Source organism: Massilia sp., from assembly GCF_031995545.1.
Taxonomy (GTDB): Bacteria; Pseudomonadota; Gammaproteobacteria; order Burkholderiales; family Burkholderiaceae_D; genus Telluria.
This window is the reverse complement of sequence record NZ_DAMAGA010000013.1, coordinates 57672-114058: the sequence shown is the minus strand read 5'-3', so window position 1 is coordinate 114058 and position 56387 is coordinate 57672. Positions and strand designations below refer to the sequence as shown.

Genomic DNA, 56387 nt, shown 5'->3' with positions numbered 1-56387 from the left:
TCCGGTCCGGCCCGCGGCATCTTCGCGGCTTATTACGTCCCTTCCGGCCGCATGCCGCTGCGCGCCGTCACCTTGACGCTGCGCTGCATCGCGGCTGCGATTCCGGCGGCCTGGATCTATGCCTGGCTGACGATCCACATGCCGCTGCTGGTGCTGAACGTCGGCCTGGCGCTGGTGTTCGCGCTCGGCATGGGCCTGGCGACGCGCTATGCGGCGCGCTGCGGCCGCGCCAGGAATCCGGTCTGGATGGGCCGCCTGGGCATGGCGCTCGGCCTGGCCGCCTGGTATGCGCAGGCGGCGGCCTGGATCGCGATCCTCGAAACCGGCGCTGTTCCGCCGGCGGCGCACCTGGCGAATTTCGCCGGCATGCTGGCCGACCCGCCCCACGTGCTGCGGGTGGCGCTCGACGTGATCGATGCCGGCGCCTACAGCATCGCCGGCATGCACGTGCGCGGCGGTCCGCTGGTGGCGATCTGGCTGGCCGAACTGGCGCTGCTGGCCGGTGTGCCGTACGCGCTGGGCCGCATGACCGCCGCCGAACCGTTCTGCGAAGAGAGCGGCGGCTGGATGCCGGAAACCGAGCTGCCGCGCAAGTTCGAATACATCGACCGCCCGGCGGCGGCGGCCGCGCTGCTGGCCGAGGAACCGGACCAGTTCTTCTCGGTGGTCGAATCCTGCCCCCAGGCCGCGCCTGAGCGCTACGCCGTGCTGTACCTGTACCGCGGCCGCGGCGACCCGTATGTCTCGCTCAAGAACGTCACGGTGCGGGTCGACCAGCAGGGCAAGCGGCACATGTCGAAGGAACTGGTGATCGACTACCTGCGCCTGCCCGGCATCGACCCGGAAGCCGTGCTGCGCCACGGCGCCGACGCGGGAAATGCGGCCGACGGCGCCGAAGCGCTCGACCCGCCCGAACTGCAGGAAGCCATCGCCCACCTGGAAGCCGAACGTTTCGAGACCGCCCTGGCGCTGGCGCTGCCCCATGTGGGCGCGCGGCCGGACGGCCTGCGCATCGACGCCGTGCGCCTGTGCGCCCTGTGCTGCGCGCGCCTGGGCCGCTGGGACGAGTCGCTGCGCTACTGGAGCATGCTGTTCGGCGAGGAGCGCACCGCCCACAACGCCCTGAACGTCGGCACCAGCTTCGCCATGAGCGGCGACCCGGCCCACGGGAGCGACTGGATCGCACGCTCGCGCGCGCTGAACCTGACCTCGCGCGAAATGCCGGACCTGCAGATCGTCACCAACTTCATCACCGCCCTGACCCGGTCCGGCCACATGGCGCAGGCGCTGCCCTACCTGGACGAGGTACGCGCGGTGTACGTCGCCCTGCGCAACACCGATCCCGGCTTCCTGCATACCCGTCACGTGCCGCTGTTCGGCGTATTCCTGGACCACAGCGCGCCGGTGGTGCAGGCAGTGCTCGGCGCCGAGCGCGCTCGCGCCTGGTATGGCGCGATGCTGCCGCAGCTCGACCAGCGCGGCAGGGACGAGCTGACCGCATGGCTGGAACACCACGCGGGCGAGCTCGTTATCACCGAGACAGCATAGGCTTGAGAAGCGCGGCGAAAGCGCGACAGTCCGGCAACTATCGACGGCCGGCGGCATGTCATCAATGTTTCCATGAAGTATCATACGAAGTTCGAACAACGAACCTTCTACGCTGAATGAAAACCGATATGGCAGGCCTGGACGTGACGCGCGACGACGTGGTCGCGGCCGCCGAGACCCTGCAGCAGGACGGCGCGCCGGTCACCATCGATGCGGTGCGCGCAGCGATCGGCGGCGGTGCGGTCACCACCATCCACACCCACCTGGCCGAATGGCGCGCCGGCCAGGCCGCCCCGGCGGCGCCGGAAGCGGTACTGCCGCCCGCGCTGCTGGCTGAACTGAGCCGCTGGGCCCAGGACTATGCCCAGCAAGCCGGCGCTGGCACGCGCGACGCGCTGGCGCGCGCCGAGAGCGACAACGCGGCGCTGCTGCGCAGCGGCGAACAGCTGGAAAGCGAACGCGCCGCCCTGAGCGACGAGATCGCGAGCGCCGACGCCGCGCGCGTGCAGGCACAGCTGGTGGCCGACGAACGTAATGAGGAAATCGACCGCCTGAACGCCGAGCTGCGCAATGCGCGCCAGGTGGCGGCCGACGCCCTGGTCGGCAAGGCCAAGGATCAGCTGGCGATCGACGGCAAGGACGCCCAGCTGGCCGAGCTGCGCCAGCAGATCGAGCGCTACGTCGGTTCGACCGCGGCCGATTCGGACGCGCGCCTGGCGGCCCAGATGGAACTGGTCGGCATCAAGACCGAACGCGACAACCTGGCGCAGGAAGTGAAGGATTTGCGCAGCCAGCTCGATGCCTCGCGCAGCGAGCGCAGCAACCTGCGCGCGGAACTGGAAGTGCTGCGTTCACGCAAATAAGACGCGCACATCAAGCAGAATGAAAAACGGCCCCGGTGCTTGCTAGCACCGGGGCCGTTTTCATGTAGCGACCGCGACAAACGCCGCGGTCGTGATTTGCCGTATTACTTGGCTGCGGCCGGCACAGTTGCTGCCGAAGCGGCGGCTGCCGGTGCATCGGTCACCAACGCTGCCGGACCCGGCATCGCGTTACCGGTCACGTCCAGCGTAAACGCCTTCAGGCCCAGCACTTTGCTGCTCTGCTGGCGAATCTGGTTGGCGTAGGCCGCGTCGTCGTTCAGGTGACGGCCGTACGACGGAATCATTTCCTTCATCTTGGCATCCCACTCAGGCGTCTTCAGCTGGTCGCGGAAGGCCGAGGCCTTCAGCACTTTCAGCATGATCGGCGCGGCGGTCGATGCGCCCGGCGAGGCACCCAGCAGGGCGGTCACGCTGCCGTCGCTTGATGCCACGACTTCGGTACCGAACTGCAGCAGGCCGCCCTTCTTCGGATCGTCCTTGACGATCTGCACGCGCTGGCCGGCGTTGACCAGGGTCCAGTCTTCAGCCTTGACTTCAGGCAGGTAGTCGCGCAGGGTCGCGATGCGGTCTTCCTGCGAATTCATTACCTGTTCGATCAGGTACTTGGTCAGCGGGATGTTGTCGATACCGGCCTGGAACATTGGACGCACGTTGCCGGTGCCCACCGATGCCGGCAGGTCGATCCACGAGCCGTTCTTCAGGAACTTGGTCGAGAAGGTCGCGAACGGTCCGAACAGCAGGGCTTTCTTGCCGTCGATGATGCGGGTGTCCAGGTGCGGGACCGACATCGGCGGCGATCCGACCGAGGCCTTGCCGTAGACCTTGGCGTGGTGCGCCTCGATCAGGGCCGGGTTGGTGGTCACCAGCCACTGGCCGCCGACCGGCACGCCGCCGTAGCCCTTGGCTTCCGGGATGCCGGTCTTTTCCAGCAGCGGCAGCGCGCCGCCGCCGGCGCCGATGAACACGAACTTGGCGCTCACGGTGCGGGTCTGGTTGTCCGCCAGGTTCTTGACGGTGACGTTCCACAGGCCGTTTTCGCCACGCTTGATGTCTTCGACCTGGGTACGCAGGTTGAGGGTCATGCCGTGGGTGCCGGTCAGGTGCTTGACCATGCTGCGGGTCAGGGTGCCGTAGTTGACGTCGGTGCCGATGTCCATGCGGGTGGCGGCCACCTTCTGGTTGGCGTCGCGGCCGTTCATGACCAGCGGCGCCCACTTGCGGATCTGTTCGTTGTCTTCGGTGTACAGCATGCCCTTGAACAGGTTTTCCTTCTGCAGCGCGGCGTAGCGCTTGCGCAGGTAGTTGATGTTGTCATCACCCCACACAAAGGCCATGTGCGGCACGTTGTTGATGAAGGTCTGCGGCGCGCCCAGGTACTGCTTGCCGACCTGGTAGGCCCAGAACTGCTTGGAGATTTCGAACTGTTCGTTGATGTCGACAGCCTTCTTGGTGTCGATACTGCCGTCCGGCATTTCCGGGGTGTAGTTCAGTTCGGCGAAACCGGAGTGGCCGGTGCCGGCATTGTTCATCGCGTCGGAGCTTTCGACCGACACGCCGTCCATGCGCTCGAACATCTCGATGGACAGTTTGGGATCGAGTTCCTTGAGCATGGTGCCCAGGGTGGCGCTCATCACGCCGGCGCCGACCAGCACGACGTCGACCGGTTTATCGGCATTGGCGGGGGGCGGGTTCTTGGAACACGCGGAAACGATGAGGCAAGATAGGACGACAAGAAGCGAAGAGGTACGCATACGAGTATTAACCTGTAAGAAGATTGCGGTGGCACTACCCTGCAAACATTCTGATTTAAAAATACCAACGGGCTCGGTATGGCGCGGCCTCTGCCCACAAACCGGCTGGAGATGCAGGCTGGACGAGAGCGCACCGATAGGGAGCGTGCCGCCAAGACCGGCGCCGTCATGCGGACGACGCGCGAGCTCAGCAACAGACGCATAGCGAAGACAATGCCCCGCCCGATTCGACGTGATGCGAACCGATGCGGGAACAGCTGGCATACAGGGTTGTGACGCGCTGATGTCGACGATCAGGCAGGCCAATCACATTCCTGGCGTCCATTGAGCGGGATGCCCCGGATGGGGAACGGCGAGTATAGCCCAAACAAATCGGGTTTGCCGGATCCAGGCCCAATAATTACGCAAACTCAGTAGTAGTACGCAGTAGCTGTACGAATACCTGCGGATTGCCCGAATATGGCGACAGATGAGCTAACCCAACGGTGCCGAATCACTCCAGTGCCGGATGGCCGTCGAGATCGCGCTTGCGCTGCTCGGCCGCTTCCGGACGCCCGAACAGATAGCCCTGGAAGTGGGTACAGCCCTCCTGCTCCAGGCGCCGGAACTGGGCCGTGGTCTCGACCCCTTCGGCAGTGGTTTCGATCAGCAGGCTGCCACTGAGGCCGGTGATGGCGCGGATAATGGCGACCGCTTCGCGGCTTTCTTCCATTTCTTGCACGAAGGACTTGTCGATCTTGATCTTGTCGAACGGGAACGAGCGCAGATAGCTCAGCGACGAGTAGCCGGTGCCGAAGTCGTCCAGCGCGATGCGCACGCCCAGCGCCTTCAATGCGCGCAGCGTGCGCACATTGCTGTCGCTCGAGTCGAGCATCACCGACTCGGTGATCTCGAGTTCCAGCCGCTGCGGCGGCAAGCCGGAGTCGGCCAGCGCCAGCGCCACCGTGTCGACCAGGGCGCTGCTCTTGAACTGCACCGGCGACAGGTTCACCGCCACCGTCTCGCCACCGCTCCAGCCGGCCGCTTCCTGGCACGCCAGGTTCAGGGCGCGCGCGCCGATCTCGTGGATCAGGCCGGTCTCTTCGGCGACCGGAATGAACTCCATCGGCGAGATCAGGCCCTTGTCCGGGTGGCGCCAGCGGATCAGGGCCTCGTAGCCCGAGATGCACTGGCGGCGCTGCTCGACGATCGGCTGATAAGCCATGTACAGCTCGCCGCGGTGCAGGGCGCGCCGCAGGTCGATCTCGATCTGGCGCCGCACGCGCGCCGCCGCTTCCAGTTCGGGGCGGAACAGTTCGTGGCGGTTGCGGCCGTTGCGCTTGGCTTCGTACAGCGCCATGTCGCCGTACTGCAGCAGCTGCTCGGCAGTGGCGGCGTCCTGCGACGACAGGGCGATGCCGACGCTGATCCCCACCGCGAAGCTGTGGCCGTCGATCGAGAACGCCGGCGCCACCGCGTCGATCAGGCGCTGCGCCGCCTGCTGCGCTTCCTCGACCCGCATCACGCGCGGCAGCACCACGGCGAACTCGTCGCCGCCCAGGCGCGCCAGCGTGTCCTGTTCGCGCAGGCACTTGCGCAGGCGGTTGGCCAGCGTCAGCAGGATCTTGTCGCCGAAGCCGTGGCCGAAGGCGTCGTTGATGTTCTTGAAGTTGTCCAGGTCGAGGCACAGGATGCCCACGCCCATGCCCGCTTCGGCGCTGCGGTCGGCATCGACGATCGCCTGCTCCAGGCGCTCGTTGAAGTGGTGGCGATTCGGCAGGTTGGTCAGGCCGTCGTGCTGCGCCATGTGGTGGATCTGGGCATAGGCCGCCAGTTCGTCGGTGACGTCTTCGGTGATGGTCAGCACGTAGTCGCTGGTGCCATCGGGCTGCTTGCCGAGCACGGTGCGACTGCGCAGGCTACGCGGGCCGACCTGGGTCTGGACCAGGATCGCATCGTCGAGCGCGCCGGCGTTCGATGGCGCCGCGCCCGCCTGGCGCTCGAGGTAGTCCGCCACGGCCGGGCTCAGGCAGTCGCGCGCGGTACGGCCTTTCATGTCCACCTGCGGCTGGCCGAACAGGCGCTGGGCCTGCTGGTTGGCGAGCAGGATCGCGCCGCTGTTGCGGTCTTGCGCCAGCACGCTGGCCGGGATGTTGGCGATCACCGAATCGAGGAAGTCGCTCAGCGAGGCCATCTGCTGGCTGTAGGCTTCGGCCAGTTCCTTGGCCTCGATCAGCTTGAGCTGCTGCTGGTGGCGCTCGGTGATGTCGCGCGTGATCTTGGCAAAGCCCATCAGCGCGCCGTCGTCGTCGTGGATGGCGTCGATCACCACGCTGGTCCAGAAGCGCGTGCCGTCCTTGCGCAGGCGCCAGCCTTCGGCCTCGAAGCGCAGTTCGGTGCGCGCGATCTCCAGCGCGCGCTGCGGCAGGCCGGCGGCGCGGTCTTCCTCGGTATGGAATACCGAGAAATGCTTGCCGACGATCTCGTGCGCCTTGTAGCCCTTGGCGCGCTCGGCGCCGGCATTCCAGTTGACCACGTGGCCTTCGGTGTCGAGCATGTAGATCGCATAGTCGGTCACGCCCTGCACCAGGTAGCGGAAGCGCCGCTCCTGCTCGCGCTGGGCCAGCTCGGCTTCGCGCTGCTCGCTGCAGTCGCGCGTGATCTTGGCAAAGCCGAGCAGTGCGCCGTCCTCGGCGCGGATGGCGTCGATCACCACGTGGGCCCAGAACGCGGTGCCATCCTTGCGCACGCGCCAGCCGGTGTCTTCGAAGCGGCCGGTGCGGGCCGCGATCTCCAGGTTGCGCGCCGGTACGCCGGCCGCGATGTCATCGCTGAGGTAGAAGCGCGAATAGTGCTGGCCGACGATCTCGGCCGCGACATAGCCCTTGGCGCGCTGGGCGCCCGGATTCCAGTTGGAGACGATGCCTTCCGGGGTCAGGGTATAGATTGCATAGTCGACCACGCTCTGGACGAGCAGGCGGTACATCAGGTCGGAATTGTCGGCGTTCATGGCAAGGCAACAAAAGAGGAACACCGAAGGAGGGCGCGGTGCAACGCTTCGATTGCGGCAAGAACGGGCAAGAGAAGGAGTCGCGCCGACGCTGGATAAGCAGGTGAACTCGGGCTTGCCGTGGATAACGGCAGCAATCGAGAAGTTACTATACAGGAATTAGTTCTTGTCAGAACTATGCGCGCCGAATATGCAACACAAGTATGAGACCTCAAGTATTTCGTCTCATCGGCAGCGCGACGACAGCTCTCGCGTTTTCTACGGGGCAAGCGAGCGCTGTCGTTCAATATCGCATGCGAGGATGAACTTTTACCATCTCCAAGGAAGCCCTCTCATGAAACAAGACCAGCCGCCGCGCCGCGACTTCCTGCGCTATGTCGGTACCATGGCAGCCCTGTCCACGCCTGCGCTGCATGCCGCCGCCAGCGAAAAGAACCGGGTCAGTTTCCCGCCGATCTTCGACAAATCCGAGAAGCCGGAAAAGACCGAGCCGCCGGGCGATTCGTGGGACGAGCGGGTCGGCGTTGCCGTGGTTGGGCTGGGCCGCATCGCTATCGACGAGATGCTGCCGGCCTTCCAGCAGAGCAAGCATGCGAAGGTGGTGGCGCTGGTCACGGGCGACCGCGACAAGGGACTCAAGGTGGCGCGCCAGTACAACGTCCCCGAGAATGCCGTGCTCGACTACAAGGACTTCGACAAGCTGGCGCAGATGCCCGACGTCAAGAGTGTATATATCGCGCTGCCCAACAACATGCACCTGGAGTACACCGTGCGCGCGGCGAAGGCCGGCAAGCACGTGCTGTGCGAAAAGCCGATGGCCAACAGCGCGGCCGAATGCCGCCAGATGATCGAAGCCTGCCGCAAGGCCGGGCGCCAGCTGATGATCGCCTACCGCAGTCAGTACGAAGCGCTCGATCGCACCCTGGTGAAAATGGTCCGCGACAAAAAGCTGGGCGCGCTGAAGGAATTCAATTCGGTCAACTCGCAGAACATGGGCGATCCGCAGCACTGGCGCCTCAAGAAAGCGATGGCGGGCGGCGGCGCGCTGCCGGACATCGGTATCTATTGCATCAACGCCGCGCGCTTCCTCAGCGGCGAAGAGCCGAGCGAAGTGTTCGGCAGCATCTGGTCGACGCCGGGCGATGCGCGCTTCCGTGAAGTCGAGGAATCGTGCCAGTTCGTACTGCGTTTCCCGAGCGGCTTCAGCGCCACTTGCAGCACCAATTACTCGGCGCACAAGTCGCAGATGTTCCGCCTCAACGGTTTCGAGGCCTGGGCCGAGATGGATCCCGGCTATGCCTATCACGGCAACAAGCTGCGCATTACGCGCGTGGTGGACGGCAAGGAGCAGACCAGCGAGGTCCAGCCCGGCAACGAAAACCAGTTCACCCTGATGATCGACCACTTCGCCAGCTGCATCCAGCAGAACAAGGACGTGCACACGCCGGGCGAGGAAGGCTTGCAGGACCAACGCATCATGGATGCGATCTACGAGTCGGCGCGCACGGGCAGGGTGGTCAAGCTGAAACCGCCGGCCGGCAAGACGCGCGGGCCGGAGCCGCTGGACGCGCAGTAACGCACGCAGTAGTACACGCGGTTGTCCGATACGGTGCCGGCGGCCGTGCCGGGCACCGTGCGTCGCCATCGCCAACATTGTCGTAAAGTCTACATGACGAACTGGACAGTCAGGCACCTTGCCCGGGCTGTGCCCGTTCGGCGACGATTTGGAGATGAGCTGACATGAAGAAACACAATCGGAACCTGCTGCTGGCCGGCGCGCTCGGCCTGGCTGGCGGCTACGCGGCGGGGAAAATGCTTTCCCGCTCTTCGAGCCCGTCACGCGCGGGCGCCGGCAGCCTGCCCACCGCCGGCGTGCTCGACACGCTGGCCCTGGCCGTGGACGTGCTGGCCCCGACCTTCGCCAAGGGCGTGATCGTACGCCGCCCGGCGGTGGTGGCGCTGGCCGAAAAGCTGGAGCTGGACCGGCGCGCAATTGGGCGCATGCAAAAGCTGCGCAACAAGTACGGTAGCGGACCGCTGATGCTGCCGCTGCCGATCCGCAAGCAGGCGGTCGTATTCTCGCCGGAACATGCGCGCCGCGTGCTGGATGAGTCGCCGGAACCGTTCTCCGCCGCCAGCAGCGAAAAGCGCGCCGCGCTGTCGCATTTCGAACCGAAAGGTTCGCTCATCTCGCAATGCCCGCAGCGCACTGCGCGCCGCCAATTCAATGAAGACGTGCTGGAGCACGAACGCGCGGTGCACCACATGGTGGGTAATTTCCTGCCGGTGGTCGACGACGAAGCGCAGCGCATCCTGGCCACTGCCCGTGCTCAGGGTGAACTCGACTGGGACACCTTCAACGCCGGCTGGACCCGCATGGTGCGGCGCGTCGTGTTCGGAGAAGGCGCCGCCGGCGACCAGGAAATCAGCGACATGATCATCAGCCTGCGCAAGGCCGCCAACTGGGCCTTCATGCATCCGAAGAAGACCGGCATGCGGGCACGCTTCCTGGAACGCATCCAGTCTTACCTCGACCGCGCCGAGCCGGGCAGCCTGGCGGCGGTGGCGGCGACCGTGCCCAAGAGCGCCGAGACCGAAGCGAACCACCAGGTGCCGCAATGGCTGTTCGCCTTCGACGCCGCCGGTATGGCCACCTTCCGCGCGCTGGCGCTGCTGGCCACGCATCCTGATCAGGCAGCGCGTGCTCGCGAAGAATTGCACAGCAAGCCCGGCATGGAGCGCCAGTACCTCCCGTTCCTGCGCTCGACCGTGCTGGAGTCGCTGCGCCTGTGGCCGACGACGCCGGCGATCCTGCGCCAGAGTACGCGCGACACGCAATGGGGCGACGCCACCATGCCGGCCGGCACCGGCATCCTGCTGTTCACGCCGTTCTTCCACCGCGACGATGAGCGCATGGAATGCGCCGACCGCTTCACGCCGGAGCTGTGGCTGAAGGATGACAAGGTGAGGGAGGCCCAGAACCGTGAGTGGCCGCTGGTGCCGTTCAGCAGCGGGCCGGCGATGTGCCCGGCGCGCAACTTGGTACTGATGCTGACCAGCGCCATGCTGGCGGCGCTGATCGACAAGGGCGGAGACGTGGTGAAACTGGTGCAGGAAGAGCGGCTGAACCCGGCGCGGTTGCCGGGGACGCTGGACAATTACAGCCTGCGCTTCGCGTTCGGCGCAGGCCGCTAAACAGCTTACAACGACTTACTCGACCGTAACCGATTTGGCCAGGTTACGCGGCTTGTCCACATCGGTCCCGCGCGCCAGCGCAGTGTGATACGCCAGCAGCTGCAGTGCTGCCACGTGCAGGATCGGCGACAGCAGGCCGTAGTGTTCCGGCAGGCGGATCACGTGCAGGCCGTCGCCCGAGGTGATGCGCGAGTCGACGTCGGCAAACACGTACAGCTGGCCGCCTCTAGCGCGCACTTCCTGCATGTTCGACTTCAGCTTTTCCAGCAGCGCATCGTTCGGGGCGATCGTGACCACCGGCATCTCTTCGGTCACCAGCGCCAGCGGGCCGTGCTTCAGTTCGCCGGCCGGGTAGGCTTCGGCGTGGATGTACGAGATTTCCTTGAGCTTCAGCGCGCCTTCCAGGGCGATCGGGTAGTGGATGCCGCGGCCCAGGAACAGGGCGTTTTCCTTGCGCGCGAATTCCTCGGCCCAGGCGATGATCTGCGGCTCCAGCGCCAGCACCGAGCTCAGTGCGACAGGCAGGTGGCGCATCATCTTGAGGTGTTCGGTTTCTTCCGCCTCGGTGATGCGGCCATTGACTTGCGCCAGCGTCAGGGTCAGCAGGAACAGCGCCGCCAGCTGGGTGGTGAAGGCCTTGGTCGAGGCGACGCCGACTTCGACGCCGGCGCGGGTGATGTAGGCCAGCTGGCATTCGCGCACCATGGCGCTGGTCGAGACGTTGCAGATGGTGAGCGTATGTTCCATGCCCAGGCTGCGCGCGTGCTTCAGCGCGGCCAGGGTGTCGGCGGTCTCGCCGCTCTGCGAAATGGTGACCACCAGCGTATCCGGGTGCGGGACGCTGTCGCGGTAGCGGTATTCGCTGGCGATCTCGACGTTGACCGGGACCTTGGCCACCGATTCGATCCAGTACTTGGCGGTGAGGCCGGCGTAGTAGCTGGTGCCGCAGGCCAGGATCAGCACGCGGTCGATCTTCTTGAACACGGCATAGGCACCGTCGCCGAACAGTTCCGGCATGATGCCGGTGACGCCTTCCAGGGTGTCGCCGATCACGCGCGGCTGCTCGAAGATCTCTTTCTGCATGTAGTGGCGGTACGGGCCCAGCTCGGCGGCGCCGGTGTGGGCGTGCACGGTTTTCACTTCGCGCTCGACCGGGCGGCCTTCGGCATCGACGATCCAGTAGCGCGCCAGTTGCAGGTCGACCACGTCGCCTTCTTCCAGGTAAATGATCTGGTCGGTGGTGCCGGCCAGCGCCATCGCGTCCGAAGCGACGAAGTTTTCATCCTTGCCGACGCCGACGATCAGCGGCGAGCCCTGGCGCGCGGCGATCACGCGGTGCGGTTCTTCGCGGCAGAACACGGCGATCGCGTAGGCGCCGTGCAGACGCTTGACGGCCTGCTGCACGGTGTCGAACAGGTCGCCGTTGTACATGTGGTCGACCAAGTGGGCGATGACTTCGGTGTCGGTCTGGCTGGTGAAGGTGTAGCCGAGGCCAGTCAGTTCGGCGCGCAGCTCGTCGTGGTTTTCGATGATGCCGTTGTGGACAAGTGCGATGCGGGCATTGTCTTCGGTTGGCGAGAAGTGCGGGTGGGCATTGTGCGAGGCCGGGGCGCCGTGGGTGGCCCAGCGGGTGTGGGCAATGCCGGTGAAACCGTCGAGGCTGGCTTCGCGCACCTGCGATTCGAGTTCGGCCACGCGCGAGGTCGAGCGCGAGCGGGTCAGGCGGCCGTCCAGGTGCACGGCGACGCCGCAGGAGTCGTAACCTCGGTATTCGAGGCGCTTCAGGCCCTCGATCAGGACGGGGGTGATATTACGTTTGGCGACTGCACCGATGATACCGCACATGGCAAACCTCACTTAAAAATTATCAACAAATCCTATCGTAGAGCAAGTAGCATGAAATATGCTTTCAGTGCGCTATAGGTTTTGTTAGATAATTTCACCATGACAGGCACGTGAAATGATATTTCACGATAGGCGATATTTTTACTTAATATTTCATTACGATGACAGAACAACCAGAGTTGGACGATCTTGATCGTCGCATCCTCAATGCCCTGCAGGCTGATGCATCGCAGACGAACGCGGAACTGGCCGAACTCGTCCATGTATCGCCGCCGACCTGCCTGCGCCGCGTCAAGCAATTGACCGAGAACGGGGTGATCGCACGCCAGGTGGCGATCGTCGATCCGGACAAGATCGGCGCTCGCCTGAGCGCCATCGTCGAGATCACGCTCGATGTCCAGGCTGCCGAACGCATGATGGAGTTCGAGGCACTGGCGGCGCAGCAGGCCGCCGTACTGCAGTGTTACCGGGTAACGCCGGGCCCGGATTTCGTGCTGGTGGTGCAGGTGGCCGACATGCCGGCCTACCACGCGCTGGCGCACCGGCTGTTCACGGCGCATGCCAATGTGCGCAACGTGAAGGCATATTTCTCGACCCACCGCAGCAAGTTCGAGACCCGCATCGCGGTCTGAAGCGGGGTTTCGGGCCACTCCAGGCCTGTGGATAATATTGTGGATGACCACTTGAAAGAGCACAGGATAACCGTGGGATGACCCTGTGTTTATCTTGTGATCTTCCTGTGATTAGCCTGTTGTCAGCCTGTTGATAGGTACCGGATTTACTTCTTCACCTTGACCGGACGCTTCCATCCTTCGATGGTCAATTGCTTGGGACGCGAAATGGTCAGCTTGCCGGCCGGCGCATCCTTGGTCAGCGTGGTGCCGGCGCCCAGGGTGGCACCCTTGCCGACCGTCACCGGCGCCACCAGCTGGCTGTCGCTGCCGACGAACACATCGTCTTCGATCACGGTGCGGAACTTGTTGGCGCCGTCGTAGTTGCAGGTGATGGTGCCGGCGCCGAGGTTGACGCGCGAGCCGATCATGGCGTCGCCGACATAGGCCAGGTGGTTGGCCTTGCTGTGCGCGGCCACCGTGCTGTTCTTGATTTCCACAAAGTTACCCACATGCACGTCCTCGCCCAGTTCGGTGCCCGGACGCAGGCGCGCGTAGGGGCCGATCTGGGAAGCGGCACCGATCACGGCGTCTTCGATGTGGCAGAACGGCTTGATGTTGGCGCCGGCGCCGACCGTGGCGTCGACCAGCACGCAGTTGGGGCCGATGCGCACGCCTTCGCCCAGCTCGACGCGGCCTTCGAACACGCAGCCGACGTCGATCACGACATCGCGTCCGCAGATCAGTTCGCCACGCACGTCGATGCGCGCCGGATCCATCAGGGTCACGCCTTTTTCCAGCAGCGCGTTGGCAATGTTCAGTTGATGGCGGCGCTCGAGCTCGGCCAACTGCACCTTGCTGTTGACGCCAGCCACTTCCCACTCGCCCGACGGCTGGCTCGATACCACCGGTACGCCATCGGCCACTGCCTGCGCGACGATGTCAGTCAGGTAGTACTCGCCCTGGGCGTTGTTGTTGGACAGTGCCGCCAGCCACTTTTTGAGGTGGCGGGTCGGGATCACCATGATGCCGCTGTTGATTTCCTTGATCGCGCGTTCCTGCTCGTTCGCATCCTTTTCTTCGACGATGCGCACGATGGCGCCGGCATTATCGCGCACGATGCGGCCCAGGCCGAAGGGATTGGCCTGCTCGACGGTAAGGATCGCCAGCTTGTCGGTGCCGGCCGCGTCCACCAGGCGGCGCAGCGAGTCGACGGTGGTCAGCGGCACGTCGCCGTACAGCACCAGCGTGGCGTCCGCATCGTCGAGTTGCGGCACCGCCTGCATCACGGCGTGACCGGTGCCCAGCTGCGGCTGCTGCAGGGCGGTATCGATCGTGCTGCCGGTCTCCTGCGCCAGTGCGGAGACCATCTCAGGCACCGCTGCGCCTCCATGGCCATAAATCACGCATAATTTTTTCGGACCAAGACTGCGCGCGGCATCAATGACGTGGCGCAATAGCGGCTTACCAGCCAGTGGATGCAGTACTTTCGGCAGGGCAGATTGCATGCGTTTGCCCATGCCGGCGGCGAGGATCACAACGTTCATAAGCCGTTCTCAGAAAAAGTTGAATATATGAAAAATTTTAGCATGCAAGATACCTTGATCCGGCGCACCTTTGCGCTGTTGGCAATTGCTTTGATGGCCCTTGCAGCGGGTTGCAGCACCATCCGCTTCTCGTACAACCAGGGCGACACCTTACTTTACTGGTGGCTCGATTCGTATGTCGACTTCGAGGGTCAACAAGCCGACGTCGCCAAGCGCGACATCAACACATTGTTCCAGTGGCATCGCCAGACCCAGCTGCACGACTATGCGGCACTGCTCGGCACCTGGCAGCGCCAGCTGGCCGGCAATCCGACCCAGGCCGACTTGGTCAATGCTTACCGCGAAGTGCGGGTGCGCAGCGAACGCCTTGGAGCACGCGCCGTGCCGGAACTGAGCACATTGGCGATGTCGATCACGCCCGAGCAGATCGGCAACATCGAGCGCAAGTTCAATGCCAAGAATGAAGAGTATCGCCGCAAGTTCATAAGCGGCAGTAACGACAAGCGCAATCGTGCGCGCTTCAAGAAGTCGATGGAGCAGTTCGAGCTGTGGTTCGGCAATTTCAGCAGCGAACAGGAAGCCACGCTGCGCCGTGCTTCCGATGCGCGGCCGCTGGATAACAACGTCTGGCTGGAAGAGCGGATCTACCGCCAGCGCCGGATCCTGGCCATGCTGCGCGAAGTGCAGCAAAAGAAAATGAACCGGGAACAAGCCACGGCGCGCGTGCAGGCGCTGCAGAAGGAATTGTTCACCCGCATGGAGTCGCCCGAGCGCAAGGCGTTCTACGACGCCAGCATCGACCAGACCACCAAGTACATCATGACCGCGATCCGCATCGCCACCCCGCAGCAAAAGACGCATGCCCAGCAGCGCATGCAGGGCTGGATCAATGACTTCCAGACGCTGGCCGCAGGTAAATAAATCGATCCGACTCGCCCGCAGACCGGGCGGATATCAAGCAAAAAGGGCGGCCGGCACCCCATGCTATAGTGCCGCCCATGCAGAAAAAGTCCCACAAACCCCAGCCCCATGGCGCCCCGCGCATGGCGCAACACCAGGTGCGCATCATCGGCGGCGCCTGGAAACGCACCCCTTTGCCGGTCCTCGACGCCCTCGGTCTGCGCCCGACGCCGGACCGCGTGCGTGAAACCGTCTTCAACTGGATCAACCACCAGCTTCCCGGCGAGTGGGACACGGCAACCGTGCTCGACCTGTTCGCCGGCTCCGGTGCGCTCGGCTTCGAAGCGGCCAGCCGCGGCGCGGCGTCGGTCACGATGATCGACAACCATGGCCCGGCGGTACGCCAGCTGGAAGCCAACCGCGACAAGCTGAAAGCCGACAACATCACCATCCTGCGCGCCGACGCCCTGGCACTGGCACGCGACATGGCGGCGCGCGGCCAGCGCTTCGACGTGATCTTCCTCGATCCGCCGTATCAACAGGACCTGCTGGCCAAGGCGTTGCCGCTGTGCCCGGCGCTGCTGAAGGAGGGCGGCCTGGTGTACGCTGAGGCCGAAACGGCGCTGTCGCTGGAGGGCGACGATGCGCCGGAATGGCTGGCCGGCTGGGATATCGTGCGGTCAGACAAAGCCGGGATGGTCTACTTCCATTTATTGAAGTTGCAAGCCGGCGCCACCTAACGCCCATCCGGGCGCGAGATTATGCACAAGAAGTGGGCAAACCCCGCCCCGGCCTGGGGCGGCTGCCGGATTTTCAGGCATAATGCGCGCATTCAGGGTGTTTTCTCAGGGAGCCGCAATGGTTGTAGCCGTTTATCCAGGTACGTTCGATCCGCTCACGCGCGGCCACGAGGATTTGGTACGTCGTGCATCCGGCCTGTTCGACCGTCTGGTGGTCGGCGTCGCCGACAGCAGGAACAAGCGTCCATTCTTCACGCTCGAAGAGCGCCTTGACATCGCCAACGAAGTGCTTGGCCACTACCCCAACGTGCAGGTCGAAAGTTTCTCCGGCCTGCTCAAGGATTTCGTGCGCAAGCATGACGCGCGCGTGATCGTCCGCGGCCTGCGCGCCGTGTCCGACTTCGAATACGAGTTCCAGATGGCGGGCATGAATCGCTACCTGCTGCCCGATGTCGAAACCATGTTCCTGACCCCGTCCGACCAGTACCAGTTCATTTCGGGCACCATCGTGCGCGAGATCGCGCTGCTGGGCGGCGACGTGTCCAAATTCGTGTTCCCTTCGGTCGACCGCTGGCTGCAAAAGAAGATTGCATCCATGCCGCCGAAGGCCTGACTCCTTCCTACGCAAATGGCCCTACTGATTACCGACGACTGCATCAACTGCGACGTCTGCGAGCCCGAGTGCCCCAACGAAGCGATTTCGATGGGCGAAGAGTTTTATCAGATCAATCCCGACAAGTGCACCGAGTGCGTCGGCCACTTCGACGAGCCGCAGTGCGCGTTGCTGTGCCCGGTGGCCTGCATTCCACTCGATCCGGCACGTCGCGAGACCCGCGAAGAACTGCTCATCAAGTATGAACGCCTAACGGCCAACAAGGCCGCAGCCTGATCCCTTCCTGATTTTCCTCCCGACCGGCGCTCTTGAAGCGCCGGTTTTCATTTCCGCTCCCGTTTTTGCTGCCGCGTGCCGGTTTTTCCGGCAGGCGCGTTCACGCACGCCGGTCATATCGTGCTTTCCGGTTTTTCGATCATGGGTACTGTTACTTGCTGCGTTTTCCATCCCCAAATCCGCTCGTCTGTGTTATTACCGATAGTTTTACTTTTTTATCTTTAGAATGTGAAGTTCGTGTAACATGTCAAGATAATTCATCAATTACGTTAGTTATCTCGTCATTATGTCGCTAACTCATCAGTTCAGCGCTATTCCTAATCGAGCTCATGTATTTCTCCATCATGACGTTAATACCTGTTAAATTCGGTCTTTTTTTACTCATCAATAAGTTATCTTGTCATTCCGATGTTCTCTTTCGAAATCTGATTTTTGACTTATTGTGAATTATGTTAAATAAAATGAGCGAGAAAAGCCGGGTAACGGCAAGTTACCGGCGAATGGTGCGATCGGGTCGATCATCAGGAGAAGGTGCCTGGCCAAACAGGTGAGAACCGTCAGGGCGACAGGCGAAAAAAAACGCGGCGTCCGTTTCCGGAGGCCGCGTCTGGAGGAAGACGGGGTAATTAGTAGCGGATGCCCATGGCGCGCGCTTCGGCGGCGTCGACCGGGTCCAGGCTGGCATTCTTGCGGGTCATCGCCAGCGCCTCGTTCAAGGCGCGCTGCGCGGCCAGCTCGGCCTTGGAACGACGCGGGCGCACGGTCAGGAACAGTGCGCGGCCGATACCGACCAGCAGCGGACGGAAGAACACCAGGGTGCCGCCCAACAGTGCCAGATAAACGGCGGTACTGAACACCTGGCCGAAAGGCACGGCGGCAGCGGTCTGGAACAGGGTGGCGGTGGTAGACATGATGTGATTGCGATCTGTAGTTACTCTGTTATTTTTCTGGACTATAGTGCAACGCAACATATAAATCTAATTCCGTTCGCTGATGGCGCTTATACTGATTGTGAATGATTTGATGTACACTTGTATTCACACCAGTTCCCCATTCCTAATTCCATGAGCTTTCTGACGCTTGACTTGAATCTGCTGCGTGTATTCGACGCGGTGATGACCGAGCAAAACCTGACGCGCGCCGCCGGCCACCTGGCGATGACCCAGCCGGCTGTATCGAATGCGATCAAGCGATTACGAGAAAGCCTGGGTGACGAACTCCTGATCCGCACTGCCTACGGCGTCAAGCCGACCCCGCGCGCCGAAGCCCTGTGGCCGGCCGTGCGCCAGGCGCTGGCGGCGCTGGAAGCGGCGGTGATGCCGGAAACCTTCGACGTCTCCAAGGCCCAGGCCACCTTCCGCATGGCGATGGCCGACGCCACCGCCGCGCTGTGGCTGCCTTCCTTGATGCGTTCGATCGAAAGCGAAGCCCCGGGCGTGAATATCCGTATGGTGCCGCTGACCACGCGCGAACCGCGGCCGATGCTGCTGCGTGGCGATATCGACCTGGCGGTGGGTTTCTTCCCGGGCGTGGCGGCGCAACTGTCGTACGAGACCGGCTCGCCGATCCGCCATGAGCGCCTGTATTCGGGCGTGTATGTGTGCGTGATGCGCAAGGACCATCCGCTGGCCAAGGAAAAACTCGATCTCGATACCTATTGCAAGGCGAATCACCTGTTGGTGAGCTTCTCGGGCCGCGCGCACGGGCTGGTGGACGAGGCGCTGGCCCAGCTCGGACGCGAACGGCGCATCCTGCTCACCGTGAACCAGTTCTTTACCGCTGGCAGGGTGGTGGCGAATTCGGATCTGATTACCGTGCTGCCGAAGCACTTGATGGTGTCGACCGGGATGACCGACGTGCTGGTGTGGCGCGAATTGCCGCTGCAACTGCCGGCGGTGCACCTGGATATGCTGTGGCACGAGCGCGATGGACGTAGTCCGGCGCATCGCTGGCTGCGCAAGAATCTGGAAACGATGGCGGAGAGTGCCACCAAATCCGGCGTGCGCAAGGTGGTGTAGGGTTGGCGGCTATGCCGCCGACGCGTCGATTGTTATCGGCTTCGCTATCGTGCCGGATGATCTTGATGCAAACTACCACCGCGTCGGCGGCATAGCCGCCAACCCTACAAAGGCCAGACATCGTCTGGCCTTTGTTTTGCGTTACCGGATCGGCAACTTGGTCGTATTCTTGACCTCTTCCATCACCGCATACGTGTGCGTCTCGCGCACACCCTTCTGCAGCAGCGTCTTGCCCAGGAATTCGCGATACGCCGCCATATCCTTCACGCGCGCCTTGACCAGGTAATCGAAGCCGCCGGCCACCATGTGGCATTCCAGCACCTCGGGAATCATCTGGACGCTTTGTTTGAATGCGTCGAACACCTCGGGAGTGGTACGATCGAGCACCACCTCGATAAATACGAGCAGCGACACATCCAGCAGCTGCGGATTGAGCTGGGCCGTATAGCCCATGATATAGCCCAATTCGTGTAGCTTGCGCACCCGCTCGAGGCAGGCCGCCGGTGACAGGTTTACGCGCGCCGCCAGCTCCACGTTGCTGATGCGACCGTCGTTCTGGAGCTCTGCCAGAATCTTCTTGCTGATCTTGTCCAACATCAGGGTCTCCTTGTAAATTTTATTCGGCCAGATTGTCGCATCAAAAACTATCTTTTGCTAGTCTGGATTAAAAACAGAATAAATCCAGAAGAATTCCTTCTACAATCGAATCATTTCCACCGAGTCTTTACCAGCAATTTGTTGCGCCGGCCGCCCACCAAGCAGTCGGCGCTTTTGCCATACGCGGTGCCCTTCGTTGTTCTTTTTTCTTTGAATATTCGCCATGCAGATCGCTGCTTCCCCGGCCCCTACTTTCGTCCCGTTCGACGCCCTCCACGCTGAAGTCAAACGCGAGCAGACACCGCTGCGCGCCGCCATCACCGCCGCCTACCGCCGCGATGAAGCCGAAGCCGTGCAATGGCTGCTGTCCCAGGGCGCCACGCCCAGCCCTGATGCCCAGGCGCTGGCACGCCGTCTGGTGTCAAGCGTGCGCGAAAAGCGCACCCGCGCCTCGGGCGTGGACGCGCTGATGCACGAATTCTCGCTGTCGTCGGAAGAAGGCGTGGCCCTGATGTGCCTGGCCGAAGCGCTGCTGCGCATCCCGGACAGCGAGACCGCCGACCGCCTGATCGCCGACAAGATCAGCCGTGGCGACTGGCGCAAGCACCTGGGCGAATCGCCGTCGCTGTTCGTGAATGCCGCCACCTGGGGCCTCCTGGTGACCGGCAAGCTGGTCTCGCCGACGAGCGAGCGTGGCCTCGGTGCGGCGCTGACGCGCATGATCGCCAAGGGCGGCGAGCCGCTGATCCGCAAGGGTGTCGACCTGGCGATGCGCATGCTGGGCAACCAGTTCGTCACCGGCCAGACCATCGACGAAGCGCTGAAGAACAGCCGCGAGAATGAAACCCGCGGCTACCGCTATTCGTACGACATGCTGGGCGAAGCGGCGCTCACGGAGCAGGACGCGAAGAACTACTACGCCTCGTACGAGCAGGCGATCCACGCGATCGGCAAGGCTTCGAACGGCCGCGGCATCAAGGACGGCCCGGGCATCTCGATCAAGCTGTCGGCCCTGCACCCGCGCTACAGCCGCGCCCAATACGCGCGCGTGATGGGCGAACTGCTGCCGCGCGTGCGCAGCCTGGTCCTGCTGGCCAAGAGCTACAACATCGGCATCAACATCGACGCCGAGGAAGCCGACCGCCTCGAGATCTCGCTCGACATGCTGGAAGCACTGGCGTTCGATCCTGAACTCGCCGGCTTCGAAGGCATCGGCCTGGTGGTGCAGGCCTACCAGAAGCGCTGCCCGTTCGTGATCGATTACCTGGTCGACCTGGCCAAGCGTAGCGGCCGCAAATTCATGGTGCGCCTGGTGAAGGGCGCCTATTGGGACGCCGAGATCAAGCGCGCCCAGGTCGAAGGCATGCCGGGCTATCCGGTCTACACGCGCAAGGTGTACACCGACGTCTCGTATCTCACCTGCGCGCGCAAGCTGCTCAGCGCCGCCAACATCCTGTACCCGCAGTTCGCCACCCACAACGCGCACAGCCTGTCGGTGATCTACACCTGGGCCCAGGCCGAGAACATCCACAACTACGAGTTCCAGTGCCTGCACGGCATGGGCGAGACCCTGTACGACCAGGTGGTCGGTGCCAGCAACCTGGATAAAGCCTGCCGCATCTATGCGCCGGTCGGTTCGCACGAAACGCTGCTGGCCTACCTGGTGCGGCGCCTGCTGGAAAACGGCGCCAACTCCTCGTTCGTGAACCAGATCGTGGACGAGAGCGTGGCGATCGACACCCTGATCACGGATCCGTTCGACGTCGCGCGCGCCAGCGGCGGCAAGCCGCATCCGGCGATCGCCCTGCCGGTCGGCATGTTCGGCGCCGAGCGCCTGAATTCGGCCGGCATGGACCTGGTCAACGAAGACATCCTGTGCGCGGTGGCCGACGGCCTGGCGCAGCAGCGCCAGCATCTGGCCGCGCCGCTGATCGCGGGGAACGTCGAAGCCGGCACGCCGGCGAACGTGGTCAACCCGGCGGTGTCGAGCGATATCGTGGGGCAGGTGAGCGAAGCCTCGCGTCTTGATGTCGAAACCGCGCTGGCGGGCGCCAGCGCCTTCGTCGCCGAATGGGCAGCGACGAGTGCCCACGAGCGCGCCGCGATCCTGGAACGCACCGGCGACCTGTTCGAACAGAACGGCGTCGAGCTGATGGCCCTGGCCGTGCGCGAAGCGGGCAAATCGCTGCCGAACGCGATCGCCGAACTGCGCGAGGCGGTCGACTTCCTGCGCTACTACGCAGTGCAGGTGCGCGCCTCGGGCAGTGCCGAAGCACTGGGCCCGGTCAGCTGCATCAGCCCGTGGAACTTCCCTCTGGCGATCTTCACCGGCCAGGTAGCCGCCGCTCTGGCGGCCGGCAACGTGGTGCTGGCCAAGCCTGCGGAACAAACGCCCTTGATTGCGTACCGCGCGGTGGAACTGTTCATCGAAGCCGGCACCCCGCGCGCCGCGCTGCAGCTGCTGCCGGGCCGCGGCGAAGTGGTCGGCGCCGCGCTGACCGCCGACAGCCGCATCAAGGGCGTGATCTTCACCGGTTCGACCGAAGTGGCGCAGCTGATCAACCGCACCCTGGCCAAGCGCGCGGAGCAGGAAGGCATCGACATTCCGCTGGTGGCCGAAACCGGCGGCCAGAATGCGCTGATCGTCGATTCGTCGGCGCTGCCGGAACAAGTCGTGCAGGACGTATTGAGCTCCGCCTTCGACAGCGCCGGCCAGCGCTGCTCGGCGCTGCGCGTGCTGTTCCTGCAGGAAGACATCGCCGACAAGACCATCAAGATGCTCAAGGGCGCGATGCAGGAACTGCGCGTGGGCAGCCCGGACCGCCTTTCGACCGACATCGGCCCGGTGATCGACCAGGAAGCGCAGCGCAACCTGCTGGCGCACATCGAGCGCACCAAGGCCACCGCGCGCAGCCACTTCGCGCTCGAGCTGCCGGCATCGGTGAGCGACTACGGCACCTTCGTGCCGCCGACCGTGCTCGAAATCGCATCGCTGTCGGAACTCAAGCAGGAAGTGTTCGGCCCGGTGCTGCACATCGTGCGCTACCGCCGCGCCGACCTGCCGCAGGTGATCGATGCGATCAATGCCACCGGCTATGGCCTGACCCTGGGCGTGCACTCGCGTATCGACGAGACCATCGACTTCATCGTCAACCGCGCGCACGTGGGCAACATCTACGTCAACCGCAACATCGTCGGCGCGGTGGTGGGTGTGCAGCCGTTCGGCGGCGAGGGTAAATCGGGTACCGGTCCAAAGGCCGGCGGCCCGCTCTACCTGAAGCGCCTGCAGCGCGGCGCCGCGCCCCTGATGCAGCACGTGCGCCAGCCGGAAGCGGCACTGGAAGCGCTGCTTGGCTGGCTGCGCACCAATGGTCAACAACCAGTAGCGGCGCTGGCCGAAGGCTATGCGCGCACGTCGCTCAACGGCGTATCGATGGACCTGCCGGGACCGACGGGCGAAAGCAACCGCCTGTCGTTCACCCCGCGCGGCACCGTGCTGTGCGCCCCCGGCACCCCGGCCGGCCTGCTGAACCAGCTGGCCGCCACCCTGGCCACCGGCAATCGCGCGCTGGTACTGGCGCCGGCACCGGAGATGATCCCGGCCGACCTGCCGGCGATCGTGAAGGAGCGCGTGCGCTTCATCGGCAAGGCGGAAGTCGATGCCGGCGTGTTCGACATCGCCCTGGTCGAATCGGGCCTGGCCGGCTCGCTGCGCACCCAGCTGGCGGCGCGCAGCGGCGCCATCATCGGCATCGTCGACACCGAACCGACCGCGCCGGTGGACCTGTGGCGCCTGGTGGCCGAACGCGCCGTCTGCGTCAACACCACCGCCGCTGGCGGCAACGCAAGCCTGATGACGCTGGGCCTGTAAAAATCGCAGGGTGGCCGGGCAGCCCCGTCCACCCGTTTCGATTCGCAACCCGTAGGGTCGGCAGGTCCCCTGCCGACGCGTTCAACACCATCAACACAGCAGCAAAACGAAAAAGGCAGGAGAACCGCAGGAGACACCCCAAAGGAGACCGACATGCTTGTAGGCGTTCCAAAGGAAATCAAGAACCACGAATACCGGGTCGGCCTCACGCCGGCCTCCGTCCACGAACTGGTCGCACGCGGCCACGGAGTCATCGTCCAGCGCAATGCCGGCGCCGAGATCGGCCTCGATGACGCGCAATACGGCGCCGCCGGCGCCACCATCGTCGACAGCGCCACGGAAGTCTTCGCGCGCGCCGACATGATCGTCAAGGTCAAGGAACCGCAAGCCGCGGAATGCGCCATGCTGCGCCCCGACCAGATTCTCTACACCTACCTGCACCTGGCACCCGATCCCGAGCAAACCGCCGCCCTGGTGGCCTCTGGTGCCGTCTGCATCGCCTATGAGACCATCACCGGCCCTGGCGGCGGCCTGCCGCTCCTGGCGCCCATGAGCGAAGTGGCGGGCCGCATGTCGATCCAGGCCGGCGCCAGCCACCTGGAGAAGTCGAAGGGCGGCATGGGCCTGCTGCTGGGCGGCGTGCCGGGCGTGGCGGCCGGCCATGTGGTGATCATCGGCGCCGGCGTGGTCGGCACCAATGCGCTGCAGATGGCGGTCGGCGCCGGTGCGCGGGTCACGGTGCTGGACAAGAACGTCGACCGCCTGCGCCAGCTCGATCTGGTCTACGGCAACCGCATCGCCACCCTGTATTCGAATGCGCATGCGCTGGAAGAAAGCGTGCTGGCGGCCGACCTGGTGATCGGCGGCGTGCTGGTGCCGGGCGCCGCGGCGCCGAAGCTGGTCACACGTGCCATGGTCGCCCGCATGAAGAAAGGCTCGGTGGTGGTGGATGTGGCGATCGACCAGGGCGGCTGCTTCGAGACTTCGCACCCCACCACCCATGCCGATCCCACCTTCGTGGTCGATGGCGTGATCCACTACTGCGTGGCGAACATGCCGGGGGCGGTGGCGCGCACCTCGACCTTTGCCCTGAATAACGCCACCATCGGCCATGCCGTGGCATTGGCGAACAAAGGCTGGAGACAGGCTCTGACAGACGACATCCACCTGCGCCATGGCCTGAACGTCTGCCAGGGCAAGGTCACCTTCGAGGCGGTGGCCCAGGCGCTGGGATACGACTACGTGCCGGCCGAGTCGATCCTGGGCTGAAGCGGCGCATCCCGGAGTTCCCGGCACAGGCGCCGGGTGATGTAGAACGCGTACTGCGCGGCCACCGATTTCACGAAGCGCATGAAGTCGTGGGCCGCGTTTTCATTGGCGTTGTCCGAAATCGCGCGGATCACGGCGAACGGCACGTTCAGCTCGTGACACACCTGCGCCACCGCGGCGCCTTCCATTTCCACTGCCACCAGCCCGGGCAGGGCACCGTTCATCGCTTCCAGGCGCAGGCGGTCGTTGACGAACTGGTCGCCGCTGGCGATCAGGCCGCGGTGCACGCGCGGCTGCTCGAGTTGGAACGCCATCTGGTCCTGGCGCTGAATCGCTTCCATGAAATCCTGTTCCAGGAAGTCATGGGCGGCGACGGACAGCCGCATCGACAGCTGCAGGTCGGGCTGGAAGTGCGAGCGGCCGATCAGCGGCACCTCGAAGCGTGGAAACAGGGGACTGGCATCCATGTCGTGCTGGACCAGCGATTCGGCGATCACGATGTCGCCGACACGCACCGTTTTGTCGCCGGCACCGGCCACGCCGGTAAACAGGATGTGGGTAACTCCGAACTTCTCCACAAGCGTTGTCGCGCTCATGGCAGCGGCAACCTTGCCAATACGCGATAAGACGCACACAGCGTCGATTTCCCACAGCTGTCCGACAAAGTACTCGCGCATGCCATGGATGAGCCTGGAGGGCCTTTCCATGGCCTCCACGAGCCCTGCCTGTTCTTCATGCAGTGCGCTGATGATTCCTAGACGCATCTTTTGTTGTTCTTCCTTGGTGCGGGTTGAGAGGTAACCGGAGAGCAGGGCGTGTTCGATGCTGAATCGTGCCTTACAACCATCCATTCAACGGCTACCCGTGCTTCTGTTGGCAGAGAGTGTGCATAACACCCATCTTGTACACAACTGTTTTTGTAAGGATGGGTTGTCCGGATGTCTGACAACTACCAAGGGTAACCATGTCTACTGGGTGACTATTGGTCCTGCGTCAGCCAGGCAGAGCGATTTCGCTCGCGTTTTTCGGCGACTTGCCTTTGTTTGTTTACTTAAAAAGTATGTATACAAAGTTGATAGTGATAGTAAACGCGCACTGAACTGTGGATAAACGGCGTTTACTCCACAGTATCAACGATTTACGTTCCGGTTTACCTGGCTGACAAACCTTGCGTTTGCGTGTAACGGATCTTGGATAAAAATCCGGGTTGCCGGCAAACAGCCGGTTCTGCACATCCACTCCTGTGGATATTCAGCGGTTTTTCCACATCAGATTGGCTTTCAGGCCGGTATCCGTGAATACAAGCTGTCCTGTAGCGCTCCAGGTCTTTGATTGCAGACGTTGCTGGCAGCTTGATCGATCATCTGGTTCCCTGATTTTTTGGCTGACGCTTTTGAAGCAATAGCTTTCGACGTTTGCCGGCAGTGTTTGCGGTCGCGAATTGTTTTGTTGTTGTATCTAATAACTTGTATACAGATTGGTAGTAATAGTAAACGCCTGTGCGATTGTGGATAACCGGCGTTTTTTCCACAACATCAGTGGTTTACGGTCGCGTAAACAGGCGGGAAAACATCTGTTTTTGCGTTGTAGGAAAGTTGGATAGAAATCGGGGAGCAGTGCCGATGCGACCCTTCTGCACATTCAGTCCTGTGGATATTCATTGGGTTCTCCACAGATGGCTGCAAGGATTCAGACCATATGCCGACTGTCGGGCCTGGCTGGCCAGTGTTCGGCGTGCAGGCAGTGCGATGCGAGACATCGCCAGTCACGGTGCAAAGTAGCAACGAACTGGAAAATTTTTTTTCGCAAAGCTCGTTATGTTTTATAACCAGTATCTGTATACACCGTTGATAGTAATGGTTAACACCTGCGCATTTCTGTGGAAAACCCGATTTAGCGTTGCAGAATCAGTCGTTTACTGTCGGGATAAGTCAGTGCATTGCTTGCCGGTCTGGTCGTTGGTAAATCTGGACAACATTTTTGCCTGTGCAAAAAGCGCGAGTTCTGCACAATCGATACCTGTGGATATCAAGTTGCTTATCCACAGACGGGGTCTGGACAGGCGTTTACGATCTGGTAAGCTCTGTTCCATCGAATCACGGCTCAGCGGAAATTCCATCTTTGTCCGCAGATCGTTCATGGGCTCGACTGCCGAAGTGCGGCGGCAGTTGCACCTCATGAACGCAGGCTTCGTCCGTTGATTGGCGAGCTGTCCCTTATCGAATGCGGGCCGATATTCGGGCATGGTATGGTTGGAAAGATCAGCTTGCTTCCTGTGCGACGTTGTTGATCGGCAGAGAAGCGCATTCCAACTTTGCCGTGAAGGATCTGCAATGGTCGTCGATTCACGCTTTGCCAAGGTCAATGGCCTTGACATGCATTTCGTCAGTAGCGGAACAGGCCGGCCGGTCCTGTTGCTGCACGGTTTCCCTGATACCCATGCGATCTGGCGTCATCAAATTCCAGCCCTGGCTGCCGCCGGGCTGCAGGTGATCTCTCCCGATTTGCGCGGCTATGGACGCACCGATGCGCCGTCCGATATCGCAGCATATTCAATTAATTTCCTGGCTGACGATGTCTTGCGTTTGATGGACGCACTCGGCATCGAAAAGGCATCGCTGGTCGGTCACGACTGGGGCGGCCTGATCGGGTGGCACCTGGCCATGCATGCGCCGGACCGGTTCGATCGCTATGCTGCGCTGTCCACCGGTCATCCTGCGGCGATCGCCCAAGCCGGCATTTCCCAGCATCTACGCTTTTGGTATGTCATGGTGTTCAAGACGCCGGTATTGGCCGAGCAACTGCTCCGTGCGAATGACTGGTTCGTCCTGCGGCAAATGATCAAGGACCCTGAGCAGCAGGAGATCTGGCGCATCCCGCTCGAGCCGGAAGGGCGGCTCACCGCTGCGCTCAATTACTACCGCGCCAATTTCAAGACCACCGCGCCGCGCCGCTGGAAGCCGGTCGATATTCCGGTGATGGGTGTGTGGAGCGATCAGGATCCCGCGCTTGGCGAAAAGCAGATGGCCGATTCGGTCCGGCACTGCCGCGCGGGTTTCCGCTTCGAACAGTTGAGCGGCGCCGACCACTGGATGCAGCTGTCGGCTACCCAGCGCTTGAATGCGTTGCTGGTCGATTTTCTTACCGGGCAGGGCAGGTAAGAGCGCTCAAGTTTTTCAGCAAAGGCAGCTTGCGGCACTGCGTCGGTACAGCCGGCTTGCCGTAAAATCTTGCTTCTGCTCTTCCTGAAAGTTCTTCCATGATTGACGTTGTGTGGCTCGGCGGCGCCGCGTTTGCCGCCGGCTTGGTCGATGCCGTTGTCGGCGGCGGTGGCCTGATCCAGATTCCCGCGATGTTCTCGCTGCTGCCGAAAGAGGCACCGGCCACCATCCTCGGTACCAATAAACTGGCAGCGATTTTCGGCACCGGTTCCGCGGCTGTGAGTTATGCGCGACGTGTCCGTGTCGCCTGGAGCACGGCGGCGCCGGCGGCAGTGGCTGCCTTTGCCTTGTCCTTCGTCGGCGCCTGGACGGTGACGCGGGTGCCTGCCGATTTCGTGCGCGCGCTGCTGCCGTTCATCCTGGTGGCGGTGGCGGTCTATACTTTCATGAAAAAGGATCTCGGCTCGGTGCATGCGCCTCTGCACAGCGGACTGGCGGAACGCTACTGGGCTATCGCGATCGGTGCGGCGATCGGTTTCTACGACGGCTTTTTCGGACCCGGTACCGGCAGCTTCCTGATCTTCCTGTTCGTACGCTTTTTTGGCTTCGATTTTCTGAGCGCGTCGGCGGCGGCCAAGATCGTTAATGTCGCCTGCAACTTTTCAGCACTGCTGTGGTTCGGGTACAGCGGCCACTTGTTGTGGCAGCTCGGTCTGCTGATGGCCGGATGCCAGATCGTCGGCTCGCTGGTCGGCACCCGGCTGGCGTTGAAGCACGGCAGTGGTTTTGTCCGCAAGCTGTTCCTGTTCGTGGTGACGGCGCTGATCGTAAAGACGGCCTATGACGCGTTCACAAAATTGGGCTGGTGATCCCGCTGTTCCACGTGAAACATCGAAGCCGGGTTATCCCGGCTTTTTTGTAGCTGTTTAACGTGAAACATTCGTCGGCATACCGATGAGCACTGTTTCACGTGGAACAAAATCTGTCGTTTTCAGCCCCTTGCCGAGTCCTACAGGAAAAAAGAATCTATAATCCCCGCTTAGCCTCCTCGCACCATTCCCCATCATGCTATTTCCTACTGAATTCGACGTCATCGTCGTCGGCGGCGGCCATGCCGGCACCGAAGCCGCGCTTGCGTCCGCGCGCACCGGTCAGAAGACTCTGCTGCTGACCCACAACATCGAAACCCTTGGCGCCATGTCCTGCAATCCATCGATTGGCGGCATCGGCAAGGGCCACCTGGTCAAGGAAGTCGACGCCCTCGGCGGCGCCATGGCCATCGCTACCGACGAGTCCGGTATCCAGTTCCGCATCCTGAACTCGTCCAAAGGTCCGGCCGTGCGCGCCACCCGCGCCCAGGCCGACCGCGTCCTGTACAAGGCGGCGATCCGTTCGCGCATCGAGAACCAGCCGAACCTGTGGCTGTTCCAGCAGGCCGTCGATGACCTGATGGTGGAGGGCGACCGCGTGGTCGGCGCCGTCACCCAGGTCGGCCTCAAGTTCCGCGCCCGCGCCGTGGTGCTCACCGCCGGCACTTTCCTCGACGGGAAGATCCACGTCGGCCTGCAGAACTACTCCGGCGGCCGTGCCGGCGACCCGCCCGCGACCTCGCTGTCCGCTCGCCTGAAAGAACTCAAGCTGCCGCAAGGCCGCCTGAAGACCGGCACGCCGCCGCGCATCGACGGCCGCAGCATCGACTTCTCGGTGCTGACCGAACAGCCGGGCGACCTCGATCCGGTGCCGGTGTTCTCTACCATGGGCACCACCGCCATGCACCCGCGCCAGGTGCCATGCTGGGTCACCCACACCAACGAGAAAACCCACGACATCATCCGCTCCGGCCTGGACCGCAGCCCGATGTACACCGGCGTGATCGAAGGTGTCGGCCCGCGCTATTGCCCGTCGATCGAAGACAAGATCCACCGCTTCGCCTCGAAAGAGTCGCACCAGATCTTCCTCGAACCGGAAGGCCTCACCACCAACGAGTTCTACCCGAACGGGATCTCGACCAGTCTGCCGTTCGACGTGCAGCTGGACCTGGTGCGCTCGATGCGCGGACTGGAGAATGCCTTCATCCTGCGTCCCGGTTATGCGATCGAATACGACTACTTCGACCCGCGCGGCCTGAAGGCATCGCTCGAGACCAAGTCGATCAAGGGCCTGTTCTTCGCCGGTCAGATCAACGGCACCACCGGCTATGAAGAGGCTGCGGCCCAGGGCCTGCTCGCCGGCCTCAACGCCGCGCTGCAAACCAAGGGAGAAGAAGCCTGGACCCCGGGCCGTTCGGAAGCCTATCTTGGCGTACTGGTCGACGACCTGACCACGCAAGGCGTGGCCGAGCCATACCGCATGTTCACCAGCCGCGCCGAATATCGCCTGTCGCTGCGCGAGGATAATGCCGACATGCGCCTGACCGAGACCGGCCGCAAGCTGCGACTGGTTGGCGACGCCCAGTGGGCCGCCTTCGAGACCAAGCGTGAATCGGTGGCGCGCGAGCTGGAACGCCTGCGCTCGACCTGGGTCAACCCGCGCATCCTGGCCGCGGCCGAATCCGAGCGCGTGGTGGGGCAGGCGATCGAACGCGAGTACAACCTGGCCGACTTGCTCAGACGTCCGGGCGTGGTGTACGACACCCTGGTCAGCATGCAGGGCGTCGACGGTCAGCCACTGGGTGGACCTGGCGTGGAGGATCCTGCAGTGAAGGAACAGGTCGAAATCCAGCTCAAGTATTCGGGCTATATCGATCGCCAGGCGCGTGAAGTCGAACGTCACGACCACTACGAAAACCTGAAGCTGCCCGAGAACCTGAACTACCTGGAGATCGTGGCCCTGTCGATCGAAGTGCGCCAGAAGCTGGACAAGCAGCGTCCGGAAACCCTGGGCCAGGCGTCGCGCATCTCAGGCGTGACCCCGGCGGCGATCTCGCTGCTGCTGGTGCACCTCAAGAAGCGCGGCGCCAAGGGCTTTACCAGCGCTCCGGTGGAGGCAGCTGAATGAAATACGCCTTCAACCGCGACCAACTGGCCAAGGTGCTGCAAGAAGGCATCGAGGAAATGAAGCTCGGCATCGACGCGGCACAGCAGGACAAGCTGATGGCTTACCTGCAGCTGATGCACAAGTGGAACGGCGTCTACAACCTGACCTCGCTGCGCGACCCGATGCAGATGGTCACCCACCACCTGCTCGATTCGCTGGCGGCAGTGCCGGCCTTCGTCGCCGCCCACAACGTGCTGGACGTGGGCGCCGGCGGTGGCCTGCCGGGCATCGTGCTGGCGATCATGCGCCCGGACATGAAAGTGTCGATGATCGACACCGTGCACAAAAAAACAGCCTTCCTCATGCAAGTGAAGGCGGAGCTGGGCCTGGCCAACGTGACCGTTTACACGATGAAGGTGCAGGACCTGACGGTGCGCGACAAATTCGACGTCATCACTTCGCGCGCTTTCGCCGACCTATCCGACTTCGTCAACTGGTCAGGGCACCTGCTGGCCGAGGGCGGCAAATTCATCGCCTTGAAAGGCACGGCGCCAAGCGAGGAGCGCGAGCGGGTGCCACAGGAATGGCGGGTGAGCGATCTGCAGCCGCTGCAAGTGCCAAAGCTGGGAGCGGAACGGCACCTGGTCTATATCGAGCGGAACGGTTAAACGAAATAGATCGTATAAAGCGTATAAACAGTTTATAAGGTTTATACAGTATGAATGGTTAATACGATTCGTACTGTATTAATCATATAGAGCCTTATTGCACCATCCTACGGACAAGAATAGATGGCGAAGATTTTTTGCGTTGCGAACCAGAAGGGTGGAGTCGGCAAGACCACCACCACCGTCAACCTGTCGGCCGGCCTGTCGAAACTGAACCAGCGCGTGCTGCTGGTCGACCTCGACCCGCAGGGCAATGCCACCATGGGCGCCGGCATCAACAAGGCGTCGCTGGAAAGCTCGATCTACCAGGTGCTGCTGGGCGAGGCCGACGTTACCAGCGCGCGGGTGCGCTCGGAAGCAGGGCGCTTCGACGTGCTGCCCGCCAACCGCGAACTGGCCGGCGCCGAAGTCGAGATGGTCTCGCTGGATAACCGCGAGCGGCGCCTGAAGGAGGCCCTGGCCGCGGTCGACGGCGAATACGACTTCATCCTGGTCGACTGCCCGCCGGCGCTGTCGCTGCTGACGCTGAATGGCTTGTGCGCCGCGCATGGCGTGATCATTCCGATGCAGTGCGAGTACTACGCACTCGAGGGTCTGTCGGACCTGGTCAACACCATCAAGAAGGTGCACGCTAACCTGAATACCGATCTGAAGATCATCGGGCTGCTGCGCGTGATGTTCGATCCGCGCATGACGCTGTCGCAGCAGGTGTCGAGCCAGCTCGAGCAGCACTTCGGCGACAAGGTGTTCCGCACCATCATCCCGCGCAACGTGCGCCTGGCCGAAGCGCCGTCCTACGGCATCCCGGGCGTGACCTTCGATCCGTCGTCGAAAGGCGCGCAGGCGTACATCGCCTTCGGCGCCGAGATGGTCGAACGCATCAAGACAATGTAATCGCCAGGAGAACATAGAACATGGCAACCAAAAAACTGAAAGGACTCGGCCGCGGTCTCGACGCCCTGCTCGGCGGCGACAGCGCACCGGAGGCGGCCAGCGCGCAACTGCCGTCGACCCTGAAGGTCGACCAGATCCAGGCCGGCAAATACCAGCCGCGTACCCGCATGGACGAAACTAGCCTGTCCGAGCTGGCCGCCTCCATCAAAACCCAGGGCATCATGCAGCCGGTGCTGGTGCGTCCGCTCGGCGCGGGCAGCCCGGTGCCGTACGAGATCATCGCCGGCGAACGCCGCTTCCGTGCGGCGCAGATGGCCGGGCTGGAAGAGATCCCGGTGCTGGTGCGCGAAGTCGACGACCAGGCCGCGGCCGCGATGGCCCTGATCGAGAACATCCAGCGCGAAGACCTGAACCCGCTCGAAGAAGCGCAAGGCATCCAGCGTTTGATCTCGGATTTCAATTTCACCCATGAGCAGGCGGCGCACGCGGTCGGCCGTTCGCGCAGTGCGGTGTCGAACCTGCTTCGCCTGATCAACCTGGCGCAGCCGGTGCAGACTATGCTGATGGCAGGGGATATCGACATGGGCCACGCCCGCGCCTTGCTCGCGGTGGACAGCGCGAACCAGATCACGCTGGCCAATCACGTGATCGCGAAACGGCTGTCGGTGCGCGAGACCGAAAAGCTGGTGGCACGCGCGATCGAGGAACAGAACGCGCCGACCCCTTCCGCGCGCGCCAAGGAGAAAGCGGGCGACATCGTGCGCCTGGAAGAAGAGCTGTCGGATCACCTGGCAACGCCGGTGATGTTCAAGATGGGGCCGAAGGGGAAGGGGCAGCTGATCATCGATTTCGCCGACCTCGATATCCTCGACGGTGTGCTGGCGCGGCTGCGCGCGTAAGAAATCAGGGAGGCGACCCGGTTGGTCGGGGTAGCGTTGAACGCGTCGGCGGCGGAGCCGCCAACGCGTCCAACATACGTCTCCTAACCACCACGCTTACATACACCCCACGTCAGCACGCACTCACTCCACCCCGATTGTCAATTCCACCACGCGGCAGCAATCTTCCTTAAGTAACTGAAAATATTGCTGATTCGTACCGCAACGTGTCACATTTTCGTCATCTTTACGCACCAGTTATAAGTTGGGAATCGTTTGACTCACGTCCGTATAACCACTTATAATTCCGGCGATTCATGTAATTACCACATCGTAGTTCGTCCAAAATGCGCTGGCGCGAGACCTAAAAGAATATGCTGCGCATCGTTTCCCTGCAGTTGATAGCAACAGTCGTCGTCGGCGTCATCGCCGCACTTCTGGGGGGATGGTCTGCGATGTTTTCGGCAGTACTGGGCGGTTTGTGTTGTGTTGTGCCCAACAGCATCATGGCAGTTCGCCTGTTCGCCGCGACACATAAGCCGGGCGGAGCGAGTCCTGCGACATTCTTCATCTGGGAATTTGTAAAGATCATATTGACGGTAGCGCTACTGTTCGCTACCGCCAAGCTGTACCACGATCTGAACTGGCTGGCGCTACTCGCCGGGTTCTTCGTGGCGCTGAAAAGTTACATCATCTTATTATTTAGGCACTGACACATGGCGACCCCAATCGAACACGGCGCAGCGCACGCCCCGACCCCGTCCGAGTACATTACTCACCACCTCGGCCACCTGTCGAACAAGCATCAGGACTTCGTGGTCGACTTCAGTGTCTTCAACTACGATACCATTTTCTGGTCGATCGCCATGGGCGTGGTCGGTTCGCTGTTCATGTGGATGGCCGCGCGTAAAGCCACCTCGGGCGTGCCGGGCCGCTTCCAGGCTGCCGTCGAACTGCTGGTCGAGATGGTCGAAGACCAGTCGAAATCGATCGTGCACGGCGACCGCAGCTTCATCGCCCCTGCCGCACTGACCGTGTTCGTCTGGGTCGCCCTGATGAACTCGCTGGACTTCCTGCCGGTCGACATGTTCTCGTCGTTCTTCAACGCCGTCGGCCTGGGCGAAGCGATTCCTTACCACCGAGTGGTCCCGACCGCCGACCTGAACGGCACCCTGGGCATTTCCCTCGGCGTGCTGGCCCTGATGCTGTACTACAGCGTCAAGATCAAGGGCCTGGGCGGCTGGATCCACGAACTGTTCGCAGCACCGTTCGGCATCTGGATGGCGCCGTTCAACCTGCTGTTGAACATCATCGAATACGCAGCAAAAACCGTGTCGCTCGGTATGCGACTGTTCGGCAACATGTATGCCGGTGAGCTGCTGTTCCTCTTGATTGCTCTGCTCGGCTCCATGGCCACCGTGTTTGGTGTGGTTGGTCACATCATCGCGGGTTCGATCTGGGCGATCTTCCACATCCTGATCGTGTTCCTGCAGGCATTCATCTTCATGATGCTGACGCTGGTGTATATCGGTCAGGCCCATGAAGGCCACTGATCGGCGCCGCAAGCATCGAACAAGATAGTGGTTGTAAAGAAGTTGTAGTTTTTAATCTAGTTTTTAATTTAACTTTTGGAGTTTCACATGACTGACCTTTCTTTCGTTGCACTGGCTTGCGGTTTGATCATCGGCCTGGGCGCCATCGGTGCTTGCATCGGTATCGCAATCATGGGCGGTAAGTACCTGGAAGCCTCGGCACGTCAGCCAGAACTGATGAACACCCTGCAAACCAAGATGTTCCTGCTGGCCGGTCTGATCGACGCGGCATTCCTGATCGGCGTCGGTATCGCCATGCTGTTCGTGTTCGCACGCCCATTCAGCTAATCAAGCAACGTTTGATCTGAAGCGCCGAACCTTCCTGGGTTCGGCATCCGTTTTTGTGAGAAGGAATTTACCGTGAACATCAACGCAACGTTGTTTGTGCAGTTCGCCGTGTTCTTCATCCTGGCGATCTTCACGATGAAATTCGTGTGGCCTCCGCTGATGAAGGCGCTCGACGAGCGCGCCGCGAAGATTGCAAGTGGTCTGGCTGCCGCCGACCGTGGCAAGGCCGACCTGGCTGCCGCCGAAAAGCGCGTGCAGACCGAACTGGCCGGCGCCCGTGACGAAGTCCAGAAGCGCATCAACGACGCTGAAAAGCGCGCTGCTGCGATCATCGAAGAAGCCAAGCGCACCGCCGCCGAAGAAGGCGCACGCATCGTTGCCGCCGCCAAGGCCGACGCCGAACAGCAAGTCACGCGCGCGCGCGAAGAACTGCGTGGCCAGGTCGCGACCCTCGCGGTTGCCGGCGCCGAGCAGATCCTGAAGCGTGAAGTCAACGCAGCGGCCCACGCCGACCTGCTGTCGAAACTGTCGACCGAGCTCTGATCATGGCAGAACTCGCAACCGTCGCCCGCCCTTACGCCGAAGCGCTGTTCCGTGTCGCCCAAACCGGCGACATGAACGCGTGGTCGGCCATCGCGTCGGAACTGGGCCAGATCGGCGCCATTCCCGATGTGCAGGCTTTCGCCAGCAACCCGAACGTCAAGCACGCACAACTGGCGGACACGATTGCGTCGCTGGTCAAGGCTCCGCTGAACGCTGAAGCGAAGAACTTCATCGCGATGCTGGCCGAAAACGGCCGCATCAACCTGCTGCCCGAGATCGGCGCCCAGTTCGCCGTCCTCAAGAATGCGAGCGAAGGCGCAGCCGACGCCGCGATCTACAGCGCGTTCGAGATCTCGAGCGAACAGGTCGCAAGCCTGGTCGCCACGCTGGAAAAGAAATTTGGCCGCAAGCTCAACCCAACGGTAACAGTGGATCCTTCGCTGATCGGTGGTGTGCGCGTGGTCGTTGGTGACGAAGTGCTCGATACCTCGGTACGCGCCAAGCTGCAACAGATGCATGTTGCGCTGGCTGCCTAAGCCCGAGCAGAAAAGCATCGCACTCGCAGCCGGCGTTCCCGCCCTTGCCCTACGCATCAAGAAACTATAATTGGAGTTAGCAAGCATGCAACTTAACCCATCTGAAATCAGCGAACTGATCAAGAGCCGGATCCAGGGCCTCGAAGGTTCCGCTGACGTTCGCAACCAAGGCACCGTGATCTCGGTCGCCGACGGTATCTGCCGCATCCATGGTCTGTCGGACGTGATGCAGGGCGAGATGCTGGAATTCCCTGGCAACACCTTCGGTCTGGCGATGAACCTCGAGCGCGACTCGGTCGGCGCCGTGATCCTGGGTGCTTACGAGCACATCTCGGAAGGCGACACCGTCAAGACCACCGGCCGCATCCTGGAAGTGCCGATCGGTCCGGAACTGCGTGGCCGCGTCGTCAACGCACTGGGCCAGCCGATCGACGGCAAAGGTCCGATCGCTACCACCCTGACCGCGCCGATCGAAAAGATCGCCCCGGGCGTCATCGCCCGTGAGTCGGTGTCGCAGCCAATGCAGACCGGCATCAAGTCGATCGACGCGATGGTGCCGATCGGCCGTGGCCAGCGTGAGCTGATCATTGGCGACCGCCAGACCGGTAAATCGGCTGTTGCAGTCGACGCGATCATCAACCAGAAGGGTCAAGGCGTCACCTGCGTGTACGTCGCGATCGGCCAGAAGGCTTCGACCATCAAGAACATCGTGCGTTCGCTGGAACAGCACGGCGCGATGGAATACACGATCGTCGTCGCCGCATCGGCGTCGGAATCGGCAGCGATGCAATACATCTCGGCCTACTCGGGCTGCGCGATGGGCGAATACTTCCGCGACCGCGGCGAAGACGCGCTGATCGTGTACGACGACCTGTCGAAGCAAGCCGTCGCTTACCGCCAGATTTCGCTGCTGCTGCGCCGCCCACCAGGCCGCGAAGCGTACCCAGGCGACGTGTTCTACCTGCACAGCCGTCTGCTGGAACGCGCAGCACGCGTGAACGCCGACTATGTCGAAAAGTTCACCAACGGCGCCGTCACCGGCAAGACCGGTTCGCTGACCGCACTGCCGATCATCGAAACCCAGGCTGGCGACGTCTCGGCATTCGTGCCGACCAACGTGATTTCGATTACCGACGGCCAGATCTTCCTGGAGACCTCGCTGTTCAACGCCGGTATCCGTCCTGCGATCAACGCCGGTATCTCGGTGTCGCGCGTCGGTGGCGCTGCCCAGACCAAAGTCATCAAGGGCCTGTCGGGCGGTATCCGTACCGACCTGGCGCAGTACCGTGAACTGGCTGCGTTCGCGCAGTTCGCATCGGACCTGGACGAATCGACCCGCAAGCAGCTGGACCGCGGCGCACGCGTCACCGAACTGCTGAAGCAGCCGCAGTTCTCGCCGCTGTCGACCTCGGCAATGGCCGCATCGCTGTTCGCCGTCAACAAGGGCTACCTGGACGATATCGAAGTCAAGAAAGTGCTGCCGTTCGAACACGGTCTGCACGCTTTCCTGAAGTCGGGTCACGCTGCCCTGATGGCAAAGATCGACGAAACCAAGCAACTGGACAAGGACAGCGAAGCAGCACTCGCCGCCGCCGTTGCTGATTTCAAGAAATCCGGCGCATATTAATCGTCAAGCCGGCGTCGTGTGAGCACGACGCCGGTGCGCGCAAGGAGTAAGGACTCATGGCAGCAGGCAAAGAGATTCGTGGCAAGATCAAGAGCGTAGAGAATACGAAGAAGATCACCAAGGCGATGGAAATGGTCGCCGCATCGAAAATGCGCAAGGCGCAGGATCGCATGCGCGCCGCCCGTCCCTATAGTGAGAAGGTTCGTAGCATCACCGCCAATCTGGCCAATGCAAACCCGGAGTACACGCACGCGTTCATGGCGCAAGCCAAGCACGTGCAGGCGAAGGCTGTGGGCTTCATCGTCATCACGACCGACAAAGGTCTGTGCGGCGGCATGAACACCAACATCCTGCGTCAGGTAACGCAGAAGGCGCGCGAACAGGAACTGGCGGGCAACCGCGTCGAGGCAGTTGCCATTGGCAACAAGGGCCTGGGCTTCCTGAACCGCGTCGGCATGAAGCTGGTCTCGCAAGCGACCCAGCTGGGCGATGCGCCGCACCTGGAAAAACTGATCGGCCCGGTGAAAGTGATGCTGGACGCGTATCAGGAAGGCAAGCTGGACGCCGTCTACCTGTGCTACACCAAGTTCATCAACACGATGAAGCAGGAACCGATGGTCGAGCAGCTGCTCCCGCTGCCGGCAGCGCACCTGGAAACCCAGGCCGGCGCGCACAGCTGGGACTACCTGTACGAACCGGATGCACAGGTCGTCATCGACGAACTGCTGGTGCGTTACGTCGAAGCGCTGGTGTACCAGGCAGTGGCTGAAAACCTGGCGTCCGAGCAATCGGCACGCATGGTCGCGATGAAGGCCGCGAGCGATAACGCCGGCAGTGTCATCAGCGACCTGAAGCTGGTCTACAACAAGACCCGCCAGGCTGCGATTACCAAAGAACTCTCCGAGATCGTGTCGGGCGCCGCAGCAGTCTAACTGCCGCCGCCAACCGATCAAGTAAACGAATCCAACTATATAAAATCTGAAGGAACGAACATGGCTGAAGGCAAAATCGTTCAGTGTATCGGCGCCGTGGTTGACGTGGAATTCCCACGTAACGCCATGCCGAAAGTGTACGACGCACTGAAAATGGAAGGCTCGGACCTGACCCTGGAAGTCCAGCAACAGCTGGGCGACGGCGTGGTCCGCACCATTGCTCTGGGCAGCTCGGACGGCATGCGTCGCGGCATGATCATCCAGAACACCGGCAATCCGATCATGGTTCCGGTCGGCACCCCGACCCTGGGCCGCATCATGGACGTGCTGGGCAACCCGATCGACGAATGCGGTCCGGTCAGCCACGAGCGCATGGCCTCGATCCACCGTGACGCGCCTGCGTACGACGAGCTGTCGCCATCGACCGACCTGCTGGAAACCGGCATCAAGGTCATCGACCTGGTGTGCCCGTTCGCCAAGGGCGGTAAAGTCGGCCTGTTCGGCGGCGCCGGTGTCGGCAAGACCGTCAACATGATGGAACTGATCAACAACATCGCCAAGGCACACTCGGGTCTGTCCGTGTTCGCCGGCGTGGGTGAGCGTACCCGTGAAGGTAACGACTTCTACCACGAAATGGCCGATGCAAAAGTCGTCGACCTGGAAAACCCGGCCAACTCGAAAGTGGCGATGGTCTACGGTCAGATGAACGAACCACCAGGCAACCGTCTGCGCGTCGCGCTGACCGGTCTAACCATGGCGGAAGCGTTCCGTGACGAAGGCAAAGACGTTCTGTTCTTCGTCGACAACATCTACCGTTACACCCTGGCCGGTACCGAAGTCTCGGCACTGCTGGGCCGTATGCCGTCGGCGGTGGGCTACCAGCCAACCCTGGCCGAAGAGATGGGCCGTCTGCAAGAGCGCATCACCTCGACCAAGACCGGTTCGATCACCTCGATCCAGGCCGTGTACGTCCCTGCGGATGACTTGACCGACCCGTCGCCTGCAACCACCTTCGCCCACCTGGACTCGACCGTCGTTCTGTCGCGTGACATCGCTTCGCTGGGTATCTACCCTGCGGTCGACCCGCTCGATTCGACCTCGCGCCAGCTGGATCCGCTGGTCGTCGGTGAAGAGCACTACGCCACCGCGCGCGCCGTGCAGAACACCCTGCAGCGCTACAAGGAACTGCGTGACATCATCGCGATTCTGGGCATGGACGAACTGGCACCGGAAGACAAGCTGGTCGTCGCACGCGCTCGCAAGATGCAGCGCTTCCTGTCGCAGCCGTTCCACGTCGCTGAAGTCTTCACCGGCGCACCAGGCAAGTACGTTTCGCTGAAAGACACGATCAAGGGCTTCAAGATGATCTCGTCGGGCGAACTGGACCACCTGCCGGAACAAGCGTTCTACATGGTCGGCACGATCGAAGAAGCAATCGAAAAAGCCAAGAAACTGGCTGCCTAAGTCGGCTTCTTTCGAAGGACACACATGGCAACTACATTTCAAGTGGACGTGGTCTCGGCCGAAGAGCAGATCTTCTCCGGCCAGGCTGAATTCGTCGCGCTGCCGGGTGAAACGGGTGAGCTGGGTATCTACCCACGCCACACCCCGCTGATCACGCGCATCCGCCCGGGCGCGGTGCGCGTCCAGCTTGCCGGCGGCGGCGAAGAGTTCGTCTTCGTGGCCGGCGGTATCCTGGAAGTGCAGCCGAACGGCGTCACCGTGCTGGCCGACACCGCGATCCGCGGTGGCGACCTGGACGAAGCGAAAGCGACCGCCGCCAAGAAGCAGGCTGAAGAACTGATGCTGAACAAGGATTCGAAGATCGACTACGCGAAAGCCCAGGCCGAAATGGCCGCGGCGATCGCGCAGCTGGCTGCGATCCAGAAGCTGCGTTCGAAAGGCCGTTGAGCTTAAACGGCTCGGCAAACAAGAGGGCAGCCTGCGGGCTGCCTTTTTTTTCGTCCTGACTTTCGTCCTGACGGCGCCTGGCTCCGGTGCGAAGCCGTCGCCGCTGCCGCACGTACCGACAGCCGAGGAAGATGCAAACCTGCTAAGCTAGCTCCAACGCCAACATCCCCCACGATGCCCCCATGAGAAGCATTGCCCAGATCCTCAGCGACAGCAAAACCATCGCCATCGTCGGCATGTCCGACAAGCCTGAGCGCGCCAGCAACGAAGTCGGCGCTTACTTGCAGCAGGCCGGCTACCGTGTCATTCCCGTTAATCCGGCCTATGCCGGCCAGACCATCCACGGCGAGCAGGTGTATGCCACGCTGCAGGAAGCCGCGGATGCGCTGGGCGCAGACGGTCAGCGCATCGACATCGTCGATTGCTTCCGCAAGTCCGAGGACATCCCGCCGATCGCGCGCGACGCGATCGCGGTGCATGCCGGCTGCCTGTGGATGCAGCTCGAGATCGAGAACCAGCAGGCGGCCGACCTGGTGCGCGCCGCGGGCCTGGACGTGGTCATGAACCACTGCATCAAGATCGAGCATCGCAGCCTGAACGCCTGAAGCTGGTGGCCAATGCGCGGCCGTCCATACGCTACAATCATGGCCACTCAACCGCCAGTGGAATCCACGCCATGATCAAGACCGCCGCCTTGCTGCTCGCCACGTTTGCCGCCGCCAGCTTCACCCAGCCTGCACAGGCGCAAGCGGCGCCGGTCGCCGCGCTGACCAAGAGCCCGGCCGCCTGCCCGGCGCTGCTCAAGCATAGCTTCAAACGCCTGCAGGATGAAGCGCCGCAGGACCTGTGCCAGTACGCCGGCAAGGTGGTGCTGGTAGTGAACACGGCTAGTTACTGCGGCTATACCAAGCAGTACGAAGGACTGGAAAAGATCTTCGCCAAGTACGGCGGCCGCGGCTTCGTGGTGCTGGGCTTCCCGTCGAACGACTTCAACCAGGAGTCGGGCAACGCCAAGGAAATCGCCGACCTGTGCTTCAACACCTACGGCGTGAAGTTCCCGATGTTCGCCAAGAGCTCGGTGAAGGGTGCGCAGGCCAATCCGCTGCACGCCAGCCTGGCCAAGATTACCGGCCAGGAACCGAAGTGGAATTTCAATAAATACCTGATCGGGCGCGACGGCAAGGTCATCGAATACTTCCCGAGCAAGGTCGCGCCGGAAGATGCGCAGCTGACCAGCAAGATCGAAGCGGCGCTGTAATCGTAGGGTTGGCGGCTTCGCCGCCAACCTACATAAGCAAAGCAACTATCTCTCGATAGGCCATACTTATAGTGTGGGCATTTTGATCTACATCAACGTTTCTTCATCGCCTCATCAATAAGCTTACCTATGTCGCACATGACATAAAACGAAAGGTAAGAAAAAAATGAAAACGATGATGAAATCCGTGGTGGTGGCCCTGATCGCTGTGGCAGCTTCGCAGGCGATGGCCCAGGAATCCCCGTGGCTGGTGCGTGCCCGCGCCGTGCACATCGACCCGGACAACAAATCGACCCCGGTGGCAGGTAGTGGTGCGTCGGACCGCATCGACGTGGAATCGAAGACCATCCCGGAACTGGACATCAGCTACTTCTTCACGCCGAACTTCTCGGCTGAACTGATCCTGACTTATCCACAGAAACACAAGGTGCGCCTGGACGGCGCCGAGATCGGCAGCTTCAAGCACCTGCCGCCGACCCTGACCGCGCAATACCACTTCGCGCCGGGCGCCACCATCAATCCGTACGTCGGCATGGGCGTGAACTACACCCGCATCTCGAAGGTGCGCCTGCTGGACGGCGCCGGTGACCTGGAAAACGACAGCTGGGGCCTGGCGCTGCAAGCCGGTGTCGACTTCCGCATCGACGAGCACTGGTCGATCAATGCCGACATCAAGAAAGTGAACATCCGTAGCGATGTGTACGTGGGCGGCGCCAACGCCAGCCACTTGAAGGTCGATCCGCTGCTGTTCGGCCTGGGCGTCGGTTACCGCTTCTGAACGAGGACGGCGCGCAGCGGGCCGCGCAAGGCATTGCAGACGACGATGTCGTCGGCCCGCTCCAGCATCTCGCGCGTGATCACGCGCTCGCTGGCATTCCATGCCGGCGCTTCCAGCATCACGCCACGCATCACGCCGGGCAGCAGTCCGGATGACAGCGGCGGCGTGAACCAGCATTCACCAACGCGCACGAACACGTTGCTGCGTCCACCTTCCGTCAACTCTCCGCGCTCGTTGAAGAACAGGGCATCGAAGGCGCCTTGCGCCTCGGCGGCTTTCCACGCGGCGTCGTAGCGCGTGCGAACACTGGTCTTGTGGTGCAGGAAGACGTCGCCGCTGTGCGTGGTTTCGTTGGCCAGCACCAGTGTCACCGGTTCCTGCAAGGGCGCCAGCGGGCCGGAGGTCAGCGACAGTTCGCCGGCCGGCGACACCGCCAGGCGCAGGCGGTGTACCTGGCCAGGGGGCAGGGCCAGGCAGGCTTCTAGCAGCATCGTCCGCGCCTCATCGCGTGCGAACGGAAAACCGAAATACGCGCAGGAGGCCCCCAGTCGATCGAGGTGGCGTTCCACATGACGCGGACCGTCATCCCACGACGCGCGCAGGGTCTCGAACAGATCGAAGTCATTGCGCAGGCCGGTGAGAAAGCGTGCCTTCAACTGGCACTCGGCATATTCGCCCTGCGCATCGCTGTCGAAGACGATGCCGGCACCGACGCCGAGTTCTCCGCGCCGCACGCCATCGTGTTCCTGCCCGAGCGCCAGCGTGCGGATCGGCACCGACAGGCAGAAGTCCCTGAACGGTTTGTTATCCACAGGCGGATCGAACCAGCCGATCGCGCCCGTGTAGATGCCGCGCGCAGCCGGCTCCAGTTCGTGGATGATCTCCATCGTGCGCCGCTTGGGCGCACCGGTGATCGAGCCACATGGATAGAGCGCCGCGAAGATCTGCGCCAGCGTCGCATCCTCGCGCAGGCGCGCCTGTACGGTGGATGTCATCTGCAGCACGGCGCCGTAGCGCTGCACGTCGAACAGGGCAGGTACCTCGACGCTGCCGGTCTGCGCCACGCGACCGAGGTCGTTGCGCAGCAGGTCGACGATCATCAGGTTCTCGGCGCGGTTCTTGGTGTCGTGCGCCAGCTCCTTCGAATGTTCCGCATCGAGCGTCGCATCGCCGCTGGCGGGCGCCGTACCCTTCATCGGCCGCGCCATCAGTACGCCCGCATCGTGACGCACGAACAGCTCGGGCGAGAACGACAGCAGCGCGGCGCCATCCGGCAGGCACACCAGGGCGCCATACGGTACCGGCTGACGCGCGCGCAGCCGCGCATACAGGCCGAACAGCGAACCAAAGGCGTCGAAGCGCAGCCGATACGTGTAGTTGACCTGGTAGGTATCGCCGGCCGCGATGTAGTCGCGGATGCGGCCGATCGCAGCAACGAACGCCGCTTCATCGACGTTGGCTTGAATACCGGCCACGCCGGCCGGCGCACCATCGGGCACGCGCGAGTCCAGCCACGACTCGACCTGCGACCCGTTCAGGTGCTCGCACTGCGTGAACAGCAGTACCTGCGCCAGCGCTCCATCCTGCCGATGCGCCGGCAGGCCGTCGAGGTGCGCGCCCAGCTCATAGCTCAGGAGCGGCACCGCATACAACCCGCGTCTCAGCGCGTCCTGCAGCGCGTCGAGCAGGGGCGGCCAGCCGGCGGCATCGTCGCAGCGCAGCGTGCCCGCATGCCCGCTGTACAGGCGCGAGCGGGCCTCCCCGGCGGCGCGGGCATCGTCGAGCAGTGCGAAGACGTCGCCGGCGTGCATGGTGCTCAAACGCTCTGTCAGGCCGCCAGCAGCAGCGACAGCTGCAGGGTGGTGCCTTCCGCCGGATTGAGCTTGAAGCCGCTCTTGGCGAAACGGTGCCAGCGTCCGGTGACGTAGTTCACCAGCAGGCTGGCGCGCGCGGCGACGTCGGCTTCCTGGCCGTGCCCCTGGGTGACGGCAAGGCGCAGCGCGCCCTTGAACGCCAGCTCGATCTTGTCGTAGAACGCGTTCATGCGGTGCTGCAGGCGCTCGTCCTCGTTGACCAGCACATCGCCGATCAGCACGCGCGTCATGCCCGGATTGTTGGCCGCGAAGCCGAGCAGCATGTTGAGCATCGCGTACGCCTGTTCCAGACCGCCTTCTTCCTTCTCGGTGATCTGGTTGATGACGCCGAACACCGACGACTCGATGAATTCGATCAGTCCCTCGTACATCTGCGCCTTGCTGGCGAAATGGCGGTACAGCGCTGCTTCGGACACCGACAGCCGCGCGGCCAAGGCGGCGGTCGTGATTTTCTCTCCCTTCGGCTGCTCGAGCATCGAGGCCAGGGCCTGGAGGATCTGCAGCTTGCGCTGGCCTGGCTTGGTGCTTGCCATGGAAATCCCTAGTAGTTGTTGTTGGGTCGGCGCGACTGCGAACGCAGCTTGGAAAGCCGCATTGGAAGTTGCCGCACGGATTTTACTTTGACATTGACGTAACCGGGGCATTTCAGGGTCCGCGGCAGCGGCGCTTTTCCGATCGGGTCGCTCATTTTCAGGTATTGCGTGACCCAGACCGTGCGCACGCCGAGCTGGCGCGCGGTGCGCAGGTTGGCCAGCGTGTCTTCGACCAGGATGCAGCGGTGCGCGGCGACGCCGTGCTTGCGCAGCAGCCGGCGCAGCATCAGCTTCGATGGCTTGGGCCGCAGCTGCCCATGCACGTGCATGTGTTCGATCGCCACGTGGTGTGAGAAATGGTTGTGCAGCTTCAGGCGGCGCACGATCTCGGTCGAATAGCTGTTCGGCGCATTGGTCAGCAGGATCTTGCGGCCCGGCAGGCGACGCAGCAGGCGGCCCAGGCCGCGCTCGGCGCGCAGCAGCGCTTCCAGGGGGCCGATGTCGTGGGTCTGCTGCAGGAAGTCGGCGGCGCACACCTGGTGGTGGCGGATCATGCCGAGCAGGGTGGCGCCATAGCGCTGCCAGTAGCCGCGCCGTGCGGCGTCGACCATCTCCTGGGTGCACGGCTCGCCGCCGGCGCTGAGCACGCGCGCGATGTACGTGTTCATGTTGGCGCTGATGGCCGGGAATATCGCGTGCGAAGCGTCGTGCAGGGTGTTGTCGAGGTCGAACAGCCAGACCGGCGCATGCAGGCTTGAAATTGCGGACGAGGTTGCCACAGCAGGGAGAGAGAATGATTGCAACATGCGATTATAGCCAGCGCTCATGACGGCGTCATGGCAGGCAGCACGAATGCAATGGTCGAACGTGCTCTTGGCGCGACGATGCGGCAAGCGGACAGATCAGGGGGATAAAACAGGGGAGGGGGGATGGTGCCCTTGACGTGGATTGAACACGTGGCCTCTCCCTTACCAAGGGAGTGCTCTACCACTGAGCTACAAGGGCGGGTAGATCCTCGGCGGGCAAAGCCCGCTTGAGACTTGATTCCTTGCGGCAGAGTTTCCGCCGCAAAAAATTAGTGAGACCGGATCATAGTGCCAAAAGCCTGTTCCGTCAAGACTTCGAGCAACAAAGAGTGTTCGATGCGGCCGTCGATGATGTGGACGGTATTGACGCCCGACTTGGCGGCGTCCAGCGCCGACGAGATTTTCGGCAGCATGCCGCCCGAAATCGTGCCGTCCGCGAACATCTCGTCGATCTCGCGCGCCGACAGGTCGGTCACCAGATTGCCCGACTTGTCCTGCACGCCGGCGATGTTGGTCATCATGATCAGCTTTTCGGCTTTCAGGATTTCCGCGATCTTGCCGGCGACCACGTCGGCGTTGATGTTGTAGGCCTGGCCGTCGTGGCCGAAGCCGATCGGCGAGATGATCGGGATGAAGGCGTCGTCCTGCAGCGCTTTCACGACCGCCGGATTGATCGCTTCGATTTCGCCAACAAAACCGATGTCCAGGAACTCGCCTGGTTTTTCCTTGTCAGGCATGGCCATGCGGCGTGCGCGGATCAGGCCGCCGTCCTTGCCGGTCAGGCCCACGGCCTGGCCGCCGTAGTGGTTGATCAGCATGACGATGTCCTGCTGCACTTCGCCGCCCAGCACCCACTCCACCACTTCCATGGTTTCTTCGTCGGTGATGCGCATGCCCTGCACGAAGGTGCCCTGCTTGCCGATCTTTTTCAGGGCGTTGTCGATCTGCGGACCGCCGCCGTGCACCACCACCGGGTTCATGCCCACCAGCTTGAGCAGGATGACGTCACGTGCGAAGCCGTGTTTCAGGCGCTCGTCGGTCATGGCGTTGCCGCCGTATTTGATGACGATGGTCTTGCCGTGGAAATTGCGGATGTACGGAAGCGCTTCGGCCAGGATTTGCGCCTTGATCGCCGGCGAGACACCGGTCAGGTCGCTGTTCTGGTCGTCGGTCTTCAGGCTGGTCAATTGAGCGTTCATGGAGGGTCCGAAATAAATGTCGCGAGATTTTACAGGCAATGCCATAAAAACAGCGTAAACCTTGTGGAAGATCGGTGGCGTTCTGTTGTATTTTATGGCAGCAATCGCTACTGTACTCCTGCCATGACAATCCCGTTGTTCGCCTCATGTTTCCACGCCGTACCGACAAGGGTGGCGCGATGAGTATCTGCACCCGCTGCGGGGCCGAATTCGGCTGCGCGATGGCCGATGGCGCGCCTGAGCCGTGCTGGTGCACGGCGCTGCCGCCGGCGGTGGCGGTGCCATCCGAAGCGGTCGGCTGCTGGTGTCCCGCCTGCCTGAAAGCATACATCGCGGCGCAGTCTGCACCGCCTGCAGAACCGGCGTGAGCGTTCAACGCCGCGTGCGGAAGAAGCGCATCATTTCGCGGCTGGCATCCGGTCCCCGGTCATCGGTGTAGCTGCCGCGCGCATTGCCGCCGAACCAGGCATGGCCGGCGCCGTGCACCAGCCAGTGTTCCGCACGGATGATGCCGTCGTCGCCCGGGTACAGTGTGCGCGTATAGGCGTGCCCGTCCGGCACCCGGCCCGGCTCGGCCGTGCCCGGCTGCGTCAGATGGCGCACCAGCTCGTCGCCGTTGGCCGGATGCACGGTGGTGTCGCGGTCGCCGTGGAACACGATGATCGGCAACACGCGTCCGGGCGCCTGGGCGCGCCGGAAGTCGCCCTTCATCGCCGCCAGCGCCGACGGCAGGTCGTGTGCCGATGCGAACGGCAGGCCGGAATGCACGCCCACCGCTGCGTACAGGTCCGGATACAGCGTGCCCATGATGGTGGCCATCGCGCCGCCGGCCGACAGCCCGGCCACGTAGACCTGGCCCGGGTCGACCGCATGCTGGCGCATCACCTCGCGCGTCATGCCGGCGATGATCGACGGCTCGCCCTGGTCGCGGCGCTGGTCGACCGCGCTGAACCAGTTCCAGCAGCGCGAGGCATTGGCGCTGCTGCTTTGCGCCGGGTACAGCACCAGGCAGCCGACTTCTTCCGCCAGCAGGTTCATGCCGGTGCCCTTGGCGAAATCGTCCGGATCCTGGCCGCAGCCGTGCAGCATCACTACCAGCGGCGCCGGCGCGCCGGTGTAACTGGCCGGCACGTACAGCTTGTAGTCGCGGCGGCCGGCGGCGTTGGCGAAGCTGGCGTCGATGAATCCGCCTGCGAAGGTGGTGCGTGGGCGGGACGCGCCCTGCAGTGGTGGTGCTTCGGGCGCCGTGAACGGCGTGGTGAACGGGACGGCGAAGTCGCGCATCTGGCGTTGCATCTGGCGCTGGGTTTCTTTCTGCACGGCGCTGGCGCTCTTCATCGCGTGCCGTACTGCGGCTCCGGGTCCGCCGGGCGCCGTACCCCACAGCGTGCGGGTGGCGCTGCGCATTTGCGCAAGCAATTTCCGGTTGAGCTTCATCGCTTCTCCTTTTTGTGCAGTGCACAAACCGCAATGTCGGTGCAAAGGCTTACACGAACCTTGCATGCTGTTGCCGAACAGCCCACGAAGCCGGGGAATTCTGTCAGTGACACCGGTAGCCGCCGCTCTCCTGAAAGCATGTTGACATAGCTCAGGCGTTCTACAAACAGCTTTCGACGTAATCGACAGCCGGTTTCAGTCCGCCGCGCATGCGTGTCAGCTTGCCGTGGCTGGTCTCGAACACCAGTGCCTTATCGGCGCCCTGCGCCAGCACCAGGTACTGGCCGTGTTCGTCGTATTTGTGTGGTTGGGCGCGCAATGCCGGCTTGTGGCGCTGCGCGTCGCGGGCCGACATGCGCGCCGTGATGCCGGCGCTGTTGCGGATAACGGTCTTGGCGTCGGCGCGGGTGATCACGCCTTGCTCGACCATGAACGACACGCTGGGATAGCGCTTGAAGCGCACGATCGAGCAAGCCGGATCGGCGGGACGCGGCGCGGCGCGCTGGCCGAGGCGGCGCTCGACCGCATCGAGCCGGTCACCGAAATGGATCTTGCCGTAGCCGTCGGGGCTGAGCATTTGGGCCGCGGCCGTGCCAGAGGCCAGGGTCGAGGCGGCAAGAGCGGCCGCCAGCATCAGGGAACGCATGTTCATCGAAACCTCCTGCAATCGATTCAATAGCGCACTGCTCCACAGGCAACGCGTCCTGGCGAGTATAGTGGCCTGCCAGCAAAAGCAGCGCTGGCCAGCCGATGGGGCGATAATTCCCGCTCCGGCCCGCGCCGCATTCATCTCTTGGAAACCTATGTCGCCCGAATTGCCATCCCCCGTTCCTTCCCCCTGCATCAACGTCTGCGAAATGGCGCCGGAAACCGGCCTGTGCCGCGGTTGCCTGCGCACGATCGACGAGATCGTCGCCTGGGGCGGCGCCAGCGAGGATGAGAAGCGCGCGGTGTGGGCCGAGATCCGCCGGCGCGAAACGCAGATCCAGTGGGACTGAAAGCTTTAGAGGCAAAAATCTAGCACGACCGTTCTTTTTCCGGGCTATCATGCCCGCTGACATCCGATCAACCGACCACCGAAAGCCCGCCCATGACGATGCCCGCTGCGCTGCAAAACCTGTCCCTTCCCGTCATCGCTTCGCCGATGTTCATCGCCAGCGGTCCCGCGCTGGTGGCGGCCCAGTGCAAGGCCGGCATCGTCGGCTCGTTCCCGGCCCTCAACGCCCGCCCGGCCGAGCTGCTCGACACCTGGCTGCTTGAGCTGCAGCGCGAGCTGGCCGACTACGCTGCCGCCAACCCCGGTGCCAAGGTCGGCCCGATCGCGGTCAACCAGATCGTGCACCAGTCGAACGACCGCCTGGCGCATGACGTCGAGGTGTGCGTGAAGCACCAGGTACCGATCATCATCTCCTCGCTGCGCGCGCCGCCGCGCGAGATGCTCGACGCCGTGCACTCCTACGGCGGCATCGTGCTGCACGACGTGGTCTCGATCCGTCACGCCGAGAAGGCGCTGGAGGCGGGCGTGGATGGCCTGATCCTGGTCGCGGCCGGCGCCGGCGGCCACGCGGGCGCGCTGTCGCCGTTCGCGCTGGTGGGCGAGGTGCGCAAGTTCTTCAAGGGGCCGATCGCGCTGTCCGGGTCGATCGCGACTGGTGATGCGATCCTGGCGGCGCAGGCGATGGGGGCGGACTTCGCGTATATCGGTTCGCGCTGGCTGGCGACCAAGGAGTCGAATGTCAGCGATGGTTATCGCGATGCGATTGTCGAATCGAACGCGGCGGACGTGGTGTACACCAATCTGTTCACGGGCGTGCACGGCAACTACCTGAAGAAATCGATCGTGGCGGCGGGGCTGGATCCGGACAACCTGCCGGAATCGGACAAGAGCAAGATGAGCTTCGGTTCGGGCACGGCCAAGGCCTGGCGCGATATCTGGGGCGCGGGGCAGGGCGTGGGCTTGATGAACGATGTGCCGTCGGTGGCGGAGATGGTCGAGCGTTTGAAGCAGGAATACGCGGCGGCGCGCTCGCGCCTGGCGTTGTAATTTGCGCGGGTGTGCGAGCGGTGGTTGAGCGCGTCGGCGGCACAGCCGCCAACCCTACGGTATCCGGACATTCGTAGGGTTGGCGGCTCCGCCGCCGACGCGTCGATACGCGACCGTCGAACTGCCGCGTTGTTATAAACGGTTTACTCGACCCGCTTCAAATCTTCGGGCCGGATCGTCCACAAGCCCGGCAGATTGCGCCAGTACCCATACACATCCATCCCGAATCCGACCACGAACTGGTTCGGCAGCGTGAGCCCCACCAGATCCGCCTGGATCGGCTTCTTGCGCCCCAGATCCTTGTCCGCGAACACCGCGATGATCACTTCCGCCGCGCCCATGTCGAGCAGGCGCTGCTTGACGTGCGCCAGCGTCTCGCCTTCGTCCAGGATATCGTCGAGCAGGATGATGATGCGCCCGGCCACGTTCTGGCGCGGCACCACTTTCCACACCAGCTGGCCGCCGCGGTCTTCGTCGCCGTAGCGGCTGACGTGGATGTAGTCGAAGTCGAGCGGGAAGGACAGTTGCGGCAGCAGGTTCCCGGTGAACACCACCGCGCCGCCCATCACCCCCAGCACCAGCGGGAATTCGGTGGCGCCTTCTAGATCGAAGCGGGCATTCAGGCGGTCGGCGACGCGTTTCACCGCATCTTGTACTTGCTGGGGATCGACGATTTGGGTGGCGTTGGCCAGCAGCGCGCGGGCGCGCTCGTGATGGAATTCGTGCATGGGTCTACGAGGCTGTTGATTGCCGGGCCATTATGCGCCATCCCGGTGCGAGGCCGCGTCCCGTTGGCCCGCAGTGGACTCGTCGGCCGAACAGGCCGCATGATGTCATGGCGCAATGATCGAACGCGCCACAGCGCAGCATTGCGGCGTATCATACGTGGCTTGGAAAACTCAGCGAAGCACCAAGCCATGCCCAACACCGATCTCCAGACCGCCCGCACCAACCGTCTCGCGCAGCTGCGCGCCGCCATGGCGGCGGGCGGCATCGACGCCGTCATCGTCCCGTCGAGCGACCCGCACCTGTCGGAATACCTGCCCGGCCACTGGAAGGGCCGCGAATGGCTGTCCGATTTCACCGGCTCGGTCGGCACCTTCATCGCCACCGCCGACTTCGCCGGCGTCTGGACCGATGGCCGCTACTGGACCCAGGCCGAGGCCGAACTGGCCGGTTCCGAGATCGCGCTGATGAAGATTCCCGGTGCGGCCAGCATGCTGCACGTGGACTGGCTGGCCGCCAACCTGGCCGTCGGCCAGACCGTGGCGGTCGATGCCCGCGTGCTGGGCCTGGCCGGCGCGCGCCTGCTGGAGACGGCGCTGAAAGCCAAGGGCGTGGTGCTGCGGACCGACGTCGATGTGCTCGACCAGGTCTGGACCGGGCGTCCTTCGCTGCCGCTCGATGCCGTATTCGAACACCTGCCGCCGTTCGCCACCGTGAGCCGCGCCGACAAGCTGGCCGCCACCCGCGCCGCGATGGAAGCGCATGGCGCCGGTTTCCATTTCATCTCGACGCTGGACGATATCGCCTGGCTGTTCAACCTGCGCGGCGCCGACGTCAGCTTCAACCCGGTGTTCCTGGCGCATGCGCTGATCGGCCGCGCCGACGCCACCCTGTTCGTCGGCGAAGGCAAAGTACCCGAGGACGTGCGTGCGCGCCTGGAAGCCGACGGCGTGCATCTGGCGCCATATGCGAACGCCGTGCATGCGCTGGAATCGCTGCCGGACGGCGCCACGCTGCTGGTCGATCCGCGCCGCATCACGGCCGGCATGCGCGCCGCGGTGCCGTTCGGCGTGAGCGTGGTCGAGGCGATCAACCCGACCACCTTCGCCAAGTCGAAGAAGCTGGAAAGCGAAGCGGTCAACGTGCGCGCCACGATGGAGCAGGACGGCGCCGCGCTGTGCGAATTCTTCGCTGCGCTGGAGCCGCTGCTGGCAGACGCACAGCGACAGCCGATCAATGAAGTCGACATCGACACCCGCATCACCGCCGCGCGCGCACGCCGTCCCAACTTCATCAGCGCCAGCTTCTCGACCATCGCCGGCTTCAACAGCAACGGCGCGATCATGCATTACCGCGCCGTGCCTGAAGGCTGCGCCGTGATCGAAGGCGACGGCCTGCTGCTGATCGATTCGGGCGGCCAGTACCTGGGCGGCACCACCGACATCACGCGCGTTATTCCCGTGGGCACCCCGAGCGAAGCGCAGAAGCGCGACTACACGCTGGTGCTGAAAGGCCTGATCAATCTGTCGGCCACGCGCTTCCCTCGCGGCACCCGCGCGCCAATGCTGGACGCGATCGCGCGCGCCCCGATCTGGGCCCACGGCATCGACTACGGCCACGGCACCGGCCACGGCGTCGGCTACTTCCTGAACGTGCACGAAGGCCCGCAGACGATTTCGCCGGCAGTGCCGCCGGACCCGCACACCGCGATGGAGACGGGCATGATCACCTCGATCGAGCCGGGCATCTATCGCCCTGGCCGCTGGGGCATCCGCATCGAGAACCTGGTGCTCAACGAAGTCGCCGAAAGCACTGAGTTCGGCGAATACCTGGCCTTCGAAACGCTGACCCTGTGCCCGATCGACACCCGCTGCCTCGACAAGTCGCTGCTGCGCGCGGACGAAATCGCGTGGCTGAACGACTACCATGCCACCGTGCGTGCGCGCTTGAGCCCGCACGTCGAAGGCGCGGCGTTCGAGTGGCTGATGCTGCGCACGGAGGCGATCTGATATGGCCAGCTCACGTTCCACCCGCGCCAGCAGCGCCGTCGAACGCCTCAAGCGCCGCACCGGCAACGACCTGTGGTCGATGGCGCGCACCGGCGACGGACACTTCTTCCTGTCCGAAGCGCCAGGCAGCCCGGCCCTGTGCGCGCCGCTCGAACTGGACGACTTCGTCGCCTTCGTAAACGGCCTCGGTCCGCAGGAAGTGCAGCGCATCAGCAAGCACGATGCGGCCTTCGAAAAACAGCTGGTGCGCAAGAAGCCATAATCGCCGTATGAACCACCGCCGGTCACGCGCATGAGCGAACTTGACCTGATCTCGAGGTACTGGTCGCCGCGCGAACTGTTCACCAATGGCCTGATCCTGCTGCACCTGTGCGGGGCGCTGGCGCTCGGCCTGCTGGTCGGCTACGAGCGCGCCTATCACGGCCGCGCGGCCGGGATGCGCACCTATGGCCTGGTGTGCATGGCGTCGTGCGCGCTGACCATCCTGGCCGGCTTCCCCGATTCCTGGTACGGCGGCCATGTCAGCATGCTGGCGCCGATCGACCCGACCCGCATCATCCAGGGCGTGGTCACCGGCATCGGCTTCCTCGGCGCCGGCGTGATCATGCGCGAAGGTTTCAACATCAGCGGCCTGACCACGGCGGCCTCGATCTGGGCCTCGTCGGCGATCGGCGTGTTGATCGGCATCGGCTTCTATCTGGCGGCGATGGGCCTGGCCTTCCTGTCGGCGATGATCATGATCTACCTGAACCGGCTCGAGACTTTCCTGCCGTCGCGCCACGCGGTGGCGGTGCGGATGCGCTTCCGGCCCGAGTTCATGCCGCGCGAAGAAGCGCTGCGGCGCCTGGCGCTGGAGCGCGGCTACGAAATCGCCGGCAGCTCGCTCACCATCAGCAGCGACGAAGGACGCCAGGAATGGCGCTTCGTGGCGCTGGCGCTGTCGCGCAAGAGCGGCGCCTCGCTGTCGGTGCTGGCCGGCGAACTGGCGGCCTTCGACGGCGTCGAAGCGTTCCAGCTGTCGCACGCCCGTAACTGACGCGCCTTTACACATCACACAATAACAATCCAACGGGGTTATCCATGGATGCTCAAGAAGTACTCGATTTCTGGTTCCTGCCGACGACCGACGCCGGCTACGGCAAGCAACGCATGGAATGGTTCCGCAAGGACGCCGCGTTCGACGCCGCGATCCGCGACCGCTTCGGCGCCGCAATCGCGCAGGCCGTGACCGGCGGCCTGCGCGAATGGGATGAACAGGGTGCGCGCGGTGTACTGGCACGCATCCTGGTGCTTGACCAGTTTACGCGCAACGCCCATCGCAATACGCCGGAATCGTTCGCCGGCGATCCGCTGGCGCTCGCCGCCGCCCGCCAGCTGGTCGACAGCGGCGCGCACCTGAGCCTCACGCCGGTCGAGCGCCAGTTCGTCTACATGCCGTTCGAGCATGCCGAGGATGCGCGCATGCAGGAGCGCGCGGTCGAGCTGTTCACCGACCTGGCGGCCAGCCACGAAGGCTTCAACGAGGCGCTCGACTATGCGCACCGCCACCGCGGCGTGATCGCGCGCTTCGGCCGCTTCCCGCACCGTAACCCGATCCTGGGCCGCGCCTCGACCCCGGAAGAGCAGGAGTACCTGAGCCAGCCGGGCGCGGGGTTCTGATGGCGTTGAGTTTGAACCTGGTCGGCGCCGGCCACGTCGGCCGCGTGCTGGGACGCCTGTTCGCCGAACACGGCGTGTTCGCGCTGCAGGACGTGCTGACCCGCTCGCGCGCGAGCGCCGATGCGGCGGTCGCCTTCATCGGCGCCGGCCAGGCCTGCACCGATGTCACGGCGATGCGCGCGGCCCGCGTATGGCTGCTGGCGGTGAGCGACGACCAGATCGCGCCGGCCTGCGCGGCGCTGGCCGAGGCGCACGACCTGCAGGGCGCGCTGGTGCTGCACTGTAGCGGCGCCAAGGCCTCAAACGAATTGCAGGCGGCGCGCGAACATGGCGCACTGGTGGCCAGCGTGCACCCGATCCGCAGCTTCGCCGATCCGGATGCGGTGGCGCGCGACTTCGGCGGTACTTTCTGCGGCATCGAAGGCGACGCTGGAGCGCTGGCGCTGCTGGCGCCGGCATTCGAGGCGATCGGCGCGCGCACGGTGGCGATCGACGCCGCCGCCAAGACGGTCTACCACGCGGCCGCGGTGTTCGCGTCCAACTACCTGGTCACGGTGCTCGACGCCGCGCTGCGCGCCTACCAGGCGGCCGGCGTGCCGGAAGACGTGGCGCGCGAACTGGTGCGGCCGCTGGCCAGCGAGAGCATGGCCAATGTGTTCCGCCTCGGTCCCGCGGCGGCGCTGAGCGGACCGGTGGCGCGCGGCGACCTCGCGACCGTGGCGCGCCAGCAGCAGGCGCTGAAGGAATGGGATGCGGCGACCGGCGACCTGTACCAAGCGCTGGTGCCCTTGACGGCTGACCTGGCGCGGCGCAAGCGCGCCGCAGGGTAATCGACTGCGCCTGATATCAGGCGTACTGATGCATTGGATTTCGAAAAGCGATTGGACTGATATCAGCCCGGCCGCGATGATGACTGGATCAGCGCACACGGCGTGCGCCACCAACCTCAGAGGAACCAATGAGCGACATCCACTGGCCGCAAGGCTACCTGCCCGGCACCACCGACAACTACGTCTCGAATGAAACCATCGTGCGCGGTGCAAGCGCGGCCGCCGCGTGGGCCTTCCTGAACGACACCTCGGCTTGGGCCGCCTGCTACGACAACGCGACTGGCATCCATTTCCACGACGGTTCCGGACCGCTGCTGAGCGCCGGCGCGCGCTTTCGCTTCACCACCTTCGGCTTCCTGGTCGAAGCCGAAGTGACGGAATACGTGCCGCCGGCAGCGGGGCAGGCGGCGCGTATCGCCTGGCATGGCTGGGTCGAAGGCGATGCCGAAACGAGACTGGATGTGCACCACGCCTGGCTGTTCGAAGACCTGCCGGAAGGGCGGGTACGCATCCTGACCCAGGAAACCCAGACCGGCGCACCGGCGCGCACCCTGGCCGCGACGCGCCCGAATCC

At 63.3% G+C, this 56387-nt stretch carries 53 protein-coding genes and 1 tRNA gene (2 of these 54 cut by a window edge); 39 read left to right on the top strand and 15 right to left on the bottom strand.

Annotated elements, in window-relative coordinates; genetic code table 11:
* Together RTQ83_RS12035 and RTQ83_RS12030 are read left to right on the top strand one after the other, a co-directional pair.
* Positions 1-1548, top strand: partial view of a hypothetical protein gene (locus RTQ83_RS12035; RefSeq protein ID WP_312514667.1) — the 3' portion only. It extends 12 nt beyond the left edge of the window; the window shows 1548 of its 1560 coding nt (coding positions 13-1560); its start codon lies off the left edge, out of view; it ends in the stop codon at positions 1546-1548.
* A gap of 128 nt (positions 1549-1676) precedes the next feature.
* On the top strand, positions 1677-2411 hold the full coding sequence (locus tag RTQ83_RS12030; protein WP_312514665.1) for a DNA-binding protein: 735 nt from the start codon (positions 1677-1679) through the stop codon (positions 2409-2411).
* A gap of 104 nt (positions 2412-2515) precedes the next feature.
* Here the strand turns inward: RTQ83_RS12030 and mqo are convergent, their stop codons facing one another.
* Positions 2516-4183 (bottom strand): malate dehydrogenase (quinone), encoded by a 1668-nt coding sequence (gene mqo / locus RTQ83_RS12025; protein WP_312514663.1) that lies wholly within the window; start codon positions 4181-4183, stop codon positions 2516-2518.
* A gap of 493 nt (positions 4184-4676) precedes the next feature.
* The gene (locus RTQ83_RS12020; RefSeq protein ID WP_312514661.1) at positions 4677-7172 is read right to left on the bottom strand and encodes an EAL domain-containing protein; all 2496 of its coding nucleotides are present in this window, start codon (positions 7170-7172) and stop codon (positions 4677-4679) included.
* Between the two features lie 334 nt (positions 7173-7506).
* On the opposite strand from RTQ83_RS12020, the gene RTQ83_RS12015 reads away from it, so the two are divergent.
* Together RTQ83_RS12015 and RTQ83_RS12010 are read left to right on the top strand one after the other, a co-directional pair.
* On the top strand, positions 7507-8748 hold the full coding sequence (locus RTQ83_RS12015) for a Gfo/Idh/MocA family oxidoreductase (protein WP_312514659.1): 1242 nt from the start codon (positions 7507-7509) through the stop codon (positions 8746-8748).
* Between the two features lie 164 nt (positions 8749-8912).
* Positions 8913-10367 (top strand): cytochrome P450, encoded by a 1455-nt coding sequence (locus RTQ83_RS12010; RefSeq protein ID WP_312514657.1) that lies wholly within the window; start codon positions 8913-8915, stop codon positions 10365-10367.
* 15 nt (positions 10368-10382) lie between these two features.
* Here the strand turns inward: RTQ83_RS12010 and glmS are convergent, their stop codons facing one another.
* A complete protein-coding gene (glmS, locus tag RTQ83_RS12005; protein WP_312514654.1) occupies positions 10383-12212 on the bottom strand; it encodes a glutamine--fructose-6-phosphate transaminase (isomerizing) in 1830 nt (609 codons plus the stop codon).
* A gap of 161 nt (positions 12213-12373) precedes the next feature.
* Between glmS and RTQ83_RS12000 the strand changes: the two genes are divergently transcribed.
* On the top strand, positions 12374-12844 hold the full coding sequence (locus RTQ83_RS12000) for an Lrp/AsnC family transcriptional regulator (protein WP_312514652.1): 471 nt from the start codon (positions 12374-12376) through the stop codon (positions 12842-12844).
* Positions 12845-12990: 146 nt separating this feature from the next.
* Here the strand turns inward: RTQ83_RS12000 and glmU are convergent, their stop codons facing one another.
* Positions 12991-14370, bottom strand: coding sequence for a bifunctional UDP-N-acetylglucosamine diphosphorylase/glucosamine-1-phosphate N-acetyltransferase GlmU (glmU, locus tag RTQ83_RS11995; RefSeq protein ID WP_312514650.1), 1380 nt, complete (start codon positions 14368-14370; stop codon positions 12991-12993).
* A 42-nt stretch (positions 14371-14412) separates the two neighbouring features.
* Here glmU and RTQ83_RS11990 point away from each other — a divergent pair, with 42 nt between their 5' ends.
* From RTQ83_RS11990 to RTQ83_RS11975, 4 genes are all read left to right on the top strand, one after another.
* Positions 14413-15291 (top strand): DUF6279 family lipoprotein, encoded by an 879-nt coding sequence (locus tag RTQ83_RS11990; protein WP_312514648.1) that lies wholly within the window; start codon positions 14413-14415, stop codon positions 15289-15291.
* 122 nt (positions 15292-15413) lie between these two features.
* Entirely contained in the window at positions 15414-16010 is a 597-nt protein-coding gene (gene rsmD / locus RTQ83_RS11985) for a 16S rRNA (guanine(966)-N(2))-methyltransferase RsmD (RefSeq protein ID WP_312514646.1), read from the top strand.
* A 118-nt stretch (positions 16011-16128) separates the two neighbouring features.
* Positions 16129-16623 carry a pantetheine-phosphate adenylyltransferase gene (gene coaD, locus RTQ83_RS11980; RefSeq protein WP_312514644.1) on the top strand — a complete coding sequence of 165 codons (495 nt, stop codon included), beginning with the start codon at positions 16129-16131 and terminating at the stop codon, positions 16621-16623.
* Between the two features lie 15 nt (positions 16624-16638).
* Complete coding sequence (locus RTQ83_RS11975; RefSeq protein WP_312514642.1) at positions 16639-16899, top strand: YfhL family 4Fe-4S dicluster ferredoxin; 261 nt, start codon at positions 16639-16641, stop codon at positions 16897-16899.
* Between the two features lie 626 nt (positions 16900-17525).
* On the opposite strand, the gene RTQ83_RS11970 is transcribed toward RTQ83_RS11975, so the two are convergent.
* On the bottom strand, positions 17526-17810 hold the full coding sequence (locus RTQ83_RS11970; RefSeq protein WP_312514640.1) for a hypothetical protein: 285 nt from the start codon (positions 17808-17810) through the stop codon (positions 17526-17528).
* A 153-nt stretch (positions 17811-17963) separates the two neighbouring features.
* On the opposite strand from RTQ83_RS11970, the gene RTQ83_RS11965 reads away from it, so the two are divergent.
* Complete coding sequence (locus RTQ83_RS11965) at positions 17964-18917, top strand: LysR family transcriptional regulator (RefSeq protein WP_312514638.1); 954 nt, start codon at positions 17964-17966, stop codon at positions 18915-18917.
* Between the two features lie 141 nt (positions 18918-19058).
* Here the strand turns inward: RTQ83_RS11965 and RTQ83_RS11960 are convergent, their stop codons facing one another.
* Positions 19059-19514 carry an Lrp/AsnC ligand binding domain-containing protein gene (locus tag RTQ83_RS11960; RefSeq protein ID WP_312514636.1) on the bottom strand — a complete coding sequence of 152 codons (456 nt, stop codon included), beginning with the start codon at positions 19512-19514 and terminating at the stop codon, positions 19059-19061.
* Positions 19515-19737: 223 nt separating this feature from the next.
* Here RTQ83_RS11960 and putA point away from each other — a divergent pair, with 223 nt between their 5' ends.
* Complete coding sequence (putA, locus tag RTQ83_RS11955) at positions 19738-23385, top strand: trifunctional transcriptional regulator/proline dehydrogenase/L-glutamate gamma-semialdehyde dehydrogenase (protein WP_312514634.1); 3648 nt, start codon at positions 19738-19740, stop codon at positions 23383-23385.
* A 153-nt stretch (positions 23386-23538) separates the two neighbouring features.
* Positions 23539-24654 carry an alanine dehydrogenase gene (gene ald, locus RTQ83_RS11950; RefSeq protein WP_312514632.1) on the top strand — a complete coding sequence of 372 codons (1116 nt, stop codon included), beginning with the start codon at positions 23539-23541 and terminating at the stop codon, positions 24652-24654.
* Here ald and RTQ83_RS11945 read toward each other — a convergent pair.
* Positions 24624-25418: a 5'-methylthioadenosine/adenosylhomocysteine nucleosidase gene (locus tag RTQ83_RS11945; RefSeq protein ID WP_312514682.1), complete on the bottom strand. Its 795-nt coding sequence runs from the start codon at positions 25416-25418 to the stop codon at positions 24624-24626. The two genes, ald and RTQ83_RS11945, sit on opposite strands and share 31 nt — an antisense overlap.
* Before the next feature lie 1569 nt (positions 25419-26987).
* Between RTQ83_RS11945 and RTQ83_RS11940 the strand changes: the two genes are divergently transcribed.
* The 18 genes from RTQ83_RS11940 to RTQ83_RS11855 all read left to right on the top strand — a co-directional run bounded on the left by RTQ83_RS11940 (position 26988) and on the right by RTQ83_RS11855 (position 42696).
* Complete coding sequence (locus RTQ83_RS11940) at positions 26988-27815, top strand: alpha/beta hydrolase (RefSeq protein ID WP_312514630.1); 828 nt, start codon at positions 26988-26990, stop codon at positions 27813-27815.
* A 98-nt stretch (positions 27816-27913) separates the two neighbouring features.
* The gene (locus RTQ83_RS11935; protein ID WP_312514628.1) at positions 27914-28684 is read left to right on the top strand and encodes a TSUP family transporter; all 771 of its coding nucleotides are present in this window, start codon (positions 27914-27916) and stop codon (positions 28682-28684) included.
* A gap of 196 nt (positions 28685-28880) precedes the next feature.
* Entirely contained in the window at positions 28881-30812 is a 1932-nt protein-coding gene (gene mnmG / locus RTQ83_RS11930) for a tRNA uridine-5-carboxymethylaminomethyl(34) synthesis enzyme MnmG (RefSeq protein ID WP_312514626.1), read from the top strand.
* Positions 30809-31459, top strand: coding sequence for a 16S rRNA (guanine(527)-N(7))-methyltransferase RsmG (gene rsmG / locus RTQ83_RS11925; protein ID WP_312514624.1), 651 nt, complete (start codon positions 30809-30811; stop codon positions 31457-31459). Before mnmG ends, rsmG begins: the two co-directional genes overlap by 4 nt.
* Before the next feature lie 123 nt (positions 31460-31582).
* Complete coding sequence (locus RTQ83_RS11920) at positions 31583-32353, top strand: AAA family ATPase (protein ID WP_312514622.1); 771 nt, start codon at positions 31583-31585, stop codon at positions 32351-32353.
* 20 nt (positions 32354-32373) lie between these two features.
* Positions 32374-33252 carry a ParB/RepB/Spo0J family partition protein gene (locus RTQ83_RS11915; protein WP_312514620.1) on the top strand — a complete coding sequence of 293 codons (879 nt, stop codon included), beginning with the start codon at positions 32374-32376 and terminating at the stop codon, positions 33250-33252.
* A gap of 353 nt (positions 33253-33605) precedes the next feature.
* On the top strand, positions 33606-33944 hold the full coding sequence (locus tag RTQ83_RS11910; protein WP_312514617.1) for an ATP synthase subunit I: 339 nt from the start codon (positions 33606-33608) through the stop codon (positions 33942-33944).
* A 3-nt stretch (positions 33945-33947) separates the two neighbouring features.
* Complete coding sequence (gene atpB, locus RTQ83_RS11905) at positions 33948-34784, top strand: F0F1 ATP synthase subunit A (RefSeq protein ID WP_290417862.1); 837 nt, start codon at positions 33948-33950, stop codon at positions 34782-34784.
* Positions 34785-34871: 87 nt separating this feature from the next.
* Positions 34872-35111 carry a F0F1 ATP synthase subunit C gene (atpE, locus tag RTQ83_RS11900; protein ID WP_056340707.1) on the top strand — a complete coding sequence of 80 codons (240 nt, stop codon included), beginning with the start codon at positions 34872-34874 and terminating at the stop codon, positions 35109-35111.
* 72 nt (positions 35112-35183) lie between these two features.
* Positions 35184-35654 carry a F0F1 ATP synthase subunit B gene (locus tag RTQ83_RS11895; RefSeq protein ID WP_312514613.1) on the top strand — a complete coding sequence of 157 codons (471 nt, stop codon included), beginning with the start codon at positions 35184-35186 and terminating at the stop codon, positions 35652-35654.
* Between the two features lie 2 nt (positions 35655-35656).
* Positions 35657-36190, top strand: a complete 534-nt coding sequence (locus RTQ83_RS11890) for a F0F1 ATP synthase subunit delta (protein ID WP_312514610.1) — start codon at positions 35657-35659, stop codon at positions 36188-36190.
* An 85-nt stretch (positions 36191-36275) separates the two neighbouring features.
* Positions 36276-37817 (top strand): F0F1 ATP synthase subunit alpha, encoded by a 1542-nt coding sequence (gene atpA, locus RTQ83_RS11885; protein ID WP_312514608.1) that lies wholly within the window; start codon positions 36276-36278, stop codon positions 37815-37817.
* 56 nt (positions 37818-37873) lie between these two features.
* On the top strand, positions 37874-38749 hold the full coding sequence (gene atpG / locus RTQ83_RS11880; protein ID WP_312514606.1) for a F0F1 ATP synthase subunit gamma: 876 nt from the start codon (positions 37874-37876) through the stop codon (positions 38747-38749).
* A gap of 60 nt (positions 38750-38809) precedes the next feature.
* Entirely contained in the window at positions 38810-40213 is a 1404-nt protein-coding gene (gene atpD / locus RTQ83_RS11875) for a F0F1 ATP synthase subunit beta (RefSeq protein WP_312514605.1), read from the top strand.
* A gap of 24 nt (positions 40214-40237) precedes the next feature.
* Positions 40238-40660 carry a F0F1 ATP synthase subunit epsilon gene (locus RTQ83_RS11870; protein WP_312514603.1) on the top strand — a complete coding sequence of 141 codons (423 nt, stop codon included), beginning with the start codon at positions 40238-40240 and terminating at the stop codon, positions 40658-40660.
* Between the two features lie 182 nt (positions 40661-40842).
* Complete coding sequence (locus RTQ83_RS11865; RefSeq protein ID WP_312514600.1) at positions 40843-41265, top strand: CoA-binding protein; 423 nt, start codon at positions 40843-40845, stop codon at positions 41263-41265.
* Positions 41266-41336: 71 nt separating this feature from the next.
* Positions 41337-41918: a glutathione peroxidase gene (locus RTQ83_RS11860; RefSeq protein ID WP_312514598.1), complete on the top strand. Its 582-nt coding sequence runs from the start codon at positions 41337-41339 to the stop codon at positions 41916-41918.
* Between the two features lie 166 nt (positions 41919-42084).
* Entirely contained in the window at positions 42085-42696 is a 612-nt protein-coding gene (locus RTQ83_RS11855; RefSeq protein WP_312514596.1) for an OmpW family outer membrane protein, read from the top strand.
* Here RTQ83_RS11855 and pabB read toward each other — a convergent pair.
* The 5 genes from pabB to argB all read right to left on the bottom strand — a co-directional run bounded on the left by pabB (position 42684) and on the right by argB (position 47108).
* Positions 42684-44507: an aminodeoxychorismate synthase component I gene (gene pabB, locus RTQ83_RS11850; protein WP_312514680.1), complete on the bottom strand. Its 1824-nt coding sequence runs from the start codon at positions 44505-44507 to the stop codon at positions 42684-42686. The genes RTQ83_RS11855 and pabB overlap by 13 nt on opposite strands.
* Positions 44508-44524: 17 nt before the next feature.
* Positions 44525-45103 (bottom strand): nucleoid occlusion factor SlmA, encoded by a 579-nt coding sequence (gene slmA, locus RTQ83_RS11845; protein WP_312514594.1) that lies wholly within the window; start codon positions 45101-45103, stop codon positions 44525-44527.
* An 8-nt stretch (positions 45104-45111) separates the two neighbouring features.
* Positions 45112-45909: a pyrimidine 5'-nucleotidase gene (locus RTQ83_RS11840; RefSeq protein WP_312514592.1), complete on the bottom strand. Its 798-nt coding sequence runs from the start codon at positions 45907-45909 to the stop codon at positions 45112-45114.
* 124 nt (positions 45910-46033) lie between these two features.
* Positions 46034-46108, bottom strand: a tRNA-Thr gene (locus RTQ83_RS11835).
* A gap of 70 nt (positions 46109-46178) precedes the next feature.
* On the bottom strand, positions 46179-47108 hold the full coding sequence (gene argB, locus RTQ83_RS11830) for an acetylglutamate kinase (protein WP_290417877.1): 930 nt from the start codon (positions 47106-47108) through the stop codon (positions 46179-46181).
* A gap of 146 nt (positions 47109-47254) precedes the next feature.
* Here argB and RTQ83_RS11825 point away from each other — a divergent pair, with 146 nt between their 5' ends.
* The gene (locus RTQ83_RS11825) at positions 47255-47476 is read left to right on the top strand and encodes a cysteine-rich CWC family protein (protein WP_312514589.1); all 222 of its coding nucleotides are present in this window, start codon (positions 47255-47257) and stop codon (positions 47474-47476) included.
* 4 nt (positions 47477-47480) lie between these two features.
* Here RTQ83_RS11825 and RTQ83_RS11820 read toward each other — a convergent pair whose 3' ends face one another.
* Both RTQ83_RS11820 and RTQ83_RS11815 read right to left on the bottom strand, forming a co-directional pair.
* Positions 47481-48545 carry a PHB depolymerase family esterase gene (locus tag RTQ83_RS11820; RefSeq protein ID WP_312514587.1) on the bottom strand — a complete coding sequence of 355 codons (1065 nt, stop codon included), beginning with the start codon at positions 48543-48545 and terminating at the stop codon, positions 47481-47483.
* 160 nt (positions 48546-48705) lie between these two features.
* Complete coding sequence (locus tag RTQ83_RS11815; protein ID WP_312514585.1) at positions 48706-49197, bottom strand: hypothetical protein; 492 nt, start codon at positions 49195-49197, stop codon at positions 48706-48708.
* 151 nt (positions 49198-49348) lie between these two features.
* On the opposite strand from RTQ83_RS11815, the gene RTQ83_RS11810 reads away from it, so the two are divergent.
* On the top strand, positions 49349-49543 hold the full coding sequence (locus RTQ83_RS11810; RefSeq protein ID WP_312514583.1) for a DUF1289 domain-containing protein: 195 nt from the start codon (positions 49349-49351) through the stop codon (positions 49541-49543).
* A 92-nt stretch (positions 49544-49635) separates the two neighbouring features.
* On the top strand, positions 49636-50589 hold the full coding sequence (locus RTQ83_RS11805; RefSeq protein ID WP_312514581.1) for a nitronate monooxygenase family protein: 954 nt from the start codon (positions 49636-49638) through the stop codon (positions 50587-50589).
* A gap of 143 nt (positions 50590-50732) precedes the next feature.
* Here the strand turns inward: RTQ83_RS11805 and RTQ83_RS11800 are convergent, their stop codons facing one another.
* The gene (locus RTQ83_RS11800; RefSeq protein WP_312514580.1) at positions 50733-51317 is read right to left on the bottom strand and encodes a hypoxanthine-guanine phosphoribosyltransferase; all 585 of its coding nucleotides are present in this window, start codon (positions 51315-51317) and stop codon (positions 50733-50735) included.
* Between the two features lie 189 nt (positions 51318-51506).
* On the opposite strand from RTQ83_RS11800, the gene RTQ83_RS11795 reads away from it, so the two are divergent.
* The 6 genes from RTQ83_RS11795 to RTQ83_RS11770 all read left to right on the top strand — a co-directional run.
* The gene (locus RTQ83_RS11795) at positions 51507-53324 is read left to right on the top strand and encodes an aminopeptidase P family protein (protein ID WP_312514578.1); all 1818 of its coding nucleotides are present in this window, start codon (positions 51507-51509) and stop codon (positions 53322-53324) included.
* A 1-nt stretch (position 53325) separates the two neighbouring features.
* Positions 53326-53586 (top strand): hypothetical protein, encoded by a 261-nt coding sequence (locus RTQ83_RS11790; RefSeq protein ID WP_312514576.1) that lies wholly within the window; start codon positions 53326-53328, stop codon positions 53584-53586.
* 30 nt (positions 53587-53616) lie between these two features.
* Positions 53617-54360, top strand: a complete 744-nt coding sequence (locus RTQ83_RS11785; RefSeq protein WP_312514574.1) for an MgtC/SapB family protein — start codon at positions 53617-53619, stop codon at positions 54358-54360.
* 44 nt (positions 54361-54404) lie between these two features.
* A complete protein-coding gene (locus RTQ83_RS11780; RefSeq protein WP_312514572.1) occupies positions 54405-54983 on the top strand; it encodes a DUF924 family protein in 579 nt (192 codons plus the stop codon).
* Positions 54983-55813: a Rossmann-like and DUF2520 domain-containing protein gene (locus RTQ83_RS11775; protein WP_312514570.1), complete on the top strand. Its 831-nt coding sequence runs from the start codon at positions 54983-54985 to the stop codon at positions 55811-55813. The genes RTQ83_RS11780 and RTQ83_RS11775 overlap by 1 nt, the downstream gene beginning before the upstream one ends.
* A 128-nt stretch (positions 55814-55941) precedes the next feature.
* A protein-coding gene (locus RTQ83_RS11770) for an SRPBCC domain-containing protein (RefSeq protein WP_312514568.1) crosses the window boundary here: on the top strand, positions 55942-56387 show its 5' portion. Its footprint extends 76 nt past the window's final position; only the first 446 of its 522 coding nucleotides appear in the window; the start codon lies at positions 55942-55944; the stop codon falls past the right edge of the window.

What these genes read in the sequence shown, in the direction of transcription:
- RTQ83_RS12030 (WP_312514665.1), top strand. Translation starts at nt 1,677, where the DNA reads ATGGCAGGCCTGGACGTGACGCGCGACGACGTGGTCGCGGCCGCCGAG.
- mqo (WP_312514663.1), bottom strand. Translation starts at nt 4,183, where the DNA reads ATGCGTACCTCTTCGCTTCTTGTCGTCCTATCTTGCCTCATCGTTTCC.
- RTQ83_RS12020 (WP_312514661.1), bottom strand. Translation starts at nt 7,172, where the DNA reads ATGAACGCCGACAATTCCGACCTGATGTACCGCCTGCTCGTCCAGAGC.
- RTQ83_RS12015 (WP_312514659.1), top strand. Translation starts at nt 7,507, where the DNA reads ATGAAACAAGACCAGCCGCCGCGCCGCGACTTCCTGCGCTATGTCGGT.
- RTQ83_RS12010 (WP_312514657.1), top strand. Translation starts at nt 8,913, where the DNA reads ATGAAGAAACACAATCGGAACCTGCTGCTGGCCGGCGCGCTCGGCCTG.
- glmS (WP_312514654.1), bottom strand. Translation starts at nt 12,212, where the DNA reads ATGTGCGGTATCATCGGTGCAGTCGCCAAACGTAATATCACCCCCGTC.
- RTQ83_RS12000 (WP_312514652.1), top strand. Translation starts at nt 12,374, where the DNA reads ATGACAGAACAACCAGAGTTGGACGATCTTGATCGTCGCATCCTCAAT.
- glmU (WP_312514650.1), bottom strand. Translation starts at nt 14,370, where the DNA reads ATGAACGTTGTGATCCTCGCCGCCGGCATGGGCAAACGCATGCAATCT.
- RTQ83_RS11990 (WP_312514648.1), top strand. Translation starts at nt 14,413, where the DNA reads ATGCAAGATACCTTGATCCGGCGCACCTTTGCGCTGTTGGCAATTGCT.
- rsmD (WP_312514646.1), top strand. Translation starts at nt 15,414, where the DNA reads ATGGCGCAACACCAGGTGCGCATCATCGGCGGCGCCTGGAAACGCACC.
- coaD (WP_312514644.1), top strand. Translation starts at nt 16,129, where the DNA reads ATGGTTGTAGCCGTTTATCCAGGTACGTTCGATCCGCTCACGCGCGGC.
- RTQ83_RS11975 (WP_312514642.1), top strand. Translation starts at nt 16,639, where the DNA reads ATGGCCCTACTGATTACCGACGACTGCATCAACTGCGACGTCTGCGAG.
- RTQ83_RS11970 (WP_312514640.1), bottom strand. Translation starts at nt 17,810, where the DNA reads ATGTCTACCACCGCCACCCTGTTCCAGACCGCTGCCGCCGTGCCTTTC.
- RTQ83_RS11965 (WP_312514638.1), top strand. Translation starts at nt 17,964, where the DNA reads ATGAGCTTTCTGACGCTTGACTTGAATCTGCTGCGTGTATTCGACGCG.
- RTQ83_RS11960 (WP_312514636.1), bottom strand. Translation starts at nt 19,514, where the DNA reads ATGTTGGACAAGATCAGCAAGAAGATTCTGGCAGAGCTCCAGAACGAC.
- putA (WP_312514634.1), top strand. Translation starts at nt 19,738, where the DNA reads ATGCAGATCGCTGCTTCCCCGGCCCCTACTTTCGTCCCGTTCGACGCC.
- ald (WP_312514632.1), top strand. Translation starts at nt 23,539, where the DNA reads ATGCTTGTAGGCGTTCCAAAGGAAATCAAGAACCACGAATACCGGGTC.
- RTQ83_RS11945 (WP_312514682.1), bottom strand. Translation starts at nt 25,418, where the DNA reads ATGCGTCTAGGAATCATCAGCGCACTGCATGAAGAACAGGCAGGGCTC.
- RTQ83_RS11940 (WP_312514630.1), top strand. Translation starts at nt 26,988, where the DNA reads ATGGTCGTCGATTCACGCTTTGCCAAGGTCAATGGCCTTGACATGCAT.
- RTQ83_RS11935 (WP_312514628.1), top strand. Translation starts at nt 27,914, where the DNA reads ATGATTGACGTTGTGTGGCTCGGCGGCGCCGCGTTTGCCGCCGGCTTG.
- mnmG (WP_312514626.1), top strand. Translation starts at nt 28,881, where the DNA reads ATGCTATTTCCTACTGAATTCGACGTCATCGTCGTCGGCGGCGGCCAT.
- rsmG (WP_312514624.1), top strand. Translation starts at nt 30,809, where the DNA reads ATGAAATACGCCTTCAACCGCGACCAACTGGCCAAGGTGCTGCAAGAA.
- RTQ83_RS11920 (WP_312514622.1), top strand. Translation starts at nt 31,583, where the DNA reads ATGGCGAAGATTTTTTGCGTTGCGAACCAGAAGGGTGGAGTCGGCAAG.
- RTQ83_RS11915 (WP_312514620.1), top strand. Translation starts at nt 32,374, where the DNA reads ATGGCAACCAAAAAACTGAAAGGACTCGGCCGCGGTCTCGACGCCCTG.
- RTQ83_RS11910 (WP_312514617.1), top strand. Translation starts at nt 33,606, where the DNA reads ATGCTGCGCATCGTTTCCCTGCAGTTGATAGCAACAGTCGTCGTCGGC.
- atpB (WP_290417862.1), top strand. Translation starts at nt 33,948, where the DNA reads ATGGCGACCCCAATCGAACACGGCGCAGCGCACGCCCCGACCCCGTCC.
- atpE (WP_056340707.1), top strand. Translation starts at nt 34,872, where the DNA reads ATGACTGACCTTTCTTTCGTTGCACTGGCTTGCGGTTTGATCATCGGC.
- RTQ83_RS11890 (WP_312514610.1), top strand. Translation starts at nt 35,657, where the DNA reads ATGGCAGAACTCGCAACCGTCGCCCGCCCTTACGCCGAAGCGCTGTTC.
- atpA (WP_312514608.1), top strand. Translation starts at nt 36,276, where the DNA reads ATGCAACTTAACCCATCTGAAATCAGCGAACTGATCAAGAGCCGGATC.
- atpG (WP_312514606.1), top strand. Translation starts at nt 37,874, where the DNA reads ATGGCAGCAGGCAAAGAGATTCGTGGCAAGATCAAGAGCGTAGAGAAT.
- atpD (WP_312514605.1), top strand. Translation starts at nt 38,810, where the DNA reads ATGGCTGAAGGCAAAATCGTTCAGTGTATCGGCGCCGTGGTTGACGTG.
- RTQ83_RS11870 (WP_312514603.1), top strand. Translation starts at nt 40,238, where the DNA reads ATGGCAACTACATTTCAAGTGGACGTGGTCTCGGCCGAAGAGCAGATC.
- RTQ83_RS11865 (WP_312514600.1), top strand. Translation starts at nt 40,843, where the DNA reads ATGAGAAGCATTGCCCAGATCCTCAGCGACAGCAAAACCATCGCCATC.
- RTQ83_RS11860 (WP_312514598.1), top strand. Translation starts at nt 41,337, where the DNA reads ATGATCAAGACCGCCGCCTTGCTGCTCGCCACGTTTGCCGCCGCCAGC.
- RTQ83_RS11855 (WP_312514596.1), top strand. Translation starts at nt 42,085, where the DNA reads ATGAAAACGATGATGAAATCCGTGGTGGTGGCCCTGATCGCTGTGGCA.
- pabB (WP_312514680.1), bottom strand. Translation starts at nt 44,507, where the DNA reads ATGCACGCCGGCGACGTCTTCGCACTGCTCGACGATGCCCGCGCCGCC.
- slmA (WP_312514594.1), bottom strand. Translation starts at nt 45,103, where the DNA reads ATGGCAAGCACCAAGCCAGGCCAGCGCAAGCTGCAGATCCTCCAGGCC.
- RTQ83_RS11840 (WP_312514592.1), bottom strand. Translation starts at nt 45,909, where the DNA reads ATGTTGCAATCATTCTCTCTCCCTGCTGTGGCAACCTCGTCCGCAATT.
- argB (WP_290417877.1), bottom strand. Translation starts at nt 47,108, where the DNA reads ATGAACGCTCAATTGACCAGCCTGAAGACCGACGACCAGAACAGCGAC.
- RTQ83_RS11825 (WP_312514589.1), top strand. Translation starts at nt 47,255, where the DNA reads ATGTTTCCACGCCGTACCGACAAGGGTGGCGCGATGAGTATCTGCACC.
- RTQ83_RS11820 (WP_312514587.1), bottom strand. Translation starts at nt 48,545, where the DNA reads ATGAAGCTCAACCGGAAATTGCTTGCGCAAATGCGCAGCGCCACCCGC.
- RTQ83_RS11815 (WP_312514585.1), bottom strand. Translation starts at nt 49,197, where the DNA reads ATGAACATGCGTTCCCTGATGCTGGCGGCCGCTCTTGCCGCCTCGACC.
- RTQ83_RS11810 (WP_312514583.1), top strand. Translation starts at nt 49,349, where the DNA reads ATGTCGCCCGAATTGCCATCCCCCGTTCCTTCCCCCTGCATCAACGTC.
- RTQ83_RS11805 (WP_312514581.1), top strand. Translation starts at nt 49,636, where the DNA reads ATGACGATGCCCGCTGCGCTGCAAAACCTGTCCCTTCCCGTCATCGCT.
- RTQ83_RS11800 (WP_312514580.1), bottom strand. Translation starts at nt 51,317, where the DNA reads ATGCACGAATTCCATCACGAGCGCGCCCGCGCGCTGCTGGCCAACGCC.
- RTQ83_RS11795 (WP_312514578.1), top strand. Translation starts at nt 51,507, where the DNA reads ATGCCCAACACCGATCTCCAGACCGCCCGCACCAACCGTCTCGCGCAG.
- RTQ83_RS11790 (WP_312514576.1), top strand. Translation starts at nt 53,326, where the DNA reads ATGGCCAGCTCACGTTCCACCCGCGCCAGCAGCGCCGTCGAACGCCTC.
- RTQ83_RS11785 (WP_312514574.1), top strand. Translation starts at nt 53,617, where the DNA reads ATGAGCGAACTTGACCTGATCTCGAGGTACTGGTCGCCGCGCGAACTG.
- RTQ83_RS11780 (WP_312514572.1), top strand. Translation starts at nt 54,405, where the DNA reads ATGGATGCTCAAGAAGTACTCGATTTCTGGTTCCTGCCGACGACCGAC.
- RTQ83_RS11775 (WP_312514570.1), top strand. Translation starts at nt 54,983, where the DNA reads ATGGCGTTGAGTTTGAACCTGGTCGGCGCCGGCCACGTCGGCCGCGTG.